General features: G+C 65.7%; 51 protein-coding genes and 1 tRNA gene (1 of these 52 running past the window's edge). 19 read left to right on the top strand and 33 right to left on the bottom strand.

All coding sequences use genetic code 11. From position 1 onward, the window contains the following. Positions 1–79: 79 nt before the first annotated feature. Both MKD38_RS07880 and MKD38_RS07875 read right to left on the bottom strand, forming a co-directional pair. Positions 80–1,192 carry a CoA transferase gene (locus MKD38_RS07880; protein WP_252675579.1) on the bottom strand — a complete coding sequence of 371 codons (1,113 nt, stop codon included), beginning with the start codon at positions 1,190–1,192 and terminating at the stop codon, positions 80–82. Between the two features lie 8 nt (positions 1,193–1,200). Beyond that, positions 1,201–2,175: a tripartite tricarboxylate transporter substrate binding protein gene (locus MKD38_RS07875; RefSeq protein ID WP_371925664.1), complete on the bottom strand. Its 975-nt coding sequence runs from the start codon at positions 2,173–2,175 to the stop codon at positions 1,201–1,203. Between the two features lie 126 nt (positions 2,176–2,301). Here MKD38_RS07875 and MKD38_RS07870 point away from each other — a divergent pair, with 126 nt between their 5' ends. From MKD38_RS07870 to trmB, 4 genes are all read left to right on the top strand, one after another. Then, on the top strand, positions 2,302–3,264 hold the full coding sequence (locus MKD38_RS07870; RefSeq protein WP_252675576.1) for a LysR family transcriptional regulator: 963 nt from the start codon (positions 2,302–2,304) through the stop codon (positions 3,262–3,264). Between the two features lie 62 nt (positions 3,265–3,326). Next, entirely contained in the window at positions 3,327–3,551 is a 225-nt protein-coding gene (locus MKD38_RS07865) for a hypothetical protein (protein WP_252675958.1), read from the top strand. A gap of 68 nt (positions 3,552–3,619) precedes the next feature. Further along, positions 3,620–3,694: transfer RNA gene (locus tag MKD38_RS07860), tRNA-Gly, on the top strand. Positions 3,695–3,760: 66 nt separating this feature from the next. Then, positions 3,761–4,546 (top strand): tRNA (guanosine(46)-N7)-methyltransferase TrmB, encoded by a 786-nt coding sequence (gene trmB / locus MKD38_RS07855; protein ID WP_252675574.1) that lies wholly within the window; start codon positions 3,761–3,763, stop codon positions 4,544–4,546. A gap of 69 nt (positions 4,547–4,615) precedes the next feature. Here trmB and MKD38_RS07850 read toward each other — a convergent pair whose 3' ends face one another. From MKD38_RS07850 to MKD38_RS07840, 3 genes are all read right to left on the bottom strand, one after another. Next, positions 4,616–5,497 carry an undecaprenyl-diphosphate phosphatase gene (locus tag MKD38_RS07850; protein ID WP_062801473.1) on the bottom strand — a complete coding sequence of 294 codons (882 nt, stop codon included), beginning with the start codon at positions 5,495–5,497 and terminating at the stop codon, positions 4,616–4,618. A 79-nt stretch (positions 5,498–5,576) separates the two neighbouring features. Beyond that, positions 5,577–6,137, bottom strand: coding sequence for a DUF1439 domain-containing protein (locus MKD38_RS07845; protein WP_252675572.1), 561 nt, complete (start codon positions 6,135–6,137; stop codon positions 5,577–5,579). Between the two features lie 60 nt (positions 6,138–6,197). Beyond that, positions 6,198–6,482: a YkgJ family cysteine cluster protein gene (locus tag MKD38_RS07840; protein WP_252675570.1), complete on the bottom strand. Its 285-nt coding sequence runs from the start codon at positions 6,480–6,482 to the stop codon at positions 6,198–6,200. A 256-nt stretch (positions 6,483–6,738) separates the two neighbouring features. Here MKD38_RS07840 and MKD38_RS07835 point away from each other — a divergent pair, with 256 nt between their 5' ends. The 6 genes from MKD38_RS07835 to MKD38_RS07810 all read left to right on the top strand — a co-directional run bounded on the left by MKD38_RS07835 (position 6,739) and on the right by MKD38_RS07810 (position 14,610). Continuing rightward, on the top strand, positions 6,739–7,563 hold the full coding sequence (locus MKD38_RS07835; protein ID WP_252675568.1) for a TetR/AcrR family transcriptional regulator: 825 nt from the start codon (positions 6,739–6,741) through the stop codon (positions 7,561–7,563). Next, positions 7,560–8,669: an efflux RND transporter periplasmic adaptor subunit gene (locus tag MKD38_RS07830; RefSeq protein ID WP_252675567.1), complete on the top strand. Its 1,110-nt coding sequence runs from the start codon at positions 7,560–7,562 to the stop codon at positions 8,667–8,669. Before MKD38_RS07835 ends, MKD38_RS07830 begins: the two co-directional genes overlap by 4 nt. Before the next feature lie 20 nt (positions 8,670–8,689). Further along, a complete protein-coding gene (locus MKD38_RS07825) occupies positions 8,690–11,914 on the top strand; it encodes an efflux RND transporter permease subunit (RefSeq protein ID WP_252675565.1) in 3,225 nt (1,074 codons plus the stop codon). 113 nt (positions 11,915–12,027) lie between these two features. Continuing rightward, the gene (locus tag MKD38_RS07820; protein WP_018008125.1) at positions 12,028–12,681 is read left to right on the top strand and encodes a protein-L-isoaspartate O-methyltransferase family protein; all 654 of its coding nucleotides are present in this window, start codon (positions 12,028–12,030) and stop codon (positions 12,679–12,681) included. 11 nt (positions 12,682–12,692) lie between these two features. Beyond that, positions 12,693–13,016 carry a rhodanese-like domain-containing protein gene (locus MKD38_RS07815; protein WP_012353593.1) on the top strand — a complete coding sequence of 108 codons (324 nt, stop codon included), beginning with the start codon at positions 12,693–12,695 and terminating at the stop codon, positions 13,014–13,016. 76 nt (positions 13,017–13,092) lie between these two features. Further along, positions 13,093–14,610, top strand: a complete 1,518-nt coding sequence (locus MKD38_RS07810) for a TolC family outer membrane protein (RefSeq protein WP_252675563.1) — start codon at positions 13,093–13,095, stop codon at positions 14,608–14,610. Between the two features lie 69 nt (positions 14,611–14,679). Here MKD38_RS07810 and MKD38_RS07805 read toward each other — a convergent pair whose 3' ends face one another. After that, positions 14,680–15,486: an META and DUF4377 domain-containing protein gene (locus tag MKD38_RS07805; RefSeq protein WP_252675561.1), complete on the bottom strand. Its 807-nt coding sequence runs from the start codon at positions 15,484–15,486 to the stop codon at positions 14,680–14,682. Between the two features lie 352 nt (positions 15,487–15,838). Between MKD38_RS07805 and MKD38_RS07800 the strand changes: the two genes are divergently transcribed. Both MKD38_RS07800 and MKD38_RS07795 read left to right on the top strand, forming a co-directional pair. Beyond that, entirely contained in the window at positions 15,839–17,128 is a 1,290-nt protein-coding gene (locus MKD38_RS07800) for an O-antigen ligase family protein (protein WP_252675553.1), read from the top strand. Continuing rightward, complete coding sequence (locus MKD38_RS07795; RefSeq protein ID WP_252675550.1) at positions 17,125–18,216, top strand: glycosyltransferase family 4 protein; 1,092 nt, start codon at positions 17,125–17,127, stop codon at positions 18,214–18,216. Before MKD38_RS07800 ends, MKD38_RS07795 begins: the two co-directional genes overlap by 4 nt. A gap of 7 nt (positions 18,217–18,223) precedes the next feature. Here MKD38_RS07795 and waaA read toward each other — a convergent pair whose 3' ends face one another. Genes waaA through MKD38_RS07780 form a run of 3 tightly spaced genes read right to left on the bottom strand, consistent with a single transcriptional unit; the run spans position 18,224 to position 21,985 of the window. Next, positions 18,224–19,513 carry a lipid IV(A) 3-deoxy-D-manno-octulosonic acid transferase gene (gene waaA, locus MKD38_RS07790; protein ID WP_252675548.1) on the bottom strand — a complete coding sequence of 430 codons (1,290 nt, stop codon included), beginning with the start codon at positions 19,511–19,513 and terminating at the stop codon, positions 18,224–18,226. Then, positions 19,513–20,619: a lipopolysaccharide heptosyltransferase I gene (gene waaC / locus MKD38_RS07785; protein WP_115704325.1), complete on the bottom strand. Its 1,107-nt coding sequence runs from the start codon at positions 20,617–20,619 to the stop codon at positions 19,513–19,515. Before waaC ends, waaA begins: the two co-directional genes overlap by 1 nt. Then, positions 20,600–21,985: a phosphomannomutase/phosphoglucomutase gene (locus tag MKD38_RS07780; RefSeq protein WP_252675540.1), complete on the bottom strand. Its 1,386-nt coding sequence runs from the start codon at positions 21,983–21,985 to the stop codon at positions 20,600–20,602. Before MKD38_RS07780 ends, waaC begins: the two co-directional genes overlap by 20 nt. A 243-nt stretch (positions 21,986–22,228) precedes the next feature. Here MKD38_RS07780 and MKD38_RS07775 point away from each other — a divergent pair, with 243 nt between their 5' ends. The 4 genes from MKD38_RS07775 to MKD38_RS07760 are packed head-to-tail and all read left to right on the top strand — an operon-like array spanning position 22,229 to position 27,076. Then, a complete protein-coding gene (locus MKD38_RS07775; RefSeq protein WP_252675538.1) occupies positions 22,229–23,371 on the top strand; it encodes a glycosyltransferase family 4 protein in 1,143 nt (380 codons plus the stop codon). Beyond that, complete coding sequence (locus tag MKD38_RS07770; RefSeq protein ID WP_252675536.1) at positions 23,368–24,687, top strand: sugar transferase; 1,320 nt, start codon at positions 23,368–23,370, stop codon at positions 24,685–24,687. The genes MKD38_RS07775 and MKD38_RS07770 overlap by 4 nt, the downstream gene beginning before the upstream one ends. Next, the gene (locus MKD38_RS07765; protein WP_252675534.1) at positions 24,687–25,820 is read left to right on the top strand and encodes a glycosyltransferase; all 1,134 of its coding nucleotides are present in this window, start codon (positions 24,687–24,689) and stop codon (positions 25,818–25,820) included. The genes MKD38_RS07770 and MKD38_RS07765 overlap by 1 nt, the downstream gene beginning before the upstream one ends. Further along, positions 25,820–27,076 (top strand): lipopolysaccharide biosynthesis protein, encoded by a 1,257-nt coding sequence (locus MKD38_RS07760; protein WP_252675532.1) that lies wholly within the window; start codon positions 25,820–25,822, stop codon positions 27,074–27,076. Before MKD38_RS07765 ends, MKD38_RS07760 begins: the two co-directional genes overlap by 1 nt. A gap of 26 nt (positions 27,077–27,102) precedes the next feature. Here the strand turns inward: MKD38_RS07760 and MKD38_RS07755 are convergent, their stop codons facing one another. The 13 genes from MKD38_RS07755 to rfbB form a co-directional block, all read right to left on the bottom strand. Further along, positions 27,103–28,206: an MraY family glycosyltransferase gene (locus tag MKD38_RS07755; protein ID WP_252675530.1), complete on the bottom strand. Its 1,104-nt coding sequence runs from the start codon at positions 28,204–28,206 to the stop codon at positions 27,103–27,105. 19 nt (positions 28,207–28,225) lie between these two features. Further along, positions 28,226–29,008, bottom strand: coding sequence for a glycosyltransferase (locus MKD38_RS07750; RefSeq protein ID WP_252675528.1), 783 nt, complete (start codon positions 29,006–29,008; stop codon positions 28,226–28,228). Continuing rightward, positions 28,992–29,975, bottom strand: a complete 984-nt coding sequence (locus MKD38_RS07745) for a glycosyltransferase family 2 protein (RefSeq protein WP_256504762.1) — start codon at positions 29,973–29,975, stop codon at positions 28,992–28,994. The genes MKD38_RS07750 and MKD38_RS07745 overlap by 17 nt, the downstream gene beginning before the upstream one ends. Position 29,976: 1 nt before the next feature. After that, the gene (locus MKD38_RS07740) at positions 29,977–31,215 is read right to left on the bottom strand and encodes a glycosyltransferase (RefSeq protein WP_252675524.1); all 1,239 of its coding nucleotides are present in this window, start codon (positions 31,213–31,215) and stop codon (positions 29,977–29,979) included. 3 nt (positions 31,216–31,218) lie between these two features. Next, complete coding sequence (locus MKD38_RS07735) at positions 31,219–33,807, bottom strand: glycosyltransferase (RefSeq protein WP_252675522.1); 2,589 nt, start codon at positions 33,805–33,807, stop codon at positions 31,219–31,221. A 118-nt stretch (positions 33,808–33,925) separates the two neighbouring features. Further along, on the bottom strand, positions 33,926–34,672 hold the full coding sequence (locus tag MKD38_RS07730; protein ID WP_115704347.1) for an ABC transporter ATP-binding protein: 747 nt from the start codon (positions 34,670–34,672) through the stop codon (positions 33,926–33,928). Beyond that, positions 34,669–35,478: an ABC transporter permease gene (locus tag MKD38_RS07725; RefSeq protein WP_252675521.1), complete on the bottom strand. Its 810-nt coding sequence runs from the start codon at positions 35,476–35,478 to the stop codon at positions 34,669–34,671. Before MKD38_RS07725 ends, MKD38_RS07730 begins: the two co-directional genes overlap by 4 nt. Continuing rightward, complete coding sequence (locus tag MKD38_RS07720) at positions 35,465–35,974, bottom strand: GNAT family N-acetyltransferase (RefSeq protein WP_252675519.1); 510 nt, start codon at positions 35,972–35,974, stop codon at positions 35,465–35,467. The genes MKD38_RS07725 and MKD38_RS07720 overlap by 14 nt, the downstream gene beginning before the upstream one ends. Beyond that, positions 35,971–37,098 carry a DegT/DnrJ/EryC1/StrS family aminotransferase gene (locus MKD38_RS07715; RefSeq protein ID WP_115704352.1) on the bottom strand — a complete coding sequence of 376 codons (1,128 nt, stop codon included), beginning with the start codon at positions 37,096–37,098 and terminating at the stop codon, positions 35,971–35,973. Before MKD38_RS07715 ends, MKD38_RS07720 begins: the two co-directional genes overlap by 4 nt. Positions 37,099–37,131: 33 nt before the next feature. Beyond that, positions 37,132–37,683 (bottom strand): dTDP-4-dehydrorhamnose 3,5-epimerase, encoded by a 552-nt coding sequence (rfbC, locus tag MKD38_RS07710; protein ID WP_252675517.1) that lies wholly within the window; start codon positions 37,681–37,683, stop codon positions 37,132–37,134. Then, entirely contained in the window at positions 37,680–38,561 is an 882-nt protein-coding gene (gene rfbA, locus MKD38_RS07705; protein WP_115704356.1) for a glucose-1-phosphate thymidylyltransferase RfbA, read from the bottom strand. Before rfbA ends, rfbC begins: the two co-directional genes overlap by 4 nt. Before the next feature lie 2 nt (positions 38,562–38,563). Continuing rightward, positions 38,564–39,526 (bottom strand): dTDP-4-dehydrorhamnose reductase, encoded by a 963-nt coding sequence (gene rfbD / locus MKD38_RS07700; RefSeq protein WP_252675515.1) that lies wholly within the window; start codon positions 39,524–39,526, stop codon positions 38,564–38,566. Further along, positions 39,516–40,580: a dTDP-glucose 4,6-dehydratase gene (rfbB, locus tag MKD38_RS07695; RefSeq protein WP_252675513.1), complete on the bottom strand. Its 1,065-nt coding sequence runs from the start codon at positions 40,578–40,580 to the stop codon at positions 39,516–39,518. Before rfbB ends, rfbD begins: the two co-directional genes overlap by 11 nt. A 231-nt stretch (positions 40,581–40,811) precedes the next feature. On the opposite strand from rfbB, the gene MKD38_RS07690 reads away from it, so the two are divergent. Next, the gene (locus tag MKD38_RS07690) at positions 40,812–41,660 is read left to right on the top strand and encodes a symmetrical bis(5'-nucleosyl)-tetraphosphatase (RefSeq protein WP_252675511.1); all 849 of its coding nucleotides are present in this window, start codon (positions 40,812–40,814) and stop codon (positions 41,658–41,660) included. Between the two features lie 35 nt (positions 41,661–41,695). Here the strand turns inward: MKD38_RS07690 and MKD38_RS07685 are convergent, their stop codons facing one another. From MKD38_RS07685 to MKD38_RS07655, 7 genes are all read right to left on the bottom strand, one after another. Then, the gene (locus MKD38_RS07685; RefSeq protein ID WP_252675510.1) at positions 41,696–42,529 is read right to left on the bottom strand and encodes a lysophospholipid acyltransferase family protein; all 834 of its coding nucleotides are present in this window, start codon (positions 42,527–42,529) and stop codon (positions 41,696–41,698) included. Continuing rightward, positions 42,526–43,809: a dihydroorotase gene (locus MKD38_RS07680; RefSeq protein WP_062801496.1), complete on the bottom strand. Its 1,284-nt coding sequence runs from the start codon at positions 43,807–43,809 to the stop codon at positions 42,526–42,528. Before MKD38_RS07680 ends, MKD38_RS07685 begins: the two co-directional genes overlap by 4 nt. 71 nt (positions 43,810–43,880) lie before the next feature. Then, positions 43,881–44,852 (bottom strand): aspartate carbamoyltransferase catalytic subunit, encoded by a 972-nt coding sequence (locus MKD38_RS07675; RefSeq protein ID WP_092306784.1) that lies wholly within the window; start codon positions 44,850–44,852, stop codon positions 43,881–43,883. 100 nt (positions 44,853–44,952) lie between these two features. Then, on the bottom strand, positions 44,953–45,489 hold the full coding sequence (gene pyrR / locus MKD38_RS07670) for a bifunctional pyr operon transcriptional regulator/uracil phosphoribosyltransferase PyrR (protein WP_116370151.1): 537 nt from the start codon (positions 45,487–45,489) through the stop codon (positions 44,953–44,955). Next, positions 45,486–45,911 (bottom strand): Holliday junction resolvase RuvX, encoded by a 426-nt coding sequence (ruvX, locus tag MKD38_RS07665; protein ID WP_010813827.1) that lies wholly within the window; start codon positions 45,909–45,911, stop codon positions 45,486–45,488. Before ruvX ends, pyrR begins: the two co-directional genes overlap by 4 nt. Further along, the gene (locus tag MKD38_RS07660) at positions 45,904–46,476 is read right to left on the bottom strand and encodes a YqgE/AlgH family protein (protein WP_025583981.1); all 573 of its coding nucleotides are present in this window, start codon (positions 46,474–46,476) and stop codon (positions 45,904–45,906) included. Before MKD38_RS07660 ends, ruvX begins: the two co-directional genes overlap by 8 nt. A 198-nt stretch (positions 46,477–46,674) precedes the next feature. After that, positions 46,675–47,382, bottom strand: a complete 708-nt coding sequence (locus MKD38_RS07655; protein WP_252675508.1) for a pseudouridine synthase — start codon at positions 47,380–47,382, stop codon at positions 46,675–46,677. 132 nt (positions 47,383–47,514) lie between these two features. Between MKD38_RS07655 and MKD38_RS07650 the strand changes: the two genes are divergently transcribed. Then, complete coding sequence (locus tag MKD38_RS07650) at positions 47,515–49,074, top strand: cryptochrome/photolyase family protein (RefSeq protein WP_252675501.1); 1,560 nt, start codon at positions 47,515–47,517, stop codon at positions 49,072–49,074. A gap of 21 nt (positions 49,075–49,095) precedes the next feature. Here the strand turns inward: MKD38_RS07650 and MKD38_RS07645 are convergent, their stop codons facing one another. The 3 genes from MKD38_RS07645 to hemC are packed head-to-tail and all read right to left on the bottom strand — an operon-like array spanning position 49,096 to position 53,446. After that, positions 49,096–50,286: a heme biosynthesis protein HemY gene (locus MKD38_RS07645; RefSeq protein ID WP_252675500.1), complete on the bottom strand. Its 1,191-nt coding sequence runs from the start codon at positions 50,284–50,286 to the stop codon at positions 49,096–49,098. A 4-nt stretch (positions 50,287–50,290) separates the two neighbouring features. Further along, positions 50,291–52,426, bottom strand: a complete 2,136-nt coding sequence (gene hemDX, locus MKD38_RS07640) for a fused uroporphyrinogen-III synthase HemD/membrane protein HemX (protein WP_252675499.1) — start codon at positions 52,424–52,426, stop codon at positions 50,291–50,293. 9 nt (positions 52,427–52,435) lie between these two features. Then, a complete protein-coding gene (gene hemC / locus MKD38_RS07635) occupies positions 52,436–53,446 on the bottom strand; it encodes a hydroxymethylbilane synthase (protein ID WP_252675498.1) in 1,011 nt (336 codons plus the stop codon). A gap of 74 nt (positions 53,447–53,520) precedes the next feature. Between hemC and ppc the strand changes: the two genes are divergently transcribed. Next, positions 53,521–56,556 (top strand): phosphoenolpyruvate carboxylase, encoded by a 3,036-nt coding sequence (gene ppc / locus MKD38_RS07630; RefSeq protein ID WP_252675497.1) that lies wholly within the window; start codon positions 53,521–53,523, stop codon positions 56,554–56,556. Positions 56,557–56,646: 90 nt separating this feature from the next. On the opposite strand, the gene MKD38_RS07625 is transcribed toward ppc, so the two are convergent. Beyond that, positions 56,647–56,782: the final stretch of a ferritin-like domain-containing protein gene (locus MKD38_RS07625; RefSeq protein ID WP_252675496.1), read on the bottom strand. Its footprint extends 476 nt past the window's final position; 136 of the gene's 612 nt are visible here — the last part of the coding sequence; the start codon falls outside the window, past its right edge — the gene reads right to left on this strand; its stop codon occupies positions 56,647–56,649.

The raw sequence follows: 56,782 nt of genomic DNA, 5'->3' as shown, positions 1-56,782 counted from the left end.
GGGGAACGTCCTGACGTTGCGGGAGGGATGACGGCGCACATGGCCGTGTGCCATCGTGCCAGCCACTATACGCCGGGCCTCATCCCGGGCGGTACACGCGAAAACCCAGCCCCGGCGACATGACCTCGGTTTGCCCTTCGCGCAGTGTCACCGGCTGCAGACTGCCATTGGCCATCGACTCCGCGGCGAACTCGGCGATATTGCGCAGGCGTGCCGCCGGGACGCCCAGCGCGGCCAGGCGCGGCTCCAGGTCGGCCGCGGCCCCCGCCGCCACGGCGCCCGCGATGGCCCGCTTGAGCGCCGCCGGATCGAGCGCGCGCACGAAGGCGGGCAAGGCGGCCGCGTCCAGCGGGGTGTCGAACAAGGCCGGATCATTGGCCAGCTCGCCCAGGCCGAGCGCGTCGAGCAGCGCCAGCAATTGCTTCGGCGTGTTCGCACCAATTGCCAGCCAGCCGTCGCGGGTGCGGAAGAAATCCGCCGACGGGCTGCCCGAATAGCCCTGGTTGCCTTGCCGTACCGGCACGCCGCCGGTGGTCATGGCATCGCATGCCATCGGATACATCAGTTGCAGTCCGGCCGTGGCCATCGACACATCAAGCAGCATGCCGTGCCCGGTGCGCTCGCGCTCGCGCACGCCGGCCACGATGGCGAAGGCAGCCAGCATGCCGGTAGCGGCGTCGATCACCGGGAAGCCGGTCTTCATCGGCGGGTCGCCTTCGGTCCCGCCCATCCATGCCATGCCGGTGGCTGCCTGTACCACGTGGTCATAGGCCGGCCGGCCGTGCCACTGCGCCGCCCCGCGGCCAAAGCCGGAGATGCTGCAATAGACCACGCGCGGGTTACGCAGTCGCACCGCCTCGTAGCCCAGCCCGAAGTGCTCCAGCACGCCTGGCCGCAGGTTGTCGACGAACACGTCGCAACGGCTGGCCAGTTCCAGCGCATGCGCGCGCCCGCCTTCATCGGCCAGGTCGAGCGCAAGCGACGACTTGCCGGCATTGAGCGCGACAAAGGCGGCATGCCCCTTGCCCGCGCGGCGCATCACGTCGCCGCCGCCCGCGTTCTCGACCTTGGTCACCTCCGCGCCCAGCTGAGACAGCAGGAAGGTGGCAAACGGTCCGGCAATCACGTGCGAGAAATCCAGCACGCGGATGCCGGCCAGCGGCGCGAAGTCCGCTTGTGAGGTGAGGCTCATGGCCATGTCTACTCCTTGGTGATGCGGTTCTTGTCGATGACCTGGCGCAGGCGCACGGTCTCGTCGGCCACGAGCCGGGAAAACGCCTCCGGTGTGGGCGTCGGCGCGAGTACGGCGCCCATGTCGGCATAGGTCCGGCGCAACGCGGGGTCCTGCAGCGCCTGCATCACTGCCGCATGCAGCCGCGCAGTAATCGCCGCGGACAGCCGCGGCGGCGCCCAGATACCGCTCCAGGCATCGAGGTCGAGGTCTTTGCGGCCGAGGGCCTCGTTCAACGTGGGCACCTGCGGCAACACCGGGGCGCGGCTGGCCGAGGTCACTGCCAACATCCGCACTTTGCCGCTGGCGAGCTGCGGCATCGCCGTGGCCGCGACCGGGAAGCCGAACTGGGTATCGCCCTTGATCAGCGACGGCACGATCTCGACCGAGCCCTTGTACGGCACGTGCACCACGTCGATGCCGGTCGCCGACGCGAACGCCGCGCCCGATACATGCGCCGCCGAGCCGATCCCGCCCGAGGCGTAGTTGAGCGTGCCGGGTGCGCGCCGTGCCGCGGCGGCAAGATCGGCCACGTTCCGGTATGGCGAGCCGGCGCTGACCACCAGCACCGACGGACTGACGCCGACGCGGATGATGTGGGTGAACGCCATCGGGTCGAATTTCGCGCCGGGCTGCAGCAGCTTCTGCGCGACATGGGTGGAAGCGCCCAGCATCAGCGTGTAGCCATCGGCCGGCTGCTGCGCGACGAATTCGGCGGCGAGGATGCCGCCCGCACCGACCTTGTTTTCGACCACAACCGGTTGGCCCAGCACGTGCGCCAGCCGCTCGGCCAGCTTGCGGGTCTGGATGTCCGGCCCGCCGCCGGCGGCGTAGGGCACCACCAGCCGGATCGGCCGGCTCGGATAGGGGTGGGCAGCATGCGCGGCGGCCGGCAATGCCAGCAGTGATTTCAGCAGCAGGCGGCGCGTGGGATTGGCCTCCATTGCAGTCTCCTTCATGGTTTGCCCCGATTGTCCCGGGAGGAGGCCATTCAAAACAATTATCCAGTTTTGATAAAGCCATCACGTTTTGCTATGACGCGCGCGACCCCGAGAAGCACGGATGCCGGAATGCCATGGCCCAACCGCATCGACCGCCTGCGTATCCGCCACCTGCGCCTGCTGGACCTGGTGGCACGCAGCGGCTCGCTGACCGCGGCGGGGGAGCGGCTGCACCTGAGCCAGCCGGCCGTTACCAAGATGCTGCAGGAGCTGGAACTCGCCTTCGGCTGCAAGCTGATCGAACGGACCACACGCGGCGGCCGCCTGAGCCTTGCGGGCGAGCGTGCGCTGGAACGGTTGCGCGTGGTGCTGGGTGCGATCGACGCGGCCGGCGAGGCGCTGCTGACGCGGCCGGAAGTGCCACTGGTCCGGCTCGGCATGCTGCCGCTGGTGGGCATGGACGTGCTGCCCCGGGCCGTAGCGTGGTTGCGTGAGCGCGGCTGCCTGCCACGCCTGGCGGTACGCGAACATACCGTCGCCGGGCTTACCGCGATGCTGTCTGCAGGCGAACTCGACTGCATCGTGGGCCGGCTGCAAAAGGACCACGCCGGCCAGCTCGAGGCCAGCGCCCGCATCACGCGCTTGCGCGACGAGCATCTGGCCGTGGTCTGCGCGCCGGGCCATCCTCTCGCCGGGCGCCGCGGAGTCGCGCTGGCGGATCTTCACGAAGGACCGTGGATCCTGCCCCCGCGCGGCACCCACACGCGCGACGTGTTCGAGCAACCGTTCCTCGACGATGGCCAGCTGCCGCCGGTGCCGCATATCGAGTCGGCGTCATTTCACAGCAACCTGGCCATGACCGCCGCGGGCGGATTCCTGACGGTGGCGCCGGCGACGGCGCTGGCCAACTACCAGGCCCTGTCGATGGTGCGCGAAGTGCAGCTGCGCGCGCCGTTTGCCTCGGGCCACCTGGTCTTCATCACGCCGGCGCAAATCGAATCGCCGCCGGCCGTGACACTGCTGTGCGAAGCCCTGGAAGCGGCGGCCGCGCAGGACGCCAGGGCGCCTTCGGCACCGATGCGGCGCCGCTGACGCGCCAACGCGACCGGTTCCCGGCCAGCAGCCACGCCAGACAAGACCTATCATTGGCAGCTATGCAGCCCTACCGGAATCTCAGCGGCAACTCGGGCGTGGTCGCCTACGAAGTTGGCCCGGAACATATCCGGATCCGCTTCGACAACGACCACGTCTACACCTATGACTACCGCAGGCCCGGCCGCCACCACGTCGAACAGATGAAGCGCCTCGCCACGGCGGGATCCGGCCTGTGCAGCTATATCAGCCAGGAGGTCGGCAAAAACTTCGCGTACAAGGCCTGAGGCGCTGAATGCGCCCCATCAGCCACTCGCTTGCATCCCCCCGGGATCCCGCATAGAATCGCGGGTTCGCGGGCGTCGTATAATGGCTATTACCTTAGCTTCCCAAGCTAAAGACGTGGGTTCGATTCCCATCGCCCGCTCCACTTCCAGTCGAGACAAGCCGCCTTTGCCACCGTTACGGTGATCCGCCCGGCGGCTTTTTTGTTGCCATGCTTCCCCAAGACCCCAGCACCGGGCCGGCCGACGAGGCCGAGCCGGCAGACCGCGCCGCCGTGCCAGCGTCCGCCCCCTCTCCTGTCGATCCTGAAGGCGTTGCGCATCCGCGCCGCATCCGTTCGTTCGTGCGCCGCGCGGGCCGGACCTCGACCGGGCAGCAACGCGCCATCGACGAAGTCGGGCCGCGCATGATCGTGCCCTACACGCCGCAGCCGCTGGACTGGGAGGCAACCTTTGGCCGCCAGGCGCCGTCGATCCTGGAGATCGGCTTCGGCATGGGCGAGACCACCGCGCATATCGCCGGCCTGCGGCCGCAGGACAACTTCCTGGGATGCGAGGTGCATGAGCCGGGCGTGGGCGCGCTGCTCAAGCTGATCGACGAGCGCGGCCTGGCCAATGTGCGGATCCTGCAGCATGACGCGGTGGAAGTGATCGCGCATATGCTGACCGACGACTGCCTCGACGGCGTGCACATCTATTTTCCGGACCCGTGGCACAAGAAGCGCCACAACAAGCGCCGGCTGGTGCAGGCGCCGCTGGTGAAGCTGCTGGCCGCGCGCCTGAAGCCGGGCGGCTATATCCACTGCGCGACTGACTGGGAAGAGTACGCGCACCAGATGGTCGAAGTGCTGTCGGCCGAGCCGCTGCTGGAGAACACCTCGGCGGCGCCGGGTGGTTTTGCCGAGCGCCCGGACTACCGGCCCGTGACCAAGTTCGAGCGGCGCGGCGTGCGGCTCGGGCACGGGGTGTGGGACGTGGTGTTCCGCAAGCGCGCCTGAGCGCTGCAAGCGCCCAAAGAAAAAGCGTGGCATCTGCCACGCTTTTTTGTTGCCTGTGTCACAGCCTGCTCAGGCGTGCCAGGACACCAGCCCGGTGTACGCGGTCAGCAGCACCACGATGCCGAAGGCGATGCGGTACCACGCGAACGGCTTGAAGTCGTGCGTGGCGACGAAACGCAGCAGCCAGCGCACGCACAAGAAGGCGGACAGGAAGGCAAAGACGAAGCCGACCGCGAAGATGCCGAGGTCGTCGCCGTTCAGCAGCGCGCGCGCCTTGTACAGTTCGTAGACGGTGGCGCCGAAGATCACCGGGATCGCCAGGAAGAAGGAGAACTCGGTGGCCACCTGCCGCGACAGCCCGAACAGCATGCCCCCGATGATGGTGGCGCCGGAACGCGAGGTGCCCGGCACCAGCGCGAAGCACTGCGCCAGCCCCACCTTGAGCGCGTCGCGCCAGTTCAGGTCGTCGACCGACTCGATGCGTGGTGCGCCGGCCTTGGCGGCTTCCAGCAGCGCGTTGCCCTGCGGATGGGAGACCGTGCCGCGGCGCGCGTCGCGCCATTCGGCCAGCAGGATCACCACGCCGCCGACGATAAAGGCCAGCGCCACCGAGATCGGGTTGAACAGGTGGGCCTTGATCCATTTGCCGAAGATAAAGGCCAGCACGATCGCCGGCACCGACGCGATCACCACGTTGGCGGCAAAGCGCTGCGACAGCGGGTCGTCGCGCAGGCCGCGCACCACTTTGCCGATGCGCGCGCGGAACTCCCAGCACACCGCCAGGATGGCGCCGAACTGGATCACGATCTCGAAGATCTTGCCCTTCTCGTCGTTGAAGTCGAGCAACTGGCCGGCCAGGATCAGGTGGCCGGTGCTCGAAATGGGAAGAAACTCGGTCAGGCCTTCGACGATGCCGAGGATCACGGCCTTCAGCGCTAGTGCGATTTCCATGCGGAACGAATGAGACGTAGTCACGGGCGTTGTCCGGCCTGGTGCCGGACCGCCCGCATTGTTGTTCGATGCGCCCCGGTCAGGGGCGGTTGATCTTGACGTTGATGCCGTCGGGCAAAACGGTGATTGTACCGGGCTCGACGTGCGTGCCGGCAAGGCGAAGCTGGTCTTCGCGGAAGGTATAGAGCGGATAGCCCTGCAACAGCTGCTCGGCCAGGATGCCGCCCAGCGCATTGAGCTGGCGCGAGAACTGCGCGGGCATGCCCTGCACGTCGAAGCGTTTCACCTCCGGATCCTGCAGCACCACGGACCGTGTGGGCTCGTCGTAGCGCAGCCCGCTGTCCAGCGCGAAGCGGCCGGTCAGGGCCTGGCTGAAGAACAGCTTGTTGTCGATGGTGGCGTCGAACTGCACGTTGACGCGATTGCGCACGGAGTCCAGCGTCAGCTGCGGGTTGGTCAGCTGGATGTCGAACAGCTCCATGTAGCGCTTGTTGAACGGAAACTTGCGCTCCAGCGCCGCCTGCAGCTCGCTTTGCGAGAACGTGTACTCGCTGCGGAAGGCGCCGCAGGCGGCCAGCCCCACGGCCAGGGTGGCCGCGGCGGCAGCGGCGAGCCAGCGCCGTCGGGAAGTCCGGATCATATTGCCTCCGATTGCGGGAGTTCAGGAACGATTGCCAGGCGTCATGCCGCGCCGTGCCGCTCAGGCGGACGCTTGCGGCGCGGTCAGGATCTCGAGCCGGGCCAGCCATTGCAGCGCCGCTTCGCGGGACTCGCCGCACATCTCGGCCGACGGCTTCAGGCCGCCGCAGAACGCGGGCCGGTCCGGGCGGCCGAACACCGCGCAGCGCATATCCGGCAGCAGCTGCGCGCACGGCACGCCCGCCGGCTTGCCGTCCGGCATGCCGGGCAGCGGCGAAGCGATCGACGGCGCGATACAGCAGGCGCCGCAGCCCGCGCGGCAGGAAAGGTCTGACCGGCAACTCATGACGATGGTTCTGGAGCGGCAGCCGCTCAGGCTGCCAGGTCAAAGGCGACATTGTGCCCGAAGGGCCGCGGGCCTCCTGTAAGAAAAGGAAAACGCCGTAAGCGTGGCACGGTTGCAGGAAAAATCCGTGCACCGTCCATCACATGACGCCGAACGGGTCTGGTCGGACGTGCCTTGGTGTATGCCCCTGCTTGACCCCCTGTAGGGCCTCATCTACATTACTGACCCACAAGTTATTAACTTTTCGACGCCCCTCGTGCCCCGCAGTCTTCGCAAACCCGCCGTGACCACGTCAACCGCCGACGCGCCGAAGGACGCCGACAGCCCGCGCTGGAGCCGGCGCAAGGCGGCACGGCCGCAGGAACTGGTGGCGGCGGCGCTGGACTTGTTCGTCGAGCGCGGCTATGCCGCCACGCGCCTCGAAGACGTGGCCGCGGCGGCCGGCGTGTCCAAGGGCACGGTCTACCTGTACTTCGCCAACAAGGAAGAGCTGTTCAAGTCGGTGGTGCGCGAGAACCTGGTGCCGGCACTGGCGCGCGGCGCCGACCTGGTCGATGCCTACCAGGGCAGCACGCCCGAGCTGTTGCGCGAACTGCTGCGCGGCTGGTGGGGACTGATCGGCGCCACGTCGGTGGCGGGACTGACCAAGCTGATCATGGCGGAGTCGGCCAACTTCCCGGACATCGCCCGCTTCTATAACCAGGAAGTGATGGTGCCGGGCGACGAGCTGTTCGCCAAGGTGCTGGCGCGCGGCGTGGCGCGCGGCGAGTTCCGCGCGCTGCCGGCCAACCCGACCACCACGCTGATCTGCGCGCCGCTGGTGTTTCTGATGATGTGGCAGCGCGCGCTGCGCGCCACCGCCGAGAAAGACATCGACCCCGAGGCCTTCCTCGACGGCCTGCTCGACACGCTGCTGTTCGGGCTGACGGCCGGCGCAGCGCGCGACCGGCCGCTGCCGCCGCAGCACGGCCCCTATATCTGGGAAGTGATCCGCGACGAGATGCTGGCGCAACGCGCCGCCGCGATGGCTACCGATGGCGATCCCGCCCCTGCCGCACCGCGACCCGGCACCCCGACATGAAGCGCAAGACCCTGCTGATCACCGCCGCCTGCCTGGCCCTGGCGCTGAGCGCCACGGTGGCCGTGCGCAAGGCCGGCAGCGCGCGCCAGCCGCAGGCGGGCGCTGCGGCCGCCAATATCGTCGAATTCCTGCAGACCGACCTGGTGCGCGTGGCGCGCCAGGACCTGCAGCTGTCGCTGCCGCTGTCGGGCAGCCTGCGCGCGCTGAACCAGGCCTCGGTCAAGGCCAAGGTCTCCGGCGAAGTGAAGCAGGTGCTGGTGCGCGAAGGCGAGCCGGTGCGCGCCGGCCAGGTCATCGTGCGCATCGACCCGACCGAATATGAGGCGCGTGTCGCGCAGGCGCGCGGGCAAATGCTGGCCGCACGGGGCCAGTTCGAGAACTCGCGCCAGACCTGGGAACGCAACCGCGAACTGGTCGACAAGGGCTTTATCTCGCAGACCGCCTTCGACAAGTACCAGTCCGACCTGGCGGTGGCACGCGCCAACCTGGACGCCACCCAGGGCGGGCTGGCGGTGACAAAGAAGTCGCTCGCCGACACCGTGGTCAAGGCGCCGCTCGACGGCATGGTGGCCGCGCGCGCGGTGCAGCCTGGCGAGAAGGTGTCGCCGGACACGCGCCTGGTCGATGTGGTCGACCTGCGCGTGCTGGAGCTGGAAGCGCCGATCCCGATGGCCGACGTGGCGCGTGCCGCGGTGGGCCAGCCGGTGGCGCTCGAAGTGGAAGGCGCCGGCCGCTTTGCCGGCAAGCTGGTGCGCATCAACCCGGCCGTCAGCGAGGGCACGCGCAGCATCATGGTCTATGTCCGCGTCGACAATGCCGACCAGGTATTGCGCGCGGGCATGTTCGCGCGCGGCGCGCTGGTGCTGGGCCAGCGCGCCGCGGTGGTCTCGGTGCCGGTGTCGGCGGTGCGCACCGAGGGCGAGCGCGCCTTCGTCTATGCCATCGAGCGCGACACGCTGGCGGAACGCCCGGTGCAACTCGGCCTGCGCGACGAAGCCGGCGGCATGGTGGAAATCGTCTCCGGCCTCGATGCCGGCGCCGAGATCGTGCGCAACAACCTCGGCACGCTGCGCAGCGGCAGCCAGGTCAGGCGCGTCAAGGCCTGACGGTACCGAGGACGCGCGCCATGTGGTTCACCCGCCTGTCGATCCGCAACCCGGTGCTGGCCACCATGATGATGATGGCCTTCATCGTGGTCGGGCTGTTCTCTTACCAGCGGCTGCCGGTCGACCAGTTTCCCGACATCACCTTCCCGGTGGTGGTGGTGCAGACCGAATACCCGGGCGCCGCGCCGGAGTCGGTCGAGTCCGACGTCACGCGCAAGGTCGAGGAGATCGTCAATACCGTCTCCGGCATCGACGAGATCTTTTCGCACTCGTACCAGGGCACTTCGGTCGTCGTCATCAAGTTCGACCTGAGCGTCGATGTCGGCCAGGCCGCGCAGGACGTGCGCGACAAGATCGCGCTGATCCGCCCGCAGTTCCGCGATGAGGTCAAGGAACCGCGCGTGCTGCGCTATGACCCGTCGGACGCGCCGATCTTCTATCTCTCTGTCTCCAACGCGCCCGGCGCCAGCCGCAGCCAGCGCGAGCTGACCACCATCGCCGACCAGATCGTGCGCAAGCGGCTGGAAACCGTGCGCGGCGTCGGCGCCATCAACCTCGTCGGCGGCACCAAGCGCGAGGTCGAGATCCGCATCCGGCCGGCGCAGCTGGAGGCGCTGGGAATCGGCGTCGACCAGGTGATGAACGCGATCCGAAACGAGAACCAGGAGCTGCCCGCGGGCGAGCTGCGTTCCGCGGCGACGGAGACCGTGGTGCAGATCAAGGGCCGGGTGCCCACGCCGGATGCGTTCCGGCAGATCATCGTCGCGCGCCGCGCCGGCCAGCCGGTCACGCTGGGCGAGATCGCCGACGTGCGCGACGGCCAGGAAGAGCAGGAAAGCCTGGCGCTGCTCGACGGCAAGCGCGCGCTGTTCCTGTCGGTGGTGAAGGCGCAGGGCCAGAACACCGTCGATACCGTCGACGGCCTGGTGCGCATGACCGACGAGGTGCGCAAGCTGGTGCCGGCCGGCGTGCAGCTCACCGTGGTCAACGACACCGCGCGCGGCATCCGCAGCAGCGTGAAGGAGGTGCGCTCGACGCTGCTGGAAGGCGCCTTCCTGACCGTGGCGATCGTGTTCCTGTTTCTGGGCTCGTGGCGCAGCACGGTGATTACCGGGCTGACGCTGCCGATCGCGCTGATCGGCACCTTCGGCGTGATGTACCTGTGCGGCTTCACCCTCAACGTGATCACGCTGATGGCGCTGTCGCTGTGCGTGGGGCTGCTGATCGACGATGCCATCGTGGTGCGCGAGAACATCGTGCGCCACAACCTGATGGGCAAGGACCACCGCAGCGCGGCGCTGGACGGCACCAACGAGATCGGGCTGGCGGTGCTGGCCACCACCTTCTCGATCGTCGCGGTGTTCCTGCCGGTGGGCTTCATGGGCGGCATCATCGGGCGCTTCTTCCACCAGTTCGGCATCACCGTGGTGGCGGCGGTGCTGATCTCGATGTTCGTCTCGTTCACGCTGGACCCGATGCTGTCCTCGGTCTGGCATGACCCCGACCTGCACGGCACCGGCAACAAGCGCAGCTGGTACGGGCGCACCGTGGGGCGGCTGCTGGACTGGTTCTCGGCCAGGATGGACCGGCTTGGCGACGGCTACGCCGGCATGCTGGCCTGGGCGCTGAAGCACCGCCTGGCCACCGCCGCGATCGCCGCCGCGACCTTCTTCGGCAGCTTTGCGCTGGTGCCGCTGATCGGCACCGAGTTCGTGCCCAATGCCGACCTCGGCGAGACCCAGGTCGGCTTCACCACGCCGGTCGGCACCTCGCTCGACGTCATCGAGGCCAAGGTGCGGCAGGTGGAAGCCGCGCTGAAGGCCTTCCCCGAAGTGGCCTACACCTACGCCACCATCAACTCGGGCAACGCCTCGGGTCGCAACAACGCGCTGGTGTCGGTGCGCCTGACCGAGCGGCGCGCGCGCGCCCTGACCACCGCGCAGCTCAACCCGCTGATCCGCCAGCGGCTGGCCGGCATTGCCGGCATCACGCTGACCATGGTCGGCATGCCCGACGGCGCCGGCGGACAAAAGGCGATCCAGGTGTCGATCCAGGGCGATGACCTCGACGAACTGCGGCGCCTGTCGCGCGAAGCCAGCGCGCGCATGGCGGCGATTCCCGGCCTGACCGACCTGGATTCGAGCATGAAGGACGACCGCCCCACCATCGAGGTCCGCATCCGCCGCGAACTGGCCTCGGACCTGGGCGTGGGCGTGGCGCAGATCGGCAATGCGCTGCGGCCGCTGCTGGCCGGCGATGCCATCAGCTCCTGGCGCGCGCCGGACGACGAGAACTACGACGTGCGCGTGCGCCTGCCGAAGGATGCGCGCACCGGCATGGCCGACCTCAGCGCGCTGATGATCGCCAGCAGCCACGCCAATGCCGACGGCTCGCCGAAGATGGTGCCGTTGCGCCAGATCGCCGAGCTGGTGCCCACCACCGGCGCCAACCAGATCAGCCGGCGTGACCTGAACCGCGAAGTCGAGCTGACCGCCAACGTGGCCGGGCGCTCGGCCGGCGAAGTCGCGCGCGACATCAAGGGCGCGCTCGACGGGGTGAACTGGCCGGCCGGCTACAAGTACCGCTTCGGCGGCTCGACCAAGTCGATGAACGAGTCGTTTGGCTACGCCGTGTCGGCGCTGGCGCTGGCGGTGATCTTCATCTACATGATCCTGGCCTCGCAGTTCGCCAGCTTCTTCCAGCCAATCGCCATCATGACCTCGCTGCCGCTGACGCTGGCCGGCGTGTTCGCGGCGCTGCTGCTGTTCGGCTCGACCCTGAACATGTTCTCGATCATCGGTTTCATCATGCTGATGGGGCTGGTGACCAAGAATGCGATTCTGTTGGTGGACTTCGCCAACCAGGCGCGCCAGGGTGTCGACGGCTGTGAGCCGCTGTCGCGCGAGGCCGCGCTGGTCGAAGCCGCGCGCGTGCGGCTGCGCCCGATCCTGATGACCACGCTGGCGATGATCTTCGGCATGGTGCCGCTGGCCTTCAGCCTGGGCGAGGGCGCCGAGCAGCGCGCGCCGATGGGACAGACCGTGATCGGCGGGATCATCACCTCGTCGATCCTGACGCTGGTGGTGGTGCCGGTGATCTATACGTATCTTGATGATTTCGGCGCGTGGCTGCGCCGGCTGTGGCAAGGCAAGCCGCACGCCACGCCGGAAGCGCCCGCGCAGGCCTTGACCGGCCGGCCCGCGGCGACGGAGCGCCCGGCCCCGGTGGAGGCCAGCGCGGAATGAGCCCGGAGGCGCCCGCAAGGTTAAAATAACGGGTTTGATAAGACTGTCCGGCCGTGGCACCGCGCGGCCGGCGCACAGACCGACAGCGGTTGGCATTGGTAAGGAATGGCAAGATGGATCTCGAAAAAGCCCGATTCAACATGATCGAACAGCAAATCCGCCCGTGGGACGTGCTGGACCAGGAAATCCTGGACCTGCTGGCGGTGGTCAAGCGGGAGCAGTTCGTCCCGTCCGCGTACGCCTCGCTGGCGTTCGTCGACATGGAGATTCCGCTGCCCGCCGGGCAGAACATGCTGGCGCCGCGCGTCGAAGCCCGCATCCTGCAGGACCTGGCCGTGCGCAAGCATGAGACCGTGCTGGAAATCGGCGCCGGCTCCGGCTACATGGCCGCGCTGCTGGCCAACCGCGCCCGCCACGTGCTGACGGTCGACATCGTGCCCGAGCTGGTCGAGCTGGCCCGCACCAACCTGGCCAACGCCGGCGTCACCAATGTCGACGTTGCCGAAGGCAATGCCGCCGACGGCTGGGCCGCCGCCGCGCCCTACGACGTGATCTGCATCTCCGGCTCGCTGCCGGCGATCCCGCCGTCGATCCTGGCGCAGGTGAAAGTGGGCGGGCGCATCGCCGCCTTCGTCGGCGAACTGCCGGTGATGGAAGCGCGCCTGGTCACGCGCGTGTCCGAAACCGAGTACCAGGTCGTCAACCTGTTCGAGACCGCGGTCAAGCCCCTCCAGGGCGCGGCCCGGCCCTCGCAATTCCAGTTCTGAGGACGTACGCCATGCAGGTCATCCAAGCGACCGAACTGGCCCAGTGGCTGGCCGACGCCAGCCGCGCCAGGCCGGTCCTGCTCGACGTGCGTGAAGGCTGGGAGGTGCAGACCTGCGCCCTGCCCGGCATCACCCACATCCCGATGCGCGACATCCCGGCGCGCGCTGCCGAACTCGACGAAGACGCCGACATCGTCTGCATCTGCCATCACGGCGCACGCAGCATGCAGGTGGCGGCCTACCTGGAGCGCCAGGGCTACGGCAAGGTCTACAACCTGACCGGCGGCGTCGACGCCTGGGCCAGCCAGGTTGACCCCGCCATGCCGAAGTACTGACGCGGCAGCCAGCACAGCAACACGAAGAAGAAACGACTGTCGGCCGCGGCACCCGCCGCGCCCACCTGGAGGTGTCATGACGTTTGCGCCCAACGCCCAGCCCGGAGCGATCCGGACGCGCCTGGCGATCGCGGCTTCCCTGCTGGTCCCGCTGCTGGCCATGATGCCCGCGGTGGCCGGCGCGGCCGACCTGCTGCAGGTCTACCGCGATGCGCAAGCCAATGACGCCCAGTTCGCCAGCGCGCGGTCGCAGCTGCTGGCCACGCGCGAGAAGCTGCCGCAGGGCCGCGCGGGCCTGCTGCCGCAGGTGGTGGGCACCGCCGGCGCCAACCGCACCAAGCTCGACCAGACCGCTTCGCTGCCGATCGGCGGCGCGCCCAGCGCCTCCGGCACGCGTTTCTTCAACAACAACAACTGGCAGCTGCAGCTGAGCCAGCCGCTGTTCCGCTGGGACCGCTGGGAAACCTACAAGCAGGGCGAGCTGGCCGCGCAGGCGGGCGAAGTCACCTTCCACCAGGCCGAGCTCGACCTGATCACGCGCAGCGCGCAGGCCTACTTCGACGTGCTGGCCGCGCAGGACAACCTCTACCTGGCGCGCGCGCAGAAGAAGGCCATCGCCGAGCAGCTGGAACAGGCCAGGCGCAATTTCGAGGTCGGCACCGCCACCATCGTCGACGCCAACGACGCCCAGGCCCGCTTCGACCTGGCCACCTCGACCGAGATCGCCGCGCAGAGCGACCTGGAGATCAGGCGCGCCACGCTGCAGCAGATCACCGGCAAGCCGGTCGACGAACTGATGGGCCTGCGCGCCGAAGCGCCGATCCCCGGACCCCAGCCGCCCGATGTCAACGCCTGGGCGGCGCAGGCCGAGACCAGCAACCTGCAGGTCAACCTGGCCAGCTACAACCTCGAGACCGCGCAGCGCGAGACCAACAAGGCCAAGGCCGGGCACCTGCCGTCGGTCGACCTGGTGGCCTCGTACGGCTTCAACAACCAGACCGGCAGCGCCACCCAGGCGATCTCGACGCACTACAACGCGTCGCAGATCGGCGTGCAGCTGACCCTGCCGATCTTCGCCGGCGGCCAGATCCAGTCGCGCGTGCGCGAGACCCTGGCGCTGGCCGACAAGGCCGCCAGCGACCTGGAATTCGCCCGCCGCACCGCCGCCCAGACCGCGCGCCAGACCTACTCCGGCGTCTCCAACGGACTGGCCCAGGTCAAGGCGCTGGAGGCGGCCGAACGCTCGGCCACCAGCGCGGTGGAATCCAACCAGCTCGGCTACGAGGTGGGCGTGCGCATCAACATCGACGTGCTCAACGCCGAGGCCCAGCTCTTCTCCACCCGCCGCGACCTGGCCAAGGCCCGCTACGACACCATCATGAACGGGCTGCGCCTGAAGGCCTCCACCGGCGTGCTGCAGGAAGCGGACGTGGTGCAGATCAATACCCTGCTGACGTCGTCGCCGGGCGCGCTGTACAAGCTGCCGGTGCCGGCGCAGGCCGGCGCGAAGGCGCCGGCAAACCCGCGCGCCTCGTCGGCCGAGCGCCGCGGCACGCGGCGCGAAGCCACGCCCGCGGGCACGCCGCGCTCCTGACCTACCGCTTGCACCTGTAAAGGAAAACGGGCCGCAACCGCGGCCCGTTTTGCATGGAGGCGTGGCGCCTTACTTCGCGCGCGTGCGCGACTCCACGTTGAGCAACTGCCAGCGGATCGCCGACGCATCCGCCGGCGGGTTCGGCACCTGGTATTCGCGCACGCGCAGCCGGTACGACACGCCGGGTTCGAAATCCAGCCCCTCGATCGGCCCATACCACAGCTGCCACGGCGCATCCGGCGACTCGCGCCAGCGGTAGCAAGTCATCTTGCCCACGCCCGTGCACTCCACGCGCTGCGAGTCGATATAGACGGTCTTCTCGACGCCCGCGGCCTCCACGCGCGCACCGCGCTTGCCCACGCCCTCGCGCTCGACGAACTGCAGCAGCTCGCCGTCCACGGTCTTCCAGATGATCTGCCGGCCGGTACTGGCCGCCGACGGCTGCGTGCCCACGGTGGCGAACGGCGTCTGCATCGCCTTCAGCAGCGCCGACTCCAGCGCCATGCGCGGCGGCGGGCAAGCCATGCGCGTGCCGGCGATGCGGTCGAAGCGGATGCCGGTCTCGGTCTTGCCATAACTGCCGCTGAAGCGATTGCAGCCGCTGGTGCCGCTGACCGTGCCCTGCGCGGCATCGATACCCTCGTTGAACTCGAAAATGATCGGCTCGCCATTGTCGCCGTGCGGGATCTCGCGCAGCGAGCCGTCAGGCTGCTGCCAGCGCACCAGTTCCCAGCGGCTCGGGCCGGACGGCTGGGTCTGGTTCAGGTTGGTGCCGGCCGACGGAAGGTTGGGCGCGGTCGCGGTAGTGCAGGCGCCGAGCACGGCGGCGACCAGCACGGCGGCCGCGAAGGGAATCAGGCGATTACGGCTATCCATAAGAACTCCTGTTGCGGGGCTGCCCTGGGGCGCCCGTAGCGATGTCATCGATGGATGTGACTGGCAGCATGCCGGAAAGTGCACCCGGCCATAGACCTTCAGTTTAGCAAGCCGATCCGGCACCTCTTGAAGCGCCTGACCCTCCACATACATCCTGTAACGGGTCGACACGCCCAGCCGGATAGGATGCGGAACTCCTGGAAATGCCACCGTGGCCATCCGATATAATCGCTTCGCCCCGAGCCGCAATGCCGGCGCAGGGCACCGCTCCTCAGGAGACGGCGACAATAATAAGACGGACGGAACGGCACGCATCTTTCATGCACCCATGTTCCTCCGGAAACCTTTCTCCATGCTCTTGATGACGAGATTGCAAGGGTCCCTACCATTGGGGATCGACAAAGCTCTGTACCTGAGCGCCTGTGTTGTCCTGGCTGCGTTTCCCGCGCTGATGTTCGTCAAGCCGTCGCTGAGCAACACCTGCTTCGGGCTGTTGCTGGGGTGGAGCGCCATCGCCCTGGCTGCCGGCGGCCGCGCCGGCCTTGCGGAATTCGGCCTGATCCTGCGCCGGTACTGGCCCTTCATGCTGGCCATGGCGGCGCTGCCGCTGGCGGTGCTGACCCAGCAACTGCTGACCGGGGCCGAAGACCCGCATGTGCCCTATCTTTACCTGCGTTTTGCGCTGTTCATCCTTCTGGTCCCTGGCATGCTGCGCCTGGGCCGACGCGGCATGCAGAGCATCCAGTGGGGCTTCGTCGCCTGTGCGCTGATATCCGCCTTGTGGCTGCACGAAGTCGCCGCGGCGGGACGTCCCAGCCATGTCGGTTTCTCCAACGTCATTCCCTTCGGCAACCTCGCCTTGCTGACCGGCATGCTCGCCGTGATCTCGATCGGCTGGAACCGCCCGGGCGATCACTGGCTGGCTGGCCTGAAACTGCTGGCCGGCTTCGCGGGACTGTACGCGTCATACATGAGCGGCACCCGCGGCGGCTGGCTGGCCATTCCAGTGCTGGCACTGATCGCGCTGGCGGCCTCGCGCAGGTTGACGCGGCTGCACAAGGCCGGGGTACTGCTGGGGCTGGCCGGGCTGATGGCGCTGGGATGGTTCAGCAGTGCGATCGTGCAGCAGAGGACGGCTGCGGTTGTATCGGAACTGTCTCAATTTGTTCAGCATGTAACGTCGGACACTTCGATCGGCGTTCGCCTTCAGCTCTGGCGCGCGTCGCTTGAACTGTTCCAGGCCCACCCCTGGACCGGCGTCGGGCCGGAACACTTCGAAACGACCCTGCGGACCCTCGCCACTCAGCATGTGATTACGCCGCTGGCCGCGACCATGCCGCATTCTCACAATGAACTGCTGCATGCCGCAGCGACGCTCGGCATTCCTGGATTGCTGGCGATCCTTGCGCTGTACCTCGTGCCGGCGGTTTTCTTCGTGCGCCACCTGCGTGGAACCGACCGGGGCACGCGTGTCGCCAGCGCCATGGGCCTGGCGCTGTGCTGCGGCTTCATGGTGTTCGGGCTGACCGAAGTCATGTTCGCCACGACGCTGGTCAATGCCTTCTATAGCCTGGTCATGGCGTTTTGCTTTGCCTATGTTGTCGCGCGCCAAAGCAAATTGCCGGCGCCCGCAACCCCTTGAACCCGGACGCCCGGCGCCATATCTGCTTCCTGACCGGCACCCTGAATGCAATGGCCGGCGCGGAGCGGATGACCGCCACCATCGCCAACGCGCTGGCTGCGCTGGGACACTGCGTCACCGTCCTTAGCCTTTGGGACAGGTCCAGCCAGTTTCCATTGCACCCCGAGGTGCGCCATGAAGCGGTGTTCGCGCAACGCCCTTCTTTCAAGCGGGCCTATTTCGCCACCGTTGCCGGCATCCGCCGGCACTGCATTGCGCATCGCATCGATGTCCTGGTGCAGGTGGACCCCATGCTGGAACTGTTCGTGCTGCCTGCCACGCTCGGCCTGGGCCTGCACCATATCGCCTGGGAGCACTGCCACTTCGACCAGGACCTCGGCAAGCCCGCGCGCAAGCTGGCGCGCCGGCTGGCGGCGCGGTTCTGCCGCCAGGTGGTGGTACTGACGGAGCGCGACCGCAGCCGCTGGCTGGAAGCCCTGCGGCCGCGCAGCAAGGTCGTGTGCCTGCCGAATCCGCTGCCGTTCGCGCTGCCGGATGCGCCGGCACCGCGCGCGCAAAGGACGGTACTGGCCATGGGGAGGATGGTGCCAGCCAAGGGTTTCGATGTGCTGCTGCGCGCCTGGAAAATAGTGTCGGCGCAGGCGCCGCAATGGCAATTGGTGATCCATGGCGAAGGCGAGGAACGCGCCGCGCTGTCGGCTTTGATCCGGGAACTGGAACTGGAAGGCAGCGCCAGCCTGCCCGGGATCTGCAATGACCCTGTGCAAACCTATGGCAACGCCTCGGTGTTCTGCCTGAGTTCGCGCTATGAGGGCTTCGGACTGGTGCTGATCGAAGCGATGGCCTTCGGGCTGCCGATCGTATCGACCGATTGCGAGACCGGCCCGCGCGAATTACTGGATCCGGGCCAGGACGCACTGGTGGTCCCGACCGACGACGCCGACGCATTGGCCCGTGCGCTGCTGGCCGTGATCCGCCAACCGGACCTGGCGGCAAGGCTGGGCGCCAGCGGACGCCAGAAGGCCAGCCAATTCGCGCTGGAGCGCATTGCGCTGCAGTGGGACGCCCTGGTGCGAACACCAGGATAGCCGCCCGTCAGCCTTCCAGCGCCGGTGCCACCGCTGCGAGCGTGCGCACCGTGGCGCCCCGATGCAGGCCGGAGAAGGTCTGCGCATGCGCGCGCATCTCCGCCAGGCGTGCCGGATCGGCCAGCACGCTTGCGGCGGTGCGCATCAGCACGTCGGCATTGTCGACACGCAGGCACGCACCCGCGGCAATCGCATCCTCGGTCGCCTGCGCAAAGTTGAAGGTATGCGGCCCGATCAGCACTGGGGTGCCGACGGCGCAGGCTTCGATCAGGTTCTGCCCGCCCAGCGGCAACAGGCTGCCGCCGATGAATGCCAGGTCCGACGCGGCAAAGTACATTGCCATCTCGCCCATCGAATCGCCCAGCACGATGTCGGCCGCCAGCGGCGACCGCACGCGATCGAGATCCAGACTGCTGCGGCGTTCGACCGAAAACCCGGTACGCGCCGCCATCGCGGCCACTTCATCGAAACGCTGCGGATGGCGCGGAATCAGCAGCAGCGCCGGCCGGGGCACGCCCGGCGCCAGGGACTCCCAGCGCGAGAAGGCGTCGAGCAGCATCGCTTCCTCGCCCTCGCGCGTACTGGCCGCCGCCAGCACCGCGCGCGCGCCGAAGGCCTGGCGCAGTTGCCCGCCCAGCGCCACGCCGGCCGGCGCTGGCTGCATGTCGAACTTGAGGTTGCCGGTGATCTGCACCGCCGGCACACCCAGTGCGCGAAAGCGCTCGGCGTCGCCGGCCGTCTGTGCCAGCACGCCGGCAAAGTCGCGGTACATCGACGCTGCGGCCCGGCCGAAGCGGGCCGTGCGCCGGTAGCTGCGCGGCGACAAGCGGGCATTGACCAGGTACAGCGGCACGCCTGCCTTGCGCGCGCCATGGACCAGGTTCGGCCACACCTCGGTCTCCATCAGCATGCCCACCTGCGGCCGGAAGTACCGCATGAACCGCCGCACCAGCCACGGCAGGTCATAGGGCAGGTAGCACTGGACCACGCGCGGCTCCTTGCCAAACAACTGCGCGCCGGTCTGGCGGCCGGTCGGCGTCATGTGCGTCAGCAGCAGGCGATGATGGGGATGCGCGGCCAGCAGCGCCTCGATCAAGGGCTGCGCGGCACGGGTCTCGCCTACCGACACGGCGTGGACCCATAGCCATGGCCCTGGCTTCGGCAGCCCGCCATAGGCCCCGAGGCGTTCGCCGACATGCTGCAGGTAGCCCGGCTCCTTGCGCGCGCGCCAGGCCAGGCGCAGCAGCGCCAGCGGCAGCACCGCCACCCACAACAAGCTGTACAGGAGACGCAACATCAGGCCGCCACTCCGCGCACGCGGCAAGCCGCCTCGTAGACTTCATCGACCGACGGGACCACGCCATCGTCGCCGACATTGGCAATGCGCTCCGACCAGTAGCCTTCGGTCTTCCAGCGCCAGGTAGCGGTATAGATTTCCACCGTGGGCCGGCACAGCGCCGCGGCGATATGGACCAAGCCGGTATCCACGCCGATCACGACTTCGGCGCGGTTGATCAGCCCAAAGCCCTGCATCACCGAGAAGCGCGGCAACACCCTGGCCCGCGGCACGCCGGCAGCAATGGCTTCGGCAGCGTGGCGTTCCTTGTCATTGCCCCATGGCAGCAGCATCACCAGGCCCGCTTGATCCAGGCGTTTGCCCAGCGCGTGCCAGTTCTGCACCGCCCACTTCTTGCGCGCCCCGGCGGTCGCATGGAAGCACACGGCATAGCGCGCCGGCAAATCCGCCCATAGCGGATCGTCGACCGACAGCGTCCGGGCACCCTGCCCGAAAAACAAAGGCGGCTCCACGGGTGCGGTGCCGGTCAGCGCTGCGCCCAGCAAGCGGGAGCGGCGCACCGAATGGGTCTGGCGCGGCACCGACACCGGGTCCGTATAAAGCAGCCGCGCCGCCGGCTCATAGCCCGAGCCCTGCGTGGCGTTGCCGAGCCCGATGATGGGCGCGCCCGGCGCGCGCGCGGCGACGCGTGCCACCACCGCGGTCTTGAGCAAGCCCTGGCTTTCGATCACGGCGTCATAGCGTTGCTGGCGCAAGGCGTCGCGCACCGCGCCAATCTCGCGCCAGGTGCCGCCCTGCAGCAGGCGCTTGCGCCAGCGCCGCAGCGCAAACGGGATCACGCGGTGCACCTCGGGCAGCAGGCGCACCAGCTCCACGTAGCCCTCTTCCACGACCCAGTCGATCTCGGCGCCCGGCCAGCGCGCGCGCAAGTCGTGCACCAGCGGCATGTTGTGCACCACATCACCGAGCGACGATACCTTGACCAGCAGGATGCGCGGCCGCTCCGGCAGCGCAAAAGGCACCGCGGCCGGCATGGGCTGTGCCACACCGGCCGCGTCAGACGATGCCGCAGGCACCGTCGCGCCCTCAGAACGGGAGCTGAGCATCCGGCTTCTCGGCGAGGATCACGCGCTTGAACTCTGCCTGGATACGCGCCAGCGCGGCGTCGTTGTCCGCCTCGAAACGCATCACCACCACCGGCGTGGTATTGGACGGACGCGCCAGGCCAAAGCCATCGGCATATTCCACCCGCACGCCGTCGATGGTGATCACTTCGCGCGCGCCCTCGAACTTCGCATTGGCGCGGATCTTGTCGAGCAGCGTGAACGGTTCGCCCTCGGCGCACTTCAGTTGCAGTTCAGGGGTGTTGTTGGCGTTCGGCAGCGCGTTCAGCACCGCGCTGGGATCGGCATGGCGCGACAGGATTTCCAGCAGGCGCGCGCCGGTGTACAGGCCATCGTCAAATCCATACCAGCGGTCCTTGAAGAAGACATGGCCGCTCATCTCGCCGGCGATCGGCGCGCCGGTTTCCTTCAGCTTGGCCTTCACCAGCGAATGCCCGGTCTTCCACATCAGCGGCTCGCCACCGTGCTGGCGGATCCACGGGGCCAGCTTGCCGGTGCACTTGACGTCGTAGATCACCTGCGCACCGGGGTTGCGCGACAGGATTTCCTCGGCGAACAGCATCAGCTGGCGGTCCGGGAAGATCACCTGCCCGTCCTTGGTCACCACGCCAAGGCGGTCGCCGTCGCCATCGAAGGCCAGGCCCAGCTCGCAATCGGTCTCGCGCAGGGTCTTCATCAGGTCTTGCAAGTTTTCGATATGCGCGGGATCAGGATGGTGGTTGGGGAAATTGCCGTCGACCTCGCAGAACAGCTCGACCACTTCACAGCCCAACCCGCGGAACAGGTCGCCGACGAAGGCGCCGGCCACGCCATTGCCCGCATCGAGCGCGATCTTCATCGGGCGGGACAGCTTGACGTCGCCCAGGATCCGATCGAGATACTTCGCACGCACATCGACTTCCTGGTACGCGCCCGCACCCTGGGTGAAGGCGCCGGCCTCGATGCGCTTGCGCAAGTCCTGGATCTGCTCGCCATAGATGGCCCGGCCCGCCAGCACCATCTTGAAGCCGTTGTAGTCGGGCGGGTTGTGGCTGCCGGTGACCATGATGCCGGAGGTGGGGCGTACGCCATCGATCTCGATATTGGTCGCGAAATAGACCATCGGTGTGGCGACCATGCCCAGGTCCAGCACGTCCAGCCCAGTGGCGCGCAGGCCCTCGACCAGGCCGCCGATCAGGTCCGGGCCGGACAGCCGGCCGTCGCGGCCGACGGCGATGGAAGTCTCGCCAAGCTCCACAGCGGCGGAGCCGAACGACAAGCCGATCTGGCGCGCGACGTCGCGGGTGAGCGTTTTGCCCACGATGCCGCGAATGTCATAGGCTTTGAAGATGGAAGGATCGATTTGCATGTAGGGTCCTGAGTTGCTTGTCGTCCGCGCCACACCTTGCCAGCAGGCCGATGCGGCGCCCCAAAGGCAGCTATTTTGCCGGATTGCGGCGGGCCCGGGCGGTATAATCGCCGCATTATCACGGATGGACACAATTTTCGGAGTCTGTCCTACATCCGGCGGTGCCCTGCCTCGCGCTCAGGGGTATTTTGTGCTGCCGCGGGATCCGCGGCGGACCCGATCCGTCACGAAACGTACACAGCCTTGAAGCCACCCGCGCAACCGTCGTCCCGACCTCGCATTGCCTACCTGATCACCAATGCGGAGATCGGCGGCGCGCAATCGCATGTCGCCGACCTGCTGCGGTCGACGGCCGGCAAGGCGGATACCATGCTGCTGGCGGGCGGCGAAGGCCCCCTCTTCGAGATCGCGGCGCGCACCGGCGCGCAGACCATCCGGCTGACACGGCTGGACAATGCCCTGTCGCCCTGGCGCGCCATCCATGCCCTGCGTGAACTGGTCGGGGCATTGAAACAGGCCGCACCGGACCTGATCCATGCGCACAGCGCCAAGGCGGGCGCCCTGGGCCGCATCGCCGGGCTGTTGCTCGGCATACCCGTGGTCTATACCGTCCACGGCTTTGCCTTCAAGGCCGAAGCCCCACCGCGCCAGCGCATGGCCGCGCGCGTGGCGGAATGGCTGCTGGCACCGCTGGCGGCGCGCGTGATCTGCGTCGCGCAAGCGGAACGACACCTGGCCCGGTCGCTTCCGCTTCCCGCCGAACGCATCTCGGTCATTCCCAACGGCATCCCCGATACACCCCATCGCGCCGACCCGCAAGCCCCCCTGCGAAGGATTGTGATGGTCGCGCGCTTTGCCGCGCCCAAACGTCAGGACGCGGCGATCCGCGCGCTCGCGCGCGCAGGGCTGGAGTCGTGCGTACTGACCCTGGTCGGAGACGGCCCGCAGCGGCATGCCATGCAGCAGCTGGCGCAACAGCTTGCACCGGGCCGCGTGGAGTTTCCCGGCAACGTCACGGAAGTACCCGCGCTGCTGGCTTCGGCCCAGGCCTTTGTACTGGCGTCGGACCACGAAGGCTTGCCGCTGTCCGTGCTCGAAGCGATGCGGGCCGGACTGCCGGTCGTCGCCTCAAACCTGCCAGGCATTCGCGAGCAACTAGAAGACGACCGGTACGGGCTGCTGGTCGATCACGATGATGAGCATGCGTTCGCCGCAGCGCTGCGCCGCCTTGCCGACGACAGCGCCCTGCGCGCGGCGCTTGGCCACGGCGCGCGCCAGCGGTGGGAGCAATGCTATGGCCTGGATCGCATGACCGACGCCACCTGGTCCGTCTACCGCGACGCCCTCGCTCAAACGCCCCGCACCGCGCGGGTGCCGACATCATGACCATCAAGGCCGACAGCATGCGGCACCGCGCCCTGCGCATGCGCACCGGCGGTTCCGAGACCGTGCGCCGCGTCAGCCGGATGGTGGCGTGGGCCGTGCTCGGCCTGGCGCTGTTCGCGCTCAGCGCGGTCGGCGCCGAAATGGCACACCGCGCCGGCATCGTGACCTACGTATTCACGCGCACCCTGCTATGGTCCGTAGTGCCGTACCTGGTCGCGTTCATGCTGCTGCATCGCTCGCTGCACCTGCCGGCGATGGAGGGCAACAGCCTCGCCGGACTTGCCGCGACGCTGCCCTTCTGCGGCTTGCTTTTTGTGTTTGCCGCCTTCCATATCGAATACTCGCGTGGCGCGTTGCTGCTGTCCTACCTGATCACGCTGGCGTGGCTCTGGACCGGCTATCGACGCTTCGTGCAGAACTACGTGCCGCTGTTCGGCTATACCGATCCGGGCACGCTGGCGCAGCTGGACGCCATCCTTGCCATGCCCGGCGCCGCGGCGCCCGCCCGCATCCGCTTCGAACCAGTGGGATCGCTGGAGGACGCCCGGCACTTCGACGGGCTGATGGTTGAGCGCAGCGCCACCGGCGACCCCGAACGCACGCGACTGCTCGCGCATTACAAGATGAGCCATGTCCGCATGTACTCGGTCGAGCGCGTCGGCGAAATGCTGACCGGCCGCGTCGGCCTGGCGCATATCGACGAGAACTTCCTGGACGACTACGCCGCGCACTACCTCTATGGCTACCTGAAGCGCGCGATCGATATCGTGGCCGTCGCCTGCCTGGCACCGCTGGCCGTGCCGCTGGGACTCGCCGTCGCACTCGCCATCCGACTCGAAACGCCTGGCGGCGCCATCTTCCGGCAAGAACGCGTGGGCCTGTTCGGCAAGCCCTTCGTCATGCTCAAGTTCCGCAGCATGGGCGTCGACGCCAGCGCGCCTGCCCTGTTCGCGGCACGCCGCGATCCGCGCGTGACCCGGGTCGGCCGTTTTATTCGCAAGTACCGCCTGGACGAGATCCCGCAGCTGTGGAACGTGCTGCTCGGGCATATGAGCCTGATCGGCCCGCGGCCGGAGCAGGCGCCCATGGTCGAGCGGTTTTCCGAAACCATCCCCTACTATCCGTACCGGCATCTGGTGCGGCCCGGCCTCTCCGGCTGGGCCCAGGTGCAGCAGGGTTACGCCGGCAGCCACGAAGAAACCGTGACCAAGCTCAGCTATGACCTGTATTACGTCAAGCATTGTTCCCTGGCACTGGACCTGCTGATCGGGGTGAAGACGTTGAGGACCCTCGCGACCGGCTACGGAGCCCGCTGATGGGCAGCGTCGACGACACTGCCGCGCCGGCGCCCTTGCGCATCCTTGTCATCACCACAGGCCTCAAGCTGGGCGGCGCCGAGCAGCAGATCGCTGCGCTGGCGCGCGCCTTCCTGGCACTGGGCAATGAGGTCGCCATCCTCAGCCTGACGCAGGGGCAGGAGATCGACTTGCCTGCCGCCATCCACGTCACCGAACTGGCCATGCGCAAGACTCCGCTGTCGATGCTAGCGGCGCTGCGCAAGGCCCGGCTGCTCGTGCAGCGGTGGCGCCCGGATGTCATCCACGCCCATATGGTCCACGCCAACCTCTTCGCACGAGTGCTGGCCAGAACGGGACACATGCCGCCAGTCATCTGCTCGGCGCACAGCGCGCGCGAAGGCGGGCGCCTGCGTGCCCTCGCCTACCGCCTCACGGACCGCTGGTGCGCCCTGACGACCCACGTCAGCGACGCCGGCCGCCTGGCGATGGTGGCCAGCGGCGCCGTGCCGGACGGGCGCGTGATCGTGATGCCGAACGGCATCGATACCAGCCGCTTTCGCCCTGACCAGGCTTCGCGCGAACAGACCCGGCGCGACCTCGGCCTGGGCGCCGACGACCTGCTGGTCCTCAACGTCGGCAGGCTGGTACCGGAAAAGGACCAGGCCATGTTGATCGAGGCCTTCGCCGAGCTCAGCCGCGACCTGCCCAAGGCGCGGCTCATGATTGCCGGTGATGGTCCGTTGCGCGATGAACTGGCGCATCGGGTCGCCCGGCACGGGCTGAATCATGCCGTACTGTTGGCCGGCGCCAGGAAGGACATTCCGGAGCTGCTACGCGCCGCCGATGTCTTCGTGCTGTCGTCGCGCATCGAAGGCATGCCGCTGGCGGTGGGCGAAGCGCTGGCGAGCGGTCTGCCGGTGGTGGCGACCGCCGCGGCAGGCGTATCCGAACTGGCGGGAGACACCGCCACGCTGACTCCCACGGGAGATCCGCAGGCCCTGGCAAGCGCCTTGCGCAACGCCATCGCAAGCCTGCCCGGCACCGAGACTGACCGCGACCGTCGCCGCCAGCGAATCGTCGGCCATTTCGACGTGAATGGTGTGGCGCGGCAATGGCTGGCGCAATACCGCAGCCTGAGGAAACAACCCTGATGCGCCGCAAAGTCGCAGGCAACCTGCTCTGGCTGCTGGCCGACCGTGGCTTGCAAGTGGTCGTGGGCATCGGCGTGGTGGCCATGCTGGCGCGGGCGCTGGGCACCGAAGGGTTCGCGCATTTCCAGTATGCGCAGTCGCTGGTGTTTATTGCGGCGTCGATACCGTTGCTTTGTTCGGCGGAGGTGGTGGTGCCGCGGTTGGTGACGATGGCGACGCCAGAAGCGAAGCATACTCTGGTCGCACACGTGTTCGCCATTCGGCTGAGCGCGGGCATGGCCGGCTATGTGCTGATGTGCCTGTGGCTGGGGGCCACGCAGCAGCCCGCCGATACATGGATTCCCGCAGCAATCCTCGGAACGGCGGTCATGATGCGAGAACCGTTCGGGGTTGCCATCGCATGGATGCAGGCGCGCACCCACAACCGTCCCAATGTTGTCTTCAACTTGATTGCCCTCGCCGCCAAGGCCGGCCTGATCGTGATCCTGTATTTCGCCGGCATTGAACTCGTCCCGGCATACGCCGGTGCGTTTGCGATCGAGCCCTTGATCGCCTCAGTGCTGCTTACCTGGTATTACCTCTCTCGCGCCCCGAAAACGATCCCGAAGCACGACCCGGCCTTGACGCGTGAGCTGGTGTACGACGGTGCGTTGTTCTGGGTCAGCTTCATGCTGATGGTCGCCGCACGCCGCGCCGATCAGTTGATCCTTAAACCGGCCGTGCCGCTGGCCGAACTGGGGACATACGCGGCCACTATGCAAATACTCGACAACTTCACTACCCTCGCCACCATCCTCGCGGCAGGCGTAGCGCCGCTCTACGTATTTGCGCAGCAGTCTGGCATTGCGGCGCGCCGCAATGTCCTCCGCGTTGCTGCGGGCATGACCGTCCTTGGCGCAGCAGGCGCCATCATTCTGGCGCTCTGTGCGGAGCCAGTCGTCCACCTGCTTTACGGCAAGGCGTTCGGCGAAACCGCGGATCTGTTGCGGCTGGCTGCATTGGCATCAATCCTGGTGTTTGCGGATGTGGGACTGAGCCTGTTGCCCATATACCTGCGCCGGCCGCGCTGGGTGGCAATCAAGTGGGGACTGGTCCTTGCCACCACGGTGGCGGTCGACCTGGTGACAATCCCTCATCTTGGCGTCCGCGGCGCCGTGGCCGGATATGCGGCCGCCAATGCCGTCGCCGTGGTCTTTGGCCTGATCCTGATCCTTCGCGTCCGCGCCACCGCTATCAACGCGGCAATATCCGCCTGACCAGATCGGAATACCCCGAGACGGCCTTACTCTCCATTATTACCCGAGTTGAAACTGCGCTTACCGCGCAGCACGATTCGGCGGCCAACGCGCAGGCAGCGCCATGCATTACGCATCAGCAACAGATGAAGCCCGGTGACACCAAGGAATGAAAGAAATAGCACCTGCTCCGAGACCCCTTGCTTCCAGCAGTAAACGCCGACGAAACCCAGCAAGGCGTTGCTGACGAGGATGACCCAGACAATGGCATCCGGGCTCAGGCCAAGGCGAAGCAACACGTGGTGCAAATGAGTGCGGTCAGCAGAGAGCGGATTGCGTCGCTTCAATGCGCGACGAATGACCACCACCAGCAGATCGATCAGCACAAAACCCAGCACCCAGAGCATGACAACTGGCGGCACATGAAGGCCGTTGTTGTAAGTCGGCTGTGACAACTCCACCGCAAACCAGACGATGCCATATCCGAGCATCAGACTGCCGGCATCGCCGAGAAACACGCGCAACTTTCCCCGGAAGGGGTTGCGCATATTGAAGATCAGAAAGCCGAGAATAGCGCCGCAGAAAATCACGCATACGCGCTGCGCAGCGAGATTGCCCAACTCGCCGGCCAGATAGGCGTACCAGCCGAACACGATCAGCGAAAGCCCGCCCGCCAGGCCATCGAGTCCGTCGCTCATGTTCATGGCGTTGATGACGGCGACTACGGCAAAAAGCGTCAGCGGGATGGCCCAGTTTGCCAATTCGATCTCGCGCCGGCCAAAGATGTCGCCCAGCGACGTCAGATAGACGCCGCCCCATGACGTCATCAGGATCGCCGCAAAGATCTGTGCGCCCAGTTTGGCCACCGGAGACATGCCTTGCATGTCGTCGATCAGGCCGACAAAAGCCAGCAATGTCAGCCCTCCCAACAGCGCGACGTAGTAACCCTGGTTGCGCATGAACAGCAGGCAACCAGCCCAGACAGCCAGCGTTACGGCAATGCCGCCGACCAGCGGCACCGCTCCGTGGTGCCGCTTGCGGTTGTCGGGACGATCCAGCAGGCCGCCGACCATAGCGACTGGCCGCAGCAGCAGAACGCTCAGCGCGGAGACCAGGAAGGCAAAAGCTGGAACCCAAAAGAAATCGAACATGGAATCGTTCTAATAATGTTCAATTGCCGGCGGCGACATGGCGCAAGCGGAACCGCCAGTAGGCGGCGGACGTAAACAGCCGCATCATGCTTGCCATATGCCAGCGGAGGTAGCGAAGCCGGCGGTGGCTATCACGGCGGGCATCGTGCATCACTATGACATCATTGGCCAGATGGACACTGCCTCCATTCAGCCATGTGCGAAGGCAAACGTCCACATCCTCGCAATAAAGATGGTAGCGGTCGTCGAAGCCGCCCAGTCGCCGGAATAAGGTGGCATCAAAAAGTAGAAACATGCCGGCAGCCCAGTCCACCGGAACCGTCCCTTCGCCGGTGTAGTCCGGCGGCATCCGCTTGTTGGCTAACCGGGTCAGCGCCCGTCGCAGCAAGACCAATGGTCTCGGCACTTTCCGCGCACTGTCCTCGACCGCGCCGTCGTTGGCCACCACACGCGGCGCAACGACCCCCGGCCGTGCCAAGGCTTGCGCCAATAGCGCAGGAAAGGGATTCTCGATCAGCCGGACATCCGGATTAACGACGCAAAAATATGGCGTATCGCAAAAAGCAAAGGCCGCGTTGTGGTTCGCCCCGAAACCCTTAGGCTCGGCATTCTGGATATACCGGATGTCGAGATCGCCGAAAGTGTCGTCCGTGTTGCGGCGTTCGGGCAAGTTCTCCGTAACAACCACTTTCAGGGGGAGTTCATGGGCGATCGTAGACAACTGCCTGATCAGCGGACGCATCAGTTCGCCCTGGCCGTGGCTTACCAGGGAAACAGTCAACAGCTTAGCGGTTGCTTCCACGACCCGGCCTCGCATCCACCAACGCGCCACCGCGGCCCTTTACGCCGTCGATGATGCCTCGGGTCATCAATCGGATTCGCTTCAGCCGCGGCGACATGCCGAGGCCGAAGAACACCGCAAACTGCGACAGGCGGAACACATGGGTAATCCGCCATGCAAGACTCATCGGCGTCGTCAGCAGCATGCGCACGGTATTGCGGAACATGTAGTAATCGCGGGCAGGAGAATGCACGGGCACCTCGCGCCAGCGGCCCAGCCAGACCCGCACGACATGGTCGCCCAATGCATGCTCCAGCCGGGCGCGCGGAATTGCAAAGAGCCGCATGCCTCGCGCCTTTACGCGCAGGCACCATTCCGTGTCGACGTGGTCGATAAAATAGCCCTCGTTCATCATGCCGTAGCGTTCGAGCACCGAGATCGCGATCATGGTGCCGGAGGCAATCAGGAAATCGGCCTCGACATAAGGCTCCGAGGTCAGGGTGGCAAGCCGCTGCACGCGGCCGCGCACCATGCGCACCACCTTGGAGGTCGTGCCCGTGCGGCGGTCGTGCGCCACCGCGCCCACGGCGCCGACCTCGACGCCGGCCTCGCGCAGTTGCCGGTCGGCTTGCCGCAGCACGGTGACCATGCCGTCGGCCGGCACACTGTCGTGGTCCAGCAAGAGCACGTATTCGGCACCGGCGGCCTTTGCTGCTTCGATACCGCGGTTTTGGGCTGCGGCGATGCCGAGGTTGGTGCCTAGTGGCACGTACGTGATCAGGCATCGGGTTTCGAAAGGACGGCAGAGGGCTGGAACATCTACCGCTGTCGTACCATTGTCAACCACGATGATCCGGTCTACCTGAGCAGCGCAGCGGTCTAACAAGCGGGGCAACACCTCCCCGTCCGGGTTGTACGTGATAACGACCGCAGCAACCCCCCTGCCTTCGTGAAGCGGAACGACGGAGCTGCCCCCCCTAACATGCATGTCAGCCGCCATGCAAACCCCCGATAAAACCCCTCGCCCATCCACGGATGCGCAGCAGCTTCAGCGTTACCCGCAGGCGAGTCTTGGCGATCCAGCCGCCGATGCGGATTGCGACCGTGTCCGCGGCGATCACGCGTCGAGACAGTGTCGGCTTCGGGCTTTCGCGCGCAAATCGAAGCAACAAGTCGCGCCATTGCGCCGCGACCGTCGTCTGAGCGTACTTTTCCCGGACGTCCTCGTACGCCGCATCGGCAATGCGATCACGCAGATCATGGTCGCGCACGAGGAGCGCGATTGCCTCATACCACGCCTCTGCATCCATGGGGATTAGCAGACCATTCTCTCCGTGCCGGACAGAGTCCCGATATGGCGGAGAGTCCGAGTAAATGCCGGCGACATGCAGAGCGCCATATTCGCGATATTTGTTGTTAGTTTTGTATAGATTCGATTCGGAGTCAGCCATCGGCGCAAGCCCGATGTCGAGCGAACACTCATTCTTCAATCGAATAAAGTCCTCGTAGCTATCGACATGCCGAAAGAAGTGCACGCGACTGGAGTTTCGCAAAACGGGGGGGCAGTAGCCGAAGAAGTAAAACTGAACTTCACTGAAGTCGGCAAGAATTCGTTCGAGTGCGGGTATGATTTCAACAAAGTCCCCCTCACGCGTCACACTACCGGCAAAACCAATACGCATCTCAAGCGGGTGTGGCAGGCGCGAGCAATTCTCAGCGAGAATGCTGAAATCAAAAGGCGCCCGCAGCACGCTCACTTTCGCACCAAAGCGATCTCGAAGGTAAGCACCCAGCAAGGGTGAATTGACAATAACGGTATGCGCGTGGCGCACTGCCAGTTCTAGAGTCGCCCTCACCTCAGGAGCTTGGTAGTACTGGGCAAGCGGAGTATCGCCCTTGAGCTCCCAGAAATTGTCATCAACGTAATAAAGGAAAGGGATATCACGGCGGATCATCCATTTCAGCATCTGATGTCCACCCGGATCTCCGACCCGGATAAGCAGAGGTAAGGCGTGCGCTGCAAGCTGAGCCGGCACAAATTCAGGCACGAACATTTGCTGAACACTTCCATTCGTGCCAATAGCCTCACGCACGAGGCGCCCAACGATGTGCGTGGTCGGAATTTCGCCTTCGATCACGAGTTTCACAGCGATGGCACCATCGACGAGCTTTGGCGCCATCCCGGTGCATCCGACGTCCATCCGCCTTGCGCTTACTTCCTTTGCCATTGATTAAGCTATAACAAATTCCGCAAAAGGCGTGGCTGCGGAAAATCGCAGTCCAAGCAGGCGGCGGTTGATAAACTCGTACACGTAAACTGGGCTGTGCGAGCGGCAAAAAACGCGAAAACGCCACGGCCTATCTGCGGTCACAGGAATGTCGTTGAAGCTGAACTCCACCGGCCGGGACAGATCCAACGTAGCTAAATCATGCCCAACCTGTGCGACGATCGCATCGTTAGGCGCCACCACTTCCACTCCGACGATTCCTTGTTTCAGCCAGTCAACAGCTAGAGCAAATGACACTCCTCGGAGCTTTCCTGCAGGAAGGTCCACTTTGTACTCTCGAAAAGGCAGTTCATGGAGCGTGTCGCTCAATTCCAACGAGGAAAAAGGCTTACGCCACCCAGCCGCCTCGCTCGCCTTGCAAAGGGGGAGGAACTCTGGCGCGCACGAATTCCACAGATCGGTTGAGCCGCGAAGTAGTCGATGCCGCCACGAATATCGCTGCATTTTGCGAAAACGCGCCAACTGACTAGCATCCCCAAGACTTCCAAGCGCGGCGATCGTCCCGCTACCGAATTGCCCCGCTGTCATGCGCTGCCTGACGGCGAGAGCATGCAAACGGCGCTGCTGTTCCATCCAATCTGGCTCGCCGCCGTGCCGCTCAAAAATGGCGTCTAGAACCTGACCGTTCTGAACCCCTGAGAAGTGCGTCTTGCAATACACCGCGTTCCCAACCTTTAGGGCTTCATTGTCAATCTTTCCACTAAACAGAGTCTTAAATGCCTCGTACCAGCGCGAAGTCAAAAATGGGTCTTTGACAATAAATGCTATTTGATCGTCGGCGATGTCACGATATGGCTCGGTATCCGGCAAGACCGCAACTGCGCTCAACAGGTTCGCCGTGAGCAGCACATTTCTTGTCTTATAGCGGTTGTTTTCAGTATCGCTCGGCGCGTGAACTACGAAATGTGGCCCGTATCGCCCATATCGCCGAATTGCAAAGGCATAACCGGGATCAAAGGGAAGAAGCGTTACACGAAAATTCTCATGGCCTACTGTGTCTTCCACCACATCGCCATCGGTCTCTGTGGTAACGAAGTGGATAGGCATCCCTTCTCTCGCCACCTTTTGCAGAGCTGGGACTACAGCATCCCAAAGGCCCTTGTGCCGATGAGATCCACCGGCGAAGGCAACGACAATCTCGTCGTCACGCGGATCGTGCTTTTGAGATCCGACCAATGTGGATTGATTCACGCATGCCGGAGGAAAGTACAACAAATTTTCATGAATCAGGCGATCAGAAAAATACTTAACTAGCTCTTGAGATGTAAGGAAGACACCTGCAAAAGATCTAAGTGACGAGCGTAATGCACGGGACGAAAAGTCCTCCCCGGGAATCTTTATGTCGTTTCGCTCTGTCAGCAGAGGAAAATTGTCATCCAGATAGTAGTAGACCGGGATGTCCATCGCCTTCGCCGCGTCAATCCAGGTCTGAAATGCACGCAATCGGCGGATGAAGATCACGCATGTAGCACGAGCCATCTCTTCTATACCGAAGACCCCACTCGTGCTAATAACACGAACGCGCTGTGCATATTTCTGGGGAAGCATATCGAAGCAGAGCGTCGTGGATGCGTCATAATCGGTGTTCACCACCAGCGCATAACCTTCGCCGCTCCGCCCTTCGACCGTCTCCTCGATCCAGCCGCGTTGCAATGCGTGTCTGTATCCCACCGTTTCACATACGGTTCGTGTACTCTCCCCATGGGCTGGATTTGCCACGAGAATTTCGTATTCAGGAAATGCAGAAGGCCTGAGCTGCTCATTGCGCGCAGTACGCATCCATTCCTCGGCCGCCCAAGAATCCAACCGATATGTACTGCCTAAGCTGTCTGTTGTCGACGGTCCTTCTACCAGGGCCACTGCTACGTCCACGAACCGCAGTTCGTACCGGTCAGCCACACGCCTCCAGAGATCCCAGTCGCATACACGCGCCATGATGACGTGAGGGTCGTAGAACCCTACGTCTTCGATAACGTGTCGAGGAAGCAATACCCCATTGTTGGGTACGAAGTTCCCTCCTCGCAACGCACCCTGCGATTTACCTCCACCCAACCTTCCTGTGGTTGACTCCCCTGTCGACGGATCCCGGATAGTCCATTCGACATAGCCGTAACAAACCGCGCCCTCATATTCTTCGGACTGCTCCAGCAAATCCTCAAGCGCGTTCGGATAAAAATAGTCGTCGTCGAAGGCAAACGCAATCATATCGGAGCGGGCTCGCATGTACGCCTCATACTCCGAAATTGCGGGAAGCCCAATATTTTTTTGATGACGCAGGCAGCTCACACGGCCGTCCCGACGCATGAACTCGGCAATCTGGTCAGATGTGCCATCCGTACTAGCGTCATCAACAATAATCAGTTCCAGATCCGTTAAACTCTGGTCAAGCACAGCCTGTACTGCCCGGCGAAACATCCCGCTTTTCCCACGGCGGTATGTCGGCAGAATTACAGAGACCTTTGGCTTGACGTGCTCGACATACTGTGAGCCAGGCATCCAGATGGTATCCCTGACAAGTTCTTTGACTTTCATTTGCTATTCCCTAACGCAAAGACCGAATTGTCGGAGCCCATGTTTCGGGGCCTTCTCTTTATATAGTCGTCGAACTCGGCTGGGTATCGGCGGCAGTCACGCCGCCAAACCCCCGCCCCTACCGCACTGGATGTGCCGTATACTCCGCGAGAACGTCCTTAACGTGCCCGTCCATTGCAATCTCGCCTTTCCTCAGCCAGATCGCGCGCTCGCAGAAATCTTCGACGAGGGGAAGCGAGTGGCTTGAAAAGACGAGGATCTTTCCCTGCTCCATAAATTCATACATGCGGCGCTTCGCCTTTTCAGCAAAGACGAGGTCACCGGCACCCATCACCTCGTCCAACAGCAGGATTTCAGGGTTGATTGCCGTCGAGACGGAAAAGGCCAGCCGGATGAACATCCCCGCCGAGTATGTCTTCACGGGATAGTCGAGGAAATGTCCGAGCTCGGAAAACTCGGCGATGCTATGAATACGTTCCTCGACCTCGTCCGGCGTCAGACCTAGCAACATCGCTCTGATGCGGATGTTGTCCCAGCCGGTCTGCGTCATTTCGAAGCCAGTCGCAAGTTCAAACATCGGCGATACATGACCCACAATTTCCGTTTCACCTGCGGTCGGAGGGTAAATACCCGCCATCACCTTCAGGATCGTACTCTTGCCAGCGCCATTCAAACCCACAAGCCCAACGCGCTCGCCATGCTTGATTTCCAGGTTGATACCTTTTAGGGCATCGACATATTCGCGGCTGCCGTTCGTCTGACCACGCAGCAAATTCAAGACCGTGCCTTTTAGGCTGTCCTGACGCATCGACACGTCAAAACGCACGCGCACATCGCGCAGACTGATCTTTAGCTCAGAGGTCATAGAACATACACAATGCGATGAGACATGCGCTTCATCACTGCGAACGCAGCGATACCAATCAGGACGGCGTAGCCGACGGCAACCATCCAAACTTCCTCCGGAGGCGACGCGTTATTGAGCAGCGGGTACCTAACGATCTCGATCAGGTAATACAGCGGATTGTATTGATAGATGAAGCCGAGACCGCGGTCCTTGAGCATGGTGACGGTGTACATCACAGGTGTGACGTAGAAGCCAATCTGGATCAAACCGCTCAGAAGATGCGGCAGATCGCGGAACCTTGCGCCAAGGTGAGCAACGATCACCAGGTGGAAGAAATTAATAACGATGAACAGCAGGAAGCCGGGCAAGAACCACAGCGCACCGAGATCGAATTTCCGCCCATAGGCCAGGGCCACTGCAAAGAAAACCAGCATGCCGACGCAGAACACCACCAGGTAGGGCACCATAGCCCGATACAGGTAGGTGACTTTCGGGAAGGAAAACTGCTTGATATAACCCTCGGCATTGACGAAGGCGGAACCGCCCTCCGTCAAAGCCGAAGTCATGAATGCCCAAATGGCCAAGCCAAGTGTCAGAAACGGTAGAAACTCTTCCATCGGCTGATGGAAGAGCTTCCCGAAGATAATGCCCACCGCCGCCATCGTGGCCGACAGGTTGATCAGTATCCAGAGCGGTCCCAGCACCGAATTCCGAAACCGCCCCTTGACGTCTTGCACTCCCATATGGAGCCACACACGCCACAGTTTGGCTGCAGCAGCATACTCCGTCAGCGGATGCTTGCGGCTGCTGTTATAGACTGTCATCTAGTACACGCTCCATTGCGACCCGCCCATCCTGACGACCTGTTTCCACGAAGCCCAGCTTCTCGTAAATGCGAGCAGCATGGAGATTCGATTCCAGCACCTCTAGGTAAGCCTTGGACAAACCAAGCTTGTCGCGCGCGAACACCAGCAGCGCCTCGATCGCACGGCGCATCTTCCCTTGCCCGGCTGCCTCCGGCGACACGACAAAGCGGCCGATCTCGGCGCGGCCGGTCGACCCGTTCACGTCGTAGATCGCAACCTGCCCAACCAGCGCGCCGGTCTCCGGGTCCTGCACTACGAAGACAAAATCGTCGGGCTTCTCGGAATACTTTCGAAACCAGCCCTGATGGCTCTCCAGGGTCAGAAGGTCGGAAAAAATGAATTGCTGCCTGACGCCCTCGCGGTTCCGCCAGGCCAGCGTCAACGGAAGGTCTTCCGTCGCAAGGGGGCGCAGACGCACCCCCTTGGCTTCGAATGGCTCGAAGATGGGCTTCATGCAGCGTACTTGCGAACCAGTTCGCAGACGAATTCGACGTCATTGCGGCTGATACCCATGTGCATAGGCAGGGACAGCACTTCGTTGCTGGCCGCGTGTGCGCGCGGGCACTTGCCCTTGCCGCTGGCGTACATCCGGTATTCGGTATTGTCGCGGTAGTGGACGCCCGGATAAACCTCATGCTCGTGCAGCGCCAGCATGAGTTCGTCACGATTCTTCACACGGATCTGGAACAGGTGGCGCGACGAATCACAGCCTTCGGTAATCGTCGTCAGGCGGATATTGTCATGGCCAGACAGCAGTTCCTCATACCAGTTTGCCAGTTGACGGCGGTAGGCGTTGTCGTTGTCCAGATACTTCAGCTGGACCAGGCCGATCGCTGCCATGATCGAGTTGCCGTGGTACTTATAGCCAACCTCTTCCACGTCGTACATCCACTTGTATGCGCCCTGCGTCGTGGTACGTGCAAACGTGTCCTTGTTGATGCCCAGCCACGTCATTTTGCGCACGCGCTCGTCATCTTCGGCTTCCTGGAAGCAGATCATGCCCGAGTCGGCGGTCGGCAGGTTCTTCACGGCCTGGAAGCTGAACACGGTCACATCGGCATCGTGGCCTACGTGGCGACCGTGATAGCGGGTACCGGACATGTGAGCCGCGTCGAGCACCAGCTTGATGCCCTTTTCCTTGCACAGCGCGACCACCTTGTCGTACTGGCCGACATTGCCACCCAGGCCGACAAAGATCACGGCACGGGTGCGGTCCGTGATGCGCTCGGCGATGCTGTCCGGATCCAGGCACAGCGAGTCGTCGACATCGGCGAAGACCGGCGTCAGCCCGGAATACAAGATGGCGTGGTTGGTGGAAACAAAGGTCAGTGGCGTGGTAATGACCTCATCGCCGTCCGCCCAGCCATACTTGGTCTTGAAAAGTTCGAAGGCAAGATGCAGGCCAACGGTATTGGAGCCGAGGAAATGCGCGTACGGCAGCCCGGTGTAGGACTTCCAGGCTTCCTCCATTGCGTTGGTCTTGAAGCCGAGCCCGGTCCAGCCTTTTTCCAGGCATTCCTGGATTTCTTTCAGGCATTCTTGGACACGGAAATTGGGTACGAACAATTGGATTGCCATTTTTTTCTCCCAGGAATTCAGATATCTATTTAATCACTCAAACAATTCAGCAACTGCGAAAGCCGGCGCGTCTTCATCTTTCTTCGAAAGTACTGGCGCTCCGTCGAGTGGCCAGTGGATAGCCAGTGCCGGGTCGTCCCAGCGCAGCGATCGCTCGAACTGCGGGGCATAGTAGTCGGTGGTCTTGTAGAGGAACTCTGCGCTCTCCGACAGCACCACAAAGCCATGCGCAAAGCCTTCGGGCACCCACAGCTGGCGCTTGTTCTCAGCCGAGAGCTCGACACCAACCCACTTGCCGAAATTCGGCGAGCTGCGGCGGATATCCACTGCCACGTCGAACACGGTACCCGCTACGACGCGCACCAGCTTGCCTTGGGGCTGCTGGATCTGGTAGTGCAAGCCACGGAGTACATTCTGCGCGGAGCGAGAATGATTGTCCTGTACGAAGTCGCGCTTCAGTCCCGTGGCATCCTCGAACTGGCGCGCATTGAAGCTTTCAAAGAAAAAGCCCCTGTCGTCGCCAAAAACCTTGGGTTCGAGGATAAGCACCTCGGGCAAAGCTGTCTTGACAATATTCATGCTCATGCAATCGACTCCTTCAATACCTGCTGGAGGTACTGGCCATAACCGTTCTTTGCCAATTCCGACGCAATCTTCTGCATCGTATCCGCCGAAATCCATTGATTGCGGAAAGCAATCTCTTCCGGACATGCCACCATCAGCCCCTGCCGCTTCTGCAGTGTCGCGATGAATGTCGCGGCCTCCTGCAGCGAATCGTGAGTACCGGTGTCCAGCCAAGCATAGCCGCGCCCCATGATCTCGACTTCCAGTTGGGCGGCTTCGAGGTAGCGCTTGTTCACATCCGTGATTTCAAGTTCGCCACGGGCCGACGGCTTGATATCTGCCGCAATGTCGCAGACCTGATTGTCGTAGAAATACAGGCCCGTCACGGCATAGTTGGAGCGAGGCTGCGCCGGCTTCTCTTCCAGCGACAAGGCACGGAAATTCGCATCGAATTCGACCACCCCATAACGCTCGGGGTCGTGCACATGATAGGCAAAGACGGTGGCGCCCGCCTCACGCGACGCGGCGCGCTGCAGTTGCTTGGCCAGATCGTGACCGTGAAAAATGTTATCGCCGAGAATCAGCGCTGAGGGATCAGAACCGACGAACGACTTGCCGATAACAAAAGCCTGGGCCAGCCCATCCGGGGAGGGTTGCACCGCATATTCGAGGTTCAGGCCCCACTGACTGCCATCACCCAGCATCTCGGTAAAGCGGGGAGTGTCCTGCGGCGTCGAAATCACCAGGATGTCACGAATACCTGCGAGCATAAGCGTGCTCAGCGGGTAATAAATCATCGGTTTGTCGTAAACGGGAAGCAGCTGCTTGGACACCGATCGCGTGATGGGATACAGACGGGTGCCGGAGCCACCAGCCAGAATTATGCCTTTACGTTTCATGTCTACTCTTTGGAGGTCTTGCAAGCATCTGTTACCAGTGCGAACTCCGCAATATCGATGAATTCGCGTAGGGTACGCTCCACGTCACGGTGCCATTGTGGAAGCGCAATACCCAAGCCATCCCTCAACTTTGACGTATCGAGACGAGAGTTTGCCGGCCGGGGGGCAGGGCTACCGTATTCCTCTGCAGTGATCGCGCGAATATTGTCCGCGCTAAGTGACAGAGGTACGCCATTGTCGGCGAGATACCGCACGATCAATTTAGCGTACTCGCACCAGTTGGTCTCGCCCAGCGCAGCCAGGTGATAAACCCCTGGAACGAACTCCTGCTCGGTCCGGTTCAGGTACCGGCCCACGGCAACAGCGGTAATGTCCGCAACCAGTGAGGCCGGAGTGGGGGCACCCCACTGGTCAGACACCACGCTCAGCGATTCGCGAGTCGTAGCGGCACGAACGATGCTCTTCAGGAAATTGCCGCCATGCAAGCCGTAAACCCAGCTCGTACGGAAAATCAGGTGGTTTGCCGTCGAAGCCTGGACCATTCGCTCGCCGCCAAGCTTCGACTTGCCATAAGCGGACAACGGATTGGGAGCGTCGGTCTCGACATAGGCACCCGCCTTCTCGCCGTCGAACACGTAGTCAGTGGAATAATGCACGACCAGCGCGCCCAGTTGCGCGGCTTCCTCTGCCAGAATCCCCGGCGCGACCACATTGACAGCATTGGCCAGGTCGATCTCGCGCTCCGCGAGGTCGACGGCGGTGTAGGCCGCGGCATTGACAATGATGTCCGGGCGGGCTGCCTGGACGGCACCGCGCACGCTGTCGGCATCGGTCAGATCGCATTGGCGGCGGTCCATCGCCACCACGGTTCCGTGCAGGGCCAGGCTGCGTGTCAGCTCGAATCCCAGCTGACCATTGGCGCCAATCAGCAGGATCCTTGGAAACATGCCGAACTCAAGCGGCATATTGCTTCGCCACCCAGTTCCGATATTCCCCCGACATCACGTCCTGCACCCACGCCTGGTTGTCCAGGTACCACTGGACCGTCTTGCGCAGACCGCTTTCAAAAGTCTCGGCCGGCTTCCAGCCCAGTTCGCGTTCCAACTTGCGCGCATCGATCGCATAGCGGCGATCATGACCGGGGCGATCCTTGACGAAGGTGATCTGGTCGCGGTAAGAGCCGGTGGCCTTGGGCGACAGTTCATCGAGCAGGTCGCACAGCGTGTGCACGACGTCGAGATTCGTCTTCTCGTTCCAGCCGCCCACGTTATAGGTTTCGCCCAGGCGGCCGCGTGCCAGCACCTCGCGGATGGCCGAGCAGTGGTCGCGCACGTACAGCCAGTCACGCACGTTCAGCCCATCGCCGTAAATCGGCAGCGGCTTGCCTGCCATTGCATTGGCGATGATCAGCGGGATCAGCTTCTCGGGGAAATGATACGGACCGTAGTTGTTCGAGCAGTTCGTCGTCAGAACCGGCAAGCCATAGGTATGGTGATACGCGCGCACGAGGTGATCCGATGCGGCCTTGGAGGCCGAGTACGGGCTGTTAGGCGCGTAGGCGGTCGTTTCCGAGAACTGCGGGTCGGTTTCGCTCAGCGAGCCGAACACCTCGTCGGTCGACACATGGAGGAAGCGGAATTCGGATTTGGCCGGTTCCTGCAGGCCGCTCCAGTAGGCGCGCGCGGCCTCCAGCAGCGTAAACGTGCCAACGATATTGGTCTGGATGAACTCACCGGGCCCATGGATGGAGCGGTCAACGTGGCTCTCGGCGGCAAAGTGCAGCACGGCGCGCGGCTTGTAGGTGGCGAAGAGCTGATCCAGTGCGGCACGGTCGCAAATATCGGTTTGCGAAAACACGTGGCGGGGGTCGTCCTCGACCGATGCGAGGGTCTTTCGATTGCCCGCATAGGTGAGCTTGTCGACGTTCACCACTCCATCGGCGGACTTGTCGCTCAACCAAGCGAGAACGAAATTGGCGCCAATGAAACCGGCGCCCCCAGTGACCAAAATATGGGACAAAACTTGCTCCTTGCCTCGATATGTTTCGATGACCCGACAAAAGCCGAGCGCCCACCTTGTCCTCTTCCGGGACGGCGGGGCGTTAAGTGCCTGCAGAAGTGGCGGTATTCTATCTGACTGAATGCCCCAGCTTACGGGCTGCCTCCCACTTTTTGTAGCCTCATGTAACCGTGCCACGGTATATCGGTCACAAAACTACAAATAGAAGCGAATTTGTTCTGACAGGACCAGATGCCCAACAATAAAGTTACATATTCATCACTTCACGCCATCGGTGACCTGCAAGGTTGCGCGCCGTCCCTGGACGCCTTGCTGGCCCACCTGCCGGCGCAGCCAGCGGTGCGCCTGGTCGGCGATCTCGTCAACCGAGGCCCCGGTTCCCTCCAGACCCTGCGCACTATCCGCGCCATGGGCTCTCGCGCGGAAACCGTGCTCGGCAACCACGACATCCACCTTCTCGCCGTCGCCTCCGGTGTCCGCAAGAAAGGCCGCCACGACACCCTCGACGACATCCTCGCCGCTCCCGACCGTGACGACCTGCTCACCTGGCTGCGCCACCGCCCCCTGGCCGTGCTGGAAAACAACTTCCTGCTGGTCCACGCCGGTGTGCTGCCGCAGTGGACCGCAGCCCAGGTGATCGACCTTGCCCGTGAAGTCGAAGAACAGCTGCAGGGTCCCAACTGGCAGGGTTTCCTCGCCGACATCTTCGGCAACACCCCGGACCGCTGGCACGACGGCCTGCGCGGCATCGACCGTCTCCGCGTGGTGGTAAATGCCCTCACCCGCCTGCGCTATTGCACAATCGACGGGGTGATGGACTTCAAGACCAAGGATGGCCCGGGCAAGGCGCCGGAAGGGTTCATGCCCTGGTTCGACGTACCGGGGCGGCGCACCGAGGCGGTGACGGTGGTTTGCGGGCACTGGTCGACGCTGGGCCTGGTCATGCGGCCAAACCTGATGGCGCTGGATACGGGTTGCGTCTGGGGTGGCAAGCTGACAGCGGCGCGCCTGGCGCAGAACCCGGCCGAGCGGACCGTGATCCAGGTGGATTGCCCGCAATATTGCGATCCGCTGGCGTGACCCGCTATCCCGCGTTGGCGGGGACGACAGGGCGGCTAGCCGATGGCAGCGGACGCCGGTTGCGCCGCGCCGCCCGGTTCTGAGGGCTGATTCAGCCGTTGCGCTGCCGTGGCGGCATGCTCCGCGGCGCCCTGGCTGAGATGGGCGACGACTTCCCTGGCGGAAGCCGCCAGTTCGCGACGGTCGCCCGAGGCCGGCACCAACGCGGGCCCGAGCACCAGCCGCGCCTTGATCGGCGGCGCGCGCAAGACCGCCTCCAGCGATCGCAGCAGCGTGGTGTCGCCGATATAGGCGGCGGCCAGCGTCGGCTGGCCGGTGGCGGCATCGAGGTAGTTCAGGCCCAGCGGCTGCACCGGCAGCCCGCCCGAAATCGGCGCCTGCATCAGGTTGGCATGGAACGGCAGCACGCTGGTCCCGTCCGTGGTCGTCCCTTCCGGAAACACCCCGACCAGGTCGCCCTGCAGCATCACATCCGTAATGTCATGCAGCACGCGATGCGCGTCCCGCTTGCGCGCGCGCTCGATGAAGATGGTGCCGGTCTTGTCGCACAGCCAGCCGATCAGCGGCCAACTGCGGATCTCGGACTTGGCGACGAAGCGCACCGGCTGCCAGCTGTGGATGACGTAGATGTCCAGCCACGAGATGTGGTTGGACACCACCATCGCCCCCTGGCGCGCCGCGCCGGTGTGCGCGGCGCCAGTGGCGTCGACTACCTCCACTTCGACCCCGCAGATCCGCAGCAGCCGCCTCGACCAGCGCCGGATATGCCATGCGCGCGAGCGCACGCCCAGCCACGGGAACAGCAAGGCGCAGGTCAGCAAGCCGCGCAGCAGGTGCAGGACCAGTGCGGTCTTGCGCAGCCAGATCATGCCTGCGCGTGGTTGCCGTAGACGACTTGCCCGCCGACAAGAGTCATGCGGACCTTGCCTTCCATTTCGTAGCCGAGCCACGGCGAGTTCTTGCCCTGGCTCTTGAGGGAGCGGCGCTCGACCTTCCACACTTGCTTCGGATCGAACACGCACACGTCGGCGGCGCTGCCGACGGCGAGGGTGCCGGCCTTGAGGCCGATCACGCGGGCGGGTTCGGCGGTGATGCGGGCCAGCGCCTGCGCCAGCGGGACCTTGTGCTCGCTGGCCCAGCGCAGGGTCAGCGGCAGCAGCAGTTCCAGGCCGGTTGCGCCCGGCGAGGCCTCGGCGAAGGGCAGCAGCTTTTCGTCGTCGTCAACCGGCGTGTGGTCCGAGCACAGCGCGTCGATGGTGCCGTCGGCGAGCGCGGCGACGATGGCGTCGCGGTCGCGCGGGCTGCGCAGCGGCGGCGAGAAGCGCATCTGCGAGTTGAAGTAGCCGATATCCATGTCGGTCAGCGAGACGTGGTGGATATTGACGTCGCAGGTCACTTTCAGGCCTTCCCGCTTGGCCTGGCGCACCAGTTCCAGCCCGGCGGCGGACGACAGCCGGCACAGGTGGACGCGGGCGCCGGTGCTGCGCATCAGCTCGAAGATGGTGTGCAGGCGCACGGTCTCGGCGATCACCGACACGCCCGACAGGCCCAGGCGCGAAGCCACCGCGCCGCTGGCGGCGACGCCGCCGCCGAGGAACGGGTCTTCCGGACGCAGCCACACGGTGAAGCCGAAGGTCTGCGCGTATTGCAGCGCGCGCAGCAGCACCTGGGTGTTGCGCACCGGCGCCTCGGCCTGGCTGAAGCCGACGCAGCCGGCCTCGGTCAGTTGGCCCATCTCGGTCAGGGTCTCGCCCTTCAGGCCCAGCGTCAGCGCGCCGAGCGGGTAGACGTGGGTCTGGTTCAGCGTGCGTGCGCGGAACTTCAGCATTTCGACCAGGCCGGGCTCGTCGAGCACCGGGTCGGTGTCGGGTGGGCAGACCAGGCTGGTCACGCCGCCGGCGGTAGCGGCCGCGACCTCGGATTCGAGCGTGGCCTTGTATTCGTAGCCGGGCTCGCGCAGGCGCGCGGACAGGTCGACCAGGCCCGGGCACACGATCAGCCCTTTGGCGTCGATGACCTTGTTGGCGGTGAAGTCCGCCGGGGCGCTGCCGACGCCGACGATCTTGCCGGCGGCGATATAGAGGTCCTGCGCGGCGTCGGTGTTACTGGCCGGATCGATCAGGCGGCCGCCCTGGATGTGAATCTTCATAGCTTGGCTTGTCGTGTCGCTGGGCTGGTTCGGTGTGTTCTGGCTGGCGTTCGGGGTCAAGCTGTCCGGCATCAGTCGTTGTTCCCGGCGACGATGCCCATCACCGCCATGCGTACGGCGATGCCGAAGGTCACCTGGTTCAGGATCACGGACTGCGGGCCGTCGGCCACGGCGGAGTCGATCTCGACGCCGCGGTTCATCGGGCCCGGGTGCATCACGATGGCGTCGGGCCTGGCCAGCGCCAGGCGCTCCGGCGTGAGGCCGTAGGCCTTGAAGTACTCTTGCGCCGAGGGCAGCAGCGCGCCGCTCATGCGTTCGTTCTGCAGCCGCAGCATGATGACCACGTCGACGCCCTTGAGGCCCTCTTCCATGCTGTGGAACACGCGCACGCCCATCTGCTCCAGCCCGGACGGCAGCAGCGTGCGCGGGCCGATGGCGCGCACTTCGGGCACGCCCAGCGTGGTCAGCGCGTGGATGTCGGAACGCGCCACGCGCGAGTGCAGGATGTCGCCGACGATGGCCACCGTCAGGTTGGTGAAGTCCTTCTTGAAATGCCGGATGGTGTACATGTCCAGCAGGCCTTGCGTCGGGTGCGCATGGCGGCCGTCGCCGGCGTTGATCACGTGCACGTGCGGGGCGACGTGCTCGGCGATCAGGTAGGGCGCGCCCGAGCTGGCATGGCGCACCACGAACATGTCGGCGGACATCGCCGACAGGTTGTTGATGGTGTCCAGCAGCGACTCGCCCTTGCTGGTCGACGAGGCGTTGATGTTCAGGTTCAGCACGTCCGCCGACAGCCGCTTGGCGGCTATCTCGAAGGTGGTGCGGGTGCGGGTGGAGTTCTCGAAGAACAGGTTGAACACGCTCTTGCCGCGCAGCAGCGGCACCTTCTTGACATCGCGGTCGGAGTCGGACAGCGAGACAAACTGGCTGGCGGTGTCGAGGATGTGCGTGATCATGTCACGCGACAACCCCTCGATCGACAGCAGGTGCTTCAGTTCGCCGTTCTTGGTGAGCTGCGGGTTGCGGAACGTCTTGGTCATGGCTGGTCGGGCGCGGGCAAAAAACGGGAGGTGGTCTGGTCTCGGGGCAGGCTTTCGGGCTTTCCGGCGTTCGGGCGCGCCGGGCACCCTCGGTGCCGGTTCAGCCGGTGGCGGAATCGGTGGGTTCGGTGGCGAAGGCGAATTGCGCGGCCGCGCCTTCGCCCTGGCGCGACAGCACCAGGGTCGTGCCGGGCGGCAGCGCCATCTCGGCCGCGCACAGGTCGGCGGCGATCGGCAGCTGGCGCCCGCCGCGGTCGACCAGCACGCCCAGCGCCACGCGCGCGGGGCGGCCGTAGTCGAACAGCTCGTTGACGGCGGCGCGGATGGTGCGGCCGGTGGCCAGCACGTCGTCGATCAGCAGGATGTTGCGCTCGTCCACGGCAAACGGCAGCGTGGTCGGCTGGGCCTGGCTGTGCAGGCCCTTCTTGGCATAGTCGTCGCGATGGAAGGCGACGTTGATCACGCCGTGCTCGGGCAGTTGCAGGTCCGCCGCCAGCCGCGCGGCAATCCAGGCCCCGCCGGAATGGATGCCGGCCACCGACCAGCGCGCGCGCTCGGCCTCGGGGATCAGCGCCTGCGCCTGGTCCAGCAGCTTGCGATACAGCGACTCGGCGTCGGGAACGGAAATCTGCGTCATAGCGGGAATTGGTCGAAATACTGTTGCAGGATGATGCGCGCGGCCTCGGCATCGAGTTCGCCGCGGCGGGCGCCGGCCATCGACGCGGCGCGCGAGGTATAGCGCTCGTCGACCCACTCCACCGGCAGGCCGAAGCGGCCGTTGAGCTGGTTGCCGAAGCGCCGCGCCAGCTTCATCGACGGCTGCTCGCCGCCTTCGGGGTTGACCGGCATGCCGACGATCAGCTGCACCGGGTTCCACTCCTGGATCAGCGCGGCCACGGCCTCGAAGCGGCCCTCGACGGTGATATTGGGAAGGATGGTCAGGGCACGCGCCTCGCGCGTGATGAAGTTGCCCAGCGCAACGCCGATCTTTTTTTCGCCGTAGTCGAATGCCAGGACCGTGCCGTCGCGGGGCAGTTCACGCCCCACGGCATCAGGCATGCCCGGCCTCGCCGGACAGCATGGTGAAGTCGATGCCCAGCAGCCGGATGGCGGCGGCAAAGCGCTCGTCGGGCGGCACGCTGAAGATGATCTCGGGATCGGCCTGGACCGTGAGCCAGCCGTTGCGGCTGAGTTCTTCCTCCAGCTGGCCGGCGCCCCAGCCGGAATATCCCAGCGTCAGCAGGAAGCGGTGCGGGCCGCTGCCGTTGGCCACGGCCTCGAGCACGTCCTTGGAGGTGGTCATCTCCAGCCCGCCGGGCACGGCCAGCGACGAGACATAGACGCCGACCGGGTCGTGCAGCACGAAGCCGCGCTCGGTCTGCACCGGGCCGCCGAAGTAGACCGGCTGGTGCGCCACGGGCTGGATCTCGAGCTTGAGGTCGATCTTGTCGAACAGCGTGGCCATGTCGATGTCGATGGGCCGGTTGATCACCAGCCCGAGCGCGCCACGCTCGTTGTGTTCGCAGATGTAGACGACGGAACCCGAAAAGGTCGGATCGGCCATGCCAGGCATGGCAATCAGGAACTGATTGGTCAGATTGATGGGTGCTTCGGGCTTCGCCATGCCTTGCATTTTATCAAATCGCCGGGGGTCTTCCGGAAAAGATTGGCGGGCGCTCCAGTGCAGCAAGCGGCGCGCCAGTGGCTGAATGCCGTTCAGTTAACCACCGTCGTTCCCGCGCAGGCGGGAACCCAGCGTCTTCAAAAGTCACTGGATTCCCGCCTGCGCGGGAATGACGGTGGTGTTTGATACCTTGATGGCTCATTCCTTGCCGGTCAGCGCGGCCAGTTCCTCGGCCGTCAGCCAGCGCCACTCGCCCTCAGCCAGCGCGGGGTCCAGCTTCAGGCTGCCGATGGCGCTGCGATGCAGCGCGTCGACGTGGTTGCCCGCGGCCGCGACCATGCGCTTGACCTGATGGTACTTGCCTTGCACCAGCGTCAGCCGCAGGCTGCGTTCGCCGGTGATCTCGCAGGCTTCCGCCGCGATCGGCGCCGGTTCGTCCAGCAGCTGAACGCCGCTGCGCAGCGCCTCGGCCTGCTCGGGCGTGACCGGCTCGGCGGTGGTCACTTCATAGACCTTGGGCACCTTGCGCTTGGGCGAGGTCTGGGCGTGGATGAACTGGCCATCGTCGGTCAGCAGCAGCAGGCCGGTGGTGTCGTGGTCGAGCCGCCCCACCGCCTGCACCTCGCGCTGGCGCAGCGGCACCGGCAGCAGGTTGTAGACGCTGGGGTGATGGCGCGGGCGTTGCGAACATTCATAGCCGGTGGGCTTGTTCAGCATCAGGTAGGCCTTGGTGCAGGCCAGCCAGTCCTCGCCGTCGACGGTCAGGCGCAGGCCGTCCACGTCGAACTGCGCGCGCGGGTCTTCGCACAACTCGCCGTTGACCTCGACCAGCCCGGCGGCGATCAGGTCGCCGCAGTACCGGCGCGTGCCAAAGCCCTGGGATTGAAGAATTCGGTCGAGAGTCATGAGCTTCCGTAGAGAATGGGGATGGCGGCCGGCGGCACGCCGGCCGGTACCGCTATGTTAGGGTATCGGCGCGATCGATCCGGCCTTGCACAAGATCCAGCGCCGGCAAACCCGTCAGACAGGCAAGCGAACATGCAGGCAGCAGCCAACCCGGCTACGTCCCGGCCACCGTACCGGATCGGCAAGACCTTCGCGCGCGGGCTGGTCTGGTTCCGGCGCGACCTGCGCGCCACCGACCACGCGGCGCTGCATTATGCCCTGCGGCACTGCGCGCAGGTGTGGTGCGTGTTCGTGTTCGACCGCGACATCCTCGACCCGCTGCTTGCGCGCGGGCTGCGGGCCGACCGGCGGGTCGAATTCATCCGGCAATCACTGGCGGAACTCGCCGAGACACTGGCCGCGGCCGGCGGCGGCCTGATCGTGCTGCACGACCGCGCGCAGACCGCCATCCCCGCGCTGGCGCGCGCACTGGACGCCGAAGCGGCCTTCGCCAACCACGACTACGAGCCCGCCGCCAACGCCCGCGACGAAGCGGTGCGCCAGGCGCTGTCGGCGCAGGCCTGCGCGCTCTTTACCTTCAAGGACCAGGCGGTGTTCGAGCGCGACGAGATCCTGAACGGCCAGGGCAAGCCGTTCTCGGTGTTCACGCCGTACAAGAACGCCTGGCTCAGGACCGTCGAGCCGTTCGACCTGCGCCCTTATCCGGTCGAGCCGTACCTGCCGGCGCTGGCGTCGGTGCCCGCCGCGTACCGCCAGCCGGTGCCGACGCTCGCGCAGCTAGGCTTTGGCGCCAGCAACCTGGCCGAGATCGCGATGCCCACCGGCGCATCGGGTGCGCAGGCCCTGTTCGGGGAATTCACAGAGCGCATGGGCGACTATGGCCGCCGGCGCGACTACCCTGCCCTGCGCGGCCCCAGCTACCTGTCGGTGCACCTGCGCTTCGGCACCATCTCGATCCGCACGCTGGCGCGCACGGCGCACGCCGCCATGCTGCGCGGCGGCGCCGACAGCGCAGGCGCCGCGGTGTGGCTGTCGGAGCTGATCTGGCGCGATTTCTACTTCATGATCCTGCATCACCATCCGCGCGTGGCCGACGGCGCGGCGTTCCAACCGGCCTATGACGCGATCCGCTGGCAGGACGGCGACACCGGCGAGCGTTATTTCCGCGCCTGGTGCGACGCCGCCACCGGCTATCCGCTGATCGACGCGGCGATGCTGCAGATCCGCCAAAGCGGCTATATGCACAACCGCCTGCGCATGGTCACGGCCAGCTTCCTGGTCAAAGACCTCGGCGTCGACTGGCGCCGCGGCGAGCAGTATTTTGCCGACCAGCTCAATGATTTCGACCTGGCCGCCAACAACGGCGGCTGGCAATGGGCCGCGTCCACCGGCTGCGACGCGCAGCCGTGGTTCCGGATCTTCAATCCCGTCACGCAATCGCAGAAGTTCGATCCGCAAGGCCGCTTCATCCGCAGATACCTGCCGCAACTGGCGGCGTTGCCGGACAAGTACCTGCACGCGCCGTGGACCGCGCCGGAAGCCGTGCTGGCCGAGGCGGGCGTGCGCCTGGGCGACAATTACCCGCGCCCGCTGGTGCAGCACGACGTGGCGCGCCAGCAAACGCTGCGGCGCTATGAAGCGGTGAAGCAGGCGGTGAAGCAGGAAGTGAAGGACGCCGGCGCGGAGGACTGAACGCGCCGGCCGGCGTGCCCGTCAGGCGGCCAGCATTGCGCTTTCGCGATAGTGGCGCTGCGCGTCCTCGAAGCGCTCGGTTTCCTCGAACAGCCGCGCCAGCGCCAGGTGCGTGCGCACGCGCAGGCGACGCTGCTGGTCGGGATCGGCATACTTGAGCGCGCGCTCGAAGCTGGACTGGGCCTTGCCCCACAGCTTCTCGCCCAGGCACAGCACCCCCAGCGTGTAGTAGAGGTCGGCGTCGGCGGGATGCGCGGCCAGCCATTTCTCGGCCTGCTGGATCTGTGGCAGCGCATGGCCTGGCACGGCGCATTCGGCATAGCGCAGCACCAGGCGGCTGTCCCAGTTGACCTTGAGCGCGTCTTCGATGATGCGGCGGGCCTCGTTCTGCCGGCCCAGCGCCGCGAAATAGCGCGCCGCCGGTTCGGCGATGCGGGTGGCGCGGCGCTCGTCGGCGGACAGCGAGCGCCAGAACTCCGACAGCGCTTCGGCATCGTGGCGACGCTCTTCCAGCATGGCTTCGACCGCCATCTGCTTGAGCCGCAGCGCCAGCACCGGATGCAGCGCGTTGCGCTTCTCCAGCGAGCGCGCCAGGCGCAGCACCTCGGACCAGTTCTTCAAATGCTGGTGCGCGCGCAGCGCGATGCGCTGCACGTGGATCTGGCGCGCGCCCTGCGATTGCAGCTGGGCGATGGTTTCGAGCGCGCCGTCGGCGTCGCGGGCATCGACCAGCAGCTCGGCCATCGACACCAGCCGCGCCTGCTCGCGCTCGGGGTCGGTCACCTGCGCCATCCAGGCGTCGCGCCGCTCGGTCTCCTGCATGCGGTGGGCGGCGCGCGCGCCGATCAGCGCGGCGGTCTGGGCCTGGTCGTCCCACGACTGCGCTTCGCGCGCGCAGCGCTCGGCGCGCGCGAAACGGCCGGCGAACAGGTTTTCGATCGACTCGCGCAGTGCTGCCTGGGCCTTGCTCATGCGGCTGCGCTCGCGGTAGGCAGCGGCGCGGCGCGGCATCTCGGCCAGATGGCGGATGGTGGACATCACCGTCCATACCACGAAGAAGATCAGCAGCAGCAGCGCCAGCGCCAGGTTCAGCGACAGCTCGACGCGGTACGGCGGATAGAACAGCACCACATTGCTGTGGTTGAACTGCGTGAACAGGGCCAGCCCGACGGCGCCGCCAAACAGGACCGCAACCCAGAACAGAAGGCGCATGGGCTTACTCCTTCTTCAGGGCCTGCAGCGCGCCCAGGCTCTCGGCCATGGTCGGCAGCTGCACCGTGACCGCGCCGGCCTGAGCCTGCCGCAGCAGCGTCAGCACACCCTGCACGCGGCGCGACTTGGTATCGAAATAGCGGCCGATCATCGCCTGCGCCGCGGCCAGGTCGTTGCGGAACACGGGCTCGTTGCGCGACAGCAGCGCCAGGCGCGCATTGAGCAGGCGCAGCTTGACGTTCTCGCGCAGGAACCAGCCCTGGTCGCCCGACAGCAGCAGCGCCTCGGCATCGTCGACCTTGCGGATGCGGATCACCTGCGCCAGCTCTTCGCGCAGGTAGTCCCAGAAGCGGGTGAACCAGCCCGGCCCCGTGCCGCTGGCGGCGGCCGGCGCGCTGGCACCATTGCCACCGTTCGCGGCGGCACCCTTGCGGGCATCGGCCTCGCTACGCTCGAGCATGCGTTCGCTCGACAGCAGCGGCAGCGCGTCGATCTGGTTGATGGCTTCGTCCAGCTTGATCGCGGCGCCGGTCAGGTCGGTGTCGGGCACCGCCTTCATGCGCGCCACGTCGCGCGCGATGGCCCGGCGCAGCAGGTTGTATTGCGGCTTGTCGGCGCGCGCCAGGCGGGCGTCGGCGCTTTGCAGCGCGGCCAGCGCGACTTGCACGTTGCCGGTCAGCTGCAGCTGCTGCCCGGCGCTGGTCAGCAACTGCTGGATCTCGGCGATTTCCCAGTCGTCGCGATTGCGCATCAGGTCCTGGTAGACCTGCTCCAGCGCCACCTGCTTGTCGCGGGTCTCGCCGACCTGGTTCTCCAGCGCGCCGACCTTGGCCTGCAGCTCCTTGACGGTGTCCTGCGCGTTGCGCGTCAGCACTCGCGACTCCTGCACCAGGGCGTCGTTGCTTTGCTGGCGGCGCGCCAGCTCGCCAGTCAGGTGGTCGACGCGCTGCTGCAGCCACCAGAAGCCGCCGGCGGTCGCCACTACCAGCACGGCGACCAGCGCCCATAGCGCGGCGGAGCGGCGCGCGGCGGGACGGGCAGCGCCGGCGTGGCCGGCGCCTTGCGGCGGCACCGCCTGCGCGGACTGCGCCGGGTAGACAGGGGCGGCGCCGGGCGGCGGCGTAGCGGAGGAGGACGTGGTTTCTTGCGTCACGCGTTCGACCTTCGTTGACATGGCAGGGACTGCGGCAGGTGCGCTGGCGGCTGGCCGGGCTGCTTCGGCCGGCTTCGCGGCCGCCGGTGCGGATGGCCCCGGCAGGCTCGATGGCGCAGGACCGGCATAAGCATCGGCCCACTGCAGGCACGCCGCCAGCAGGCCGGCATCGCCGGGCGCGGCACGCTGGATATGGGCGAAGCCCAGCGCCAGCGCCTGTTCGGCGATTCTCGCATGGGGCGCGATGCACTGCACCTGCCGCAGGGAAGCGTCTTCCTGCGGCGACAGATGCTGCCGTGCCAGCACGTCGAGGTTGCGCACCGCCTCGGAACTGGTTAGCAGCCAGGCATGCGGGGCGGCGCCGGGACGCAGGTGGTCGCGCACGGCCTGCCATTGCATCGCGGTCGGTTCCGGCAGCGTGCGCTGGTAGGCCTCGACGGCTTCGACCTGGGCGCCGGCCTCGCGCAGGCGGTCGCCGAGCCAGTCGCGTCCGCCATTGCCGCGGATGATCAGCACCGGCTTGCCGGCCAGCGCGGCGGGATCGAGCTGCGCCCACAGCGCCTCGGAATCGAAGCGCAGCACCTCGGCATCGGGCACCGTATCGTCATGGCCCGGGGCGTTGGCGTTGGCGCCTGCGGGCGCGATCACGCGATACGCCGGTGCGGCGATGCCGCGCTCGGCCAGCGCGGCGATGCTGGCGGGGCCGACCACTGCAACCGCGACCTGCGCCGGCCAGCGCGCCACGGCCGCGCCCTGCACGCCGGCGAGCGCGTCCAGCGCAAAGGCAATGGCATTGGGACTGACGAACACCACCAGCGCAAACGTGTCCAGCCGCGCCAGCGCCGCGCGCAGCGGCGCGTCGTCAGCGGCCGGGCCAATCGCCAGCAGCGGGAAGCTGAGTACATCCAGACCGGCGCCCTGCAGGGCCTCGGTCAGTTGCCGGGACTGCCCGGCGGGTCGTGTCACAACGACGGTCGGGCGGGGCATCGGGCAGCCTCAGGCGGGAGATGGGGCAGCGGCGTCGCCTGAATCGGCCAGCGCGGCGAGGATCGACTCGGCGCCCTGCGCCAGCAGGTCGCTCGCGCAGGCCTGTCCGAGCGCTTCGGCGGCAGCCAGGTCGGCGGCCGGCCCCGTCGCCGCGGCGCGGATGGCTCGGCTGCCGTCGGGCAAGGCGACGAAGGCCTCCAGCCGCAGCTGGTCACCGTCCCAGCGCGCGTGCGCCGCCAGCGGAACCTGGCAGGAACCGCCCAGCCGGCGCGACACGGCGCGCTCGGCGGTCACGGCGAGCGCGCTCGGCTGGTGGTTCAGCGGCGCCAGCCATTCGGCCAGTTCGGGACGGGTGGAAAGGGTCTCGATGCCCAGCGCGCCCTGCCCCGCGGCCGGCAACGACGCCTCGACCGGGATCAGCGCGCGGATGCGCTCGCCCAGCCCGAGCCGCTTCAGGCCCGCGGCAGCCAGGATGATGGCGCCATACTCGCCGCGATCAAGCTTGCCCAGCCGCGTGTCGAGGTTGCCGCGCAGCGGCTTGACCACCAGGTGCGGGTAGCGGCTGCGCAAGGCGGCTTCGCGGCGCAGGCTGGAGGTGCCGACCACGGTGCCGGCCGGCATCTCGTCCAGCGAAGCATAAGCCGACGACACCAGCGCGTCGCGCGGGTCTTCGCGCTCCATCACCGCGGCCAGGGTGAAACCGGGCGGCAGCTCCATCGGCACATCCTTGAGCGAATGCACCGCGAGGTCGGCCCGGCCTTCGTCCATCGCGAACTCCAGTTCTTTCACAAACAGACCCTTGCCGCCGACTTTGGACAGCGTACGGTCTAGAATCTGGTCTCCGCGCGTGGTCATGCCAAGAATGGACACGTCGCACGCGGGATAGTATTGTTGCAATGCAGCACGCACATGTTCTGCCTGCCACAGCGCCAGACGGCTCTCTCGGGAGGCAATAACGAGCTTTTGCGGAAGGTTGCGAGACACGACAGCGGTAGCGGAAGACGGGGTGGCGGACGACATGCGTCAATGGTAGCACGCGGCCCAATCGCCCCTCCGCACCATTAGATAAGCTTAGAGAAGCAAGAGGAGATTGCATGACGCAGCATGCTGCGCGGCCCAACGGTCGGAAGACCGCTGCGGCCGCCAAGGATTCGGCCGCCGCAAAAGGTGACGCAACCGGCGCCAAGCCGCCCCGCCCCGCCCCCCGCGCAGCCAAGCGCTCCCCCAAGCCAAGGCTTTCGATCGTGTCGAGCAACGGAACCACCATCGCCGCCGCCCCTGACCGCCGCACCGCCCGAACCGCCGACAAGGACGTGCCGCTGCGCGAGGACATCCGCTTCCTGGGCCGCCTGCTGGGCGACTGCCTGCGCGAGCAGGAAGGCGACGCCGCCTTCGAGGTGGTCGAGACCATCCGCCAGACCGCGGTGCGTTTCCGCCGCGAGAACGACCGCGCCGCCGGTGCCGAGCTGGACCGGCTGCTCAAGCGCCTGTCGCGCGACCAGACCAACCAGGTGGTGCGCGCCTTCAGTTATTTCTCGCACCTGGCCAATATCGCCGAGGACCAGCACCACAACCGCCGCCGCCGCGTGCATGCGCTGGCCGGCTCGCCGCCGCAGGACGGCAGCCTGCAGCACGCGCTGGAAAAGATCGATGCCGCCGGCGTCACCGGCAAGCAGCTGCGCAAGTTCCTGGACGAGGCGCTGATCGTGCCGGTGCTGACTGCGCACCCGACCGAAGTCCAGCGCAAGAGCATCCTCGACGCCGAGCGCGAAATCGCCCGCCTGCTGGCCGAGCGCGACCTGCCGATGACCGCGCGCGAGCGCGACCACAACACCGCCCAGCTGCGCGCCAAGGTCACCACGCTGTGGCAGACCCGCATGCTGCGCGACGCGCGCCTGACCGTGGCCGACGAGATCGAGAACGCGCTGTCGTACTACCGCACCACCTTCCTGCGCGGCATCCCGCAGCTGATGAGCGAGCTGGAAGAAGACATCGCCGCGGTGTTCCCGGCCACGCGCAAGCGCAAGGGCGCCGCTGGCGCCTCGGGCACGCAAGCCGCGCCGCTGGCGCCGTTCCTGCAGATGGGTTCCTGGATCGGCGGCGACCGCGACGGCAACCCCAACGTGACCGCCGAGACCCTGGCGCACGCCGCCGGCCAGCAGGCGCAGCTGATCCTGGATTGGTACCTGGACGAAGTCCACGCGCTCGGCGCCGAGTTGTCGATGTCGATGCTGATGGTCGATGCCAGCCCGGAACTGCTGGCGCTGGCCGAGCGCTCGCCCGACCATTCCGAGCACCGCGCCGACGAGCCCTACCGGCGCGCGCTGATCGGCATCTATGCGCGCCTGGCCGCCACCTGCAAGGCGCTGAGCGGCCATGCCGCGACCCGCCGCCCGGTGGCGCCGGCCGAGCCCTATGACAGCGCCGAGGCCTTCGGCGCCGACATCCAGGTTGTGATCGACTCCTTGCGCGCGCACCACGGCCAGGCGCTGGCCAGCCACCGCATCGATGCCCTGGCGCGCGCCATCGCCGTGTTCGGCTTCCACCTGGCCTCGGTCGACATGCGCCAGGTCTCGGACGTGCACGAGGCGGTCATCGCCGAACTGTTCGCCGCCGCCGGCATCGCCCCCGACTACGCCGCGCTGCCCGAGGCGCGCAAGCTGGAACTGCTGCTGGCCGAACTGCGCCAGCCGCGGCTGCTGACGCTGCCGTGGCACCAGTACTCCGAGCAGACCCGCAAGGAGCTGGCGATCTTCGCCGCCGCACGCGAGCTGCGTGCGCGCTACGGCAAGCGCGTCGCGCGCAACTACATCATCTCGCACACCGAGACGCTGTCGGACCTGGTCGAGGTGATGCTGCTGCAGAAGGAATCCGGCATGCTGCAGGGCACGCTGGGCAGCAAGACCGAACCGGCGCGCATGGAGCTGATGGTGATCCCGCTGTTCGAGACCATCGAAGACTTGCGCAACGCCGCCGGCATCATGCAGTCGCTGCTGGACCTGCCGGGCTTCGATGCAGTGCTCGCCCACCATGGGGTCGAGCAGGAGGTGATGCTCGGCTACTCGGATTCGAACAAGGACGGCGGCTTCCTGACCTCGACCTGGGAGCTGTACAAGGCCGAGCTGGAACTGGTGCAGCTGTTCGAGCAGCGCAACGTCAAGCTGCGCCTGTTCCACGGGCGCGGCGGCACCGTCGGCCGCGGCGGTGGCCCGACCTACGACGCGATCCTGTCGCAGCCTCCGGGCACGGTCAACGGCCAGATCCGCCTGACCGAGCAGGGCGAGATCATCAACAGCAAGTTCGCCAACGCCGAGATCGGCCGGCGCAACCTGGAAACGGTGGTGGCCGCGACGCTGGAGGCCTCGCTGCTGCCGCAGCAGAACGCGCCCAAGGACCTCGACACCTTCGAGGCCGTCATGCAGCAGCTGTCGGACCGCGCCTTCACCGCCTATCGCGACCTGGTCTACGAGACCCCCGGCTTCAAGGACTACTTCTTCGCCACCACGCCGATCACCGAGATCGCCGACCTGAACCTGGGTTCGCGCCCGGCCTCGCGCAAGCTGATGGACAAGAAGAACCGCCGCATCGAAGACCTGCGCGCGATCCCTTGGGGCTTCTCGTGGGGCCAGTGCCGCCTGCTGCTGCCGGGCTGGTACGGCTTCGGCAGCGCGGTGCGCTCGCTGCTCGACAGCGCGCCGGACGACAAGGGGCGCAAGCAGGCCGTCACCACGCTGCGGCGCATGGTCAAGACCTGGCCGTTCTTTTCGACGCTGCTGTCCAACATGGACATGGTGCTGGCCAAGACCGACCTGGCGGTGGCCTCGCGCTACGCCCAGCTGTGCGACGACGCCGCGCTGCGCCGCAACGTGTTCAACCGCATCAGCAAGGAATGGCACCTGACCTGCGACATGCTGGCGCTGATCACCGGCCACCAGGAACGGCTGGCGGACAACCCGCTGCTGGCGCGCTCGATCAAGAATCGCTTTGCGTATCTCGACCCGCTCAACCACTTGCAGGTGGAGCTGCTCAAGCGCTTCCGCTCGGGCAAGGATGGCGATGACATCCGCGTTCGGCGCGGCATCCACCTGACCATCAATGGGGTGGCGGCGGGGTTGCGCAATACGGGCTGAGCGTCCTACTGCGCTTGAGAGGGCTGCCGGTTTGCTCCCCTCTCCCATTTATGGGAGAGGGGAGCAAACCCTTGGCAAGCTTCAACCGCTTCACCCGACAAACGCCCCCGGCACCGGATCCTCACCCAGCGCGTGCAGCAGCACCGCCCAGTGCATCGCCTCATCGCCGAGGATGCTGCCGGCCGCGCGCGTCAGCTCGCGATTGTGGAAATTTGGCAGCACGCCG

The organism is Cupriavidus sp. WGlv3 (assembly GCF_023952475.1).
In the GTDB taxonomy this organism is placed as follows: Bacteria; Pseudomonadota; Gammaproteobacteria; order Burkholderiales; family Burkholderiaceae; genus Cupriavidus; species Cupriavidus phytorum.
This window is presented reverse-complemented; position numbering and strand designations above follow the sequence as displayed.

Coding starts and splice junctions, on each gene's coding strand:
- MKD38_RS07755 (WP_252675530.1), bottom strand. CDS start 28,206: ATGTTCGATTTCTTTTGGGTTCCAGCTTTTGCCTTCCTGGTCTCCGCG.
- pyrR (WP_116370151.1), bottom strand. CDS start 45,489: ATGACGCAGATTTCCGTTCCCGACGCCGAGTCGCTGTATCGCAAGCTG.
- MKD38_RS07845 (WP_252675572.1), bottom strand. CDS start 6,137: ATGATCCGGACTTCCCGACGGCGCTGGCTCGCCGCTGCCGCCGCGGCC.
- waaC (WP_115704325.1), bottom strand. CDS start 20,619: ATGCTCAGCTCCCGTTCTGAGGGCGCGACGGTGCCTGCGGCATCGTCT.
- MKD38_RS07840 (WP_252675570.1), bottom strand. CDS start 6,482: ATGAGTTGCCGGTCAGACCTTTCCTGCCGCGCGGGCTGCGGCGCCTGC.
- rfbA (WP_115704356.1), bottom strand. CDS start 38,561: ATGAAACGTAAAGGCATAATTCTGGCTGGTGGCTCCGGCACCCGTCTG.
- MKD38_RS07770 (WP_252675536.1), top strand. CDS start 23,368: ATGACCATCAAGGCCGACAGCATGCGGCACCGCGCCCTGCGCATGCGC.
- MKD38_RS07850 (WP_062801473.1), bottom strand. CDS start 5,497: ATGGAAATCGCACTAGCGCTGAAGGCCGTGATCCTCGGCATCGTCGAA.
- MKD38_RS07725 (WP_252675521.1), bottom strand. CDS start 35,478: ATGACAGTCTATAACAGCAGCCGCAAGCATCCGCTGACGGAGTATGCT.
- MKD38_RS07800 (WP_252675553.1), top strand. CDS start 15,839: ATGCTCTTGATGACGAGATTGCAAGGGTCCCTACCATTGGGGATCGAC.
- MKD38_RS07740 (WP_252675524.1), bottom strand. CDS start 31,215: ATGGCAAAGGAAGTAAGCGCAAGGCGGATGGACGTCGGATGCACCGGG.
- MKD38_RS07815 (WP_012353593.1), top strand. CDS start 12,693: ATGCAGGTCATCCAAGCGACCGAACTGGCCCAGTGGCTGGCCGACGCC.
- MKD38_RS07735 (WP_252675522.1), bottom strand. CDS start 33,807: ATGAAAGTCAAAGAACTTGTCAGGGATACCATCTGGATGCCTGGCTCA.
- MKD38_RS07825 (WP_252675565.1), top strand. CDS start 8,690: ATGTGGTTCACCCGCCTGTCGATCCGCAACCCGGTGCTGGCCACCATG.
- MKD38_RS07685 (WP_252675510.1), bottom strand. CDS start 42,529: ATGATCTGGCTGCGCAAGACCGCACTGGTCCTGCACCTGCTGCGCGGC.
- MKD38_RS07655 (WP_252675508.1), bottom strand. CDS start 47,382: ATGACTCTCGACCGAATTCTTCAATCCCAGGGCTTTGGCACGCGCCGG.
- MKD38_RS07745 (WP_256504762.1), bottom strand. CDS start 29,975: ATGCATGTTAGGGGGGGCAGCTCCGTCGTTCCGCTTCACGAAGGCAGG.
- MKD38_RS07880 (WP_252675579.1), bottom strand. CDS start 1,192: ATGAGCCTCACCTCACAAGCGGACTTCGCGCCGCTGGCCGGCATCCGC.
- MKD38_RS07805 (WP_252675561.1), bottom strand. CDS start 15,486: ATGGATAGCCGTAATCGCCTGATTCCCTTCGCGGCCGCCGTGCTGGTC.
- trmB (WP_252675574.1), top strand. CDS start 3,761: ATGCTTCCCCAAGACCCCAGCACCGGGCCGGCCGACGAGGCCGAGCCG.
- MKD38_RS07730 (WP_115704347.1), bottom strand. CDS start 34,672: ATGACCTCTGAGCTAAAGATCAGTCTGCGCGATGTGCGCGTGCGTTTT.
- MKD38_RS07865 (WP_252675958.1), top strand. CDS start 3,327: ATGCAGCCCTACCGGAATCTCAGCGGCAACTCGGGCGTGGTCGCCTAC.
- ruvX (WP_010813827.1), bottom strand. CDS start 45,911: ATGCCTGATGCCGTGGGGCGTGAACTGCCCCGCGACGGCACGGTCCTG.
- MKD38_RS07720 (WP_252675519.1), bottom strand. CDS start 35,974: ATGAAGCCCATCTTCGAGCCATTCGAAGCCAAGGGGGTGCGTCTGCGC.
- hemDX (WP_252675499.1), bottom strand. CDS start 52,426: ATGCCCCGCCCGACCGTCGTTGTGACACGACCCGCCGGGCAGTCCCGG.
- MKD38_RS07765 (WP_252675534.1), top strand. CDS start 24,687: ATGGGCAGCGTCGACGACACTGCCGCGCCGGCGCCCTTGCGCATCCTT.
- MKD38_RS07830 (WP_252675567.1), top strand. CDS start 7,560: ATGAAGCGCAAGACCCTGCTGATCACCGCCGCCTGCCTGGCCCTGGCG.
- MKD38_RS07780 (WP_252675540.1), bottom strand. CDS start 21,985: ATGCAAATCGATCCTTCCATCTTCAAAGCCTATGACATTCGCGGCATC.
- MKD38_RS07645 (WP_252675500.1), bottom strand. CDS start 50,286: ATGCGCCTTCTGTTCTGGGTTGCGGTCCTGTTTGGCGGCGCCGTCGGG.
- MKD38_RS07690 (WP_252675511.1), top strand. CDS start 40,812: ATGCCCAACAATAAAGTTACATATTCATCACTTCACGCCATCGGTGAC.
- MKD38_RS07660 (WP_025583981.1), bottom strand. CDS start 46,476: ATGGCGAAGCCCGAAGCACCCATCAATCTGACCAATCAGTTCCTGATT.
- MKD38_RS07820 (WP_018008125.1), top strand. CDS start 12,028: ATGGATCTCGAAAAAGCCCGATTCAACATGATCGAACAGCAAATCCGC.
- rfbD (WP_252675515.1), bottom strand. CDS start 39,526: ATGCCGCTTGAGTTCGGCATGTTTCCAAGGATCCTGCTGATTGGCGCC.
- ppc (WP_252675497.1), top strand. CDS start 53,521: ATGACGCAGCATGCTGCGCGGCCCAACGGTCGGAAGACCGCTGCGGCC.
- hemC (WP_252675498.1), bottom strand. CDS start 53,446: ATGTCGTCCGCCACCCCGTCTTCCGCTACCGCTGTCGTGTCTCGCAAC.
- waaA (WP_252675548.1), bottom strand. CDS start 19,513: ATGTTGCGTCTCCTGTACAGCTTGTTGTGGGTGGCGGTGCTGCCGCTG.
- MKD38_RS07870 (WP_252675576.1), top strand. CDS start 2,302: ATGCCATGGCCCAACCGCATCGACCGCCTGCGTATCCGCCACCTGCGC.
- MKD38_RS07760 (WP_252675532.1), top strand. CDS start 25,820: ATGCGCCGCAAAGTCGCAGGCAACCTGCTCTGGCTGCTGGCCGACCGT.
- rfbC (WP_252675517.1), bottom strand. CDS start 37,683: ATGAGCATGAATATTGTCAAGACAGCTTTGCCCGAGGTGCTTATCCTC.
- MKD38_RS07650 (WP_252675501.1), top strand. CDS start 47,515: ATGCAGGCAGCAGCCAACCCGGCTACGTCCCGGCCACCGTACCGGATC.
- MKD38_RS07810 (WP_252675563.1), top strand. CDS start 13,093: ATGACGTTTGCGCCCAACGCCCAGCCCGGAGCGATCCGGACGCGCCTG.
- MKD38_RS07680 (WP_062801496.1), bottom strand. CDS start 43,809: ATGAAGATTCACATCCAGGGCGGCCGCCTGATCGATCCGGCCAGTAAC.
- MKD38_RS07675 (WP_092306784.1), bottom strand. CDS start 44,852: ATGACCAAGACGTTCCGCAACCCGCAGCTCACCAAGAACGGCGAACTG.
- MKD38_RS07875 (WP_371925664.1), bottom strand. CDS start 2,175: ATGGAGGCCAATCCCACGCGCCGCCTGCTGCTGAAATCACTGCTGGCA.
- MKD38_RS07715 (WP_115704352.1), bottom strand. CDS start 37,098: ATGGCAATCCAATTGTTCGTACCCAATTTCCGTGTCCAAGAATGCCTG.